The sequence below is a fragment of the Plebeiibacterium sediminum genome, from assembly GCF_026013605.1.
Lineage (GTDB): Bacteria > Bacteroidota > Bacteroidia > Bacteroidales > Marinilabiliaceae > Saccharicrinis > Saccharicrinis sediminus.
In genome coordinates this window covers 1-57,671 of record NZ_JAPDPJ010000026.1, presented here as the reverse complement: position 1 = coordinate 57,671, position 57,671 = coordinate 1, and the positions used below count along the sequence as shown (strand labels likewise).

Annotated in this window: 49 protein-coding genes and 1 tRNA gene; 6 read left to right on the top strand and 44 right to left on the bottom strand. The window is 32.5% G+C overall.

The window, feature by feature from the left end:
• Positions 1 to 85 precede the first annotated feature (85 nt).
• From OM075_RS12340 to proS, 9 genes are all read right to left on the bottom strand, one after another.
• Positions 86 to 1,954, bottom strand: a complete 1,869-nt coding sequence (locus OM075_RS12340) for an NPCBM/NEW2 domain-containing protein (protein WP_301190827.1) — start codon at positions 1,952 to 1,954, stop codon at positions 86 to 88.
• A 158-nt stretch (positions 1,955 to 2,112) separates the two neighbouring features.
• Positions 2,113 to 2,778, bottom strand: a complete 666-nt coding sequence (locus OM075_RS12335; protein ID WP_301190826.1) for a hypothetical protein — start codon at positions 2,776 to 2,778, stop codon at positions 2,113 to 2,115.
• Positions 2,779 to 3,044: 266 nt separating this feature from the next.
• Positions 3,045 to 3,677 (bottom strand): hypothetical protein, encoded by a 633-nt coding sequence (locus OM075_RS12330; protein ID WP_301190825.1) that lies wholly within the window; start codon positions 3,675 to 3,677, stop codon positions 3,045 to 3,047.
• A 291-nt stretch (positions 3,678 to 3,968) separates the two neighbouring features.
• Positions 3,969 to 5,300: a tRNA lysidine(34) synthetase TilS gene (gene tilS, locus OM075_RS12325; protein ID WP_301190824.1), complete on the bottom strand. Its 1,332-nt coding sequence runs from the start codon at positions 5,298 to 5,300 to the stop codon at positions 3,969 to 3,971.
• Positions 5,301 to 5,313: 13 nt separating this feature from the next.
• Entirely contained in the window at positions 5,314 to 6,609 is a 1,296-nt protein-coding gene (gene pabB, locus OM075_RS12320; protein ID WP_301190823.1) for an aminodeoxychorismate synthase component I, read from the bottom strand.
• Positions 6,610 to 6,696: 87 nt separating this feature from the next.
• Positions 6,697 to 7,332, bottom strand: coding sequence for a peroxiredoxin (locus tag OM075_RS12315; RefSeq protein ID WP_301190822.1), 636 nt, complete (start codon positions 7,330 to 7,332; stop codon positions 6,697 to 6,699).
• A 203-nt stretch (positions 7,333 to 7,535) separates the two neighbouring features.
• On the bottom strand, positions 7,536 to 8,768 hold the full coding sequence (gene pepT, locus OM075_RS12310; RefSeq protein ID WP_301190821.1) for a peptidase T: 1,233 nt from the start codon (positions 8,766 to 8,768) through the stop codon (positions 7,536 to 7,538).
• 61 nt (positions 8,769 to 8,829) lie between these two features.
• Positions 8,830 to 9,036, bottom strand: coding sequence for a PLD nuclease N-terminal domain-containing protein (locus tag OM075_RS26095; protein WP_363321607.1), 207 nt, complete (start codon positions 9,034 to 9,036; stop codon positions 8,830 to 8,832).
• 150 nt (positions 9,037 to 9,186) lie between these two features.
• Positions 9,187 to 10,662, bottom strand: a complete 1,476-nt coding sequence (gene proS / locus OM075_RS12305; protein WP_301190820.1) for a proline--tRNA ligase — start codon at positions 10,660 to 10,662, stop codon at positions 9,187 to 9,189.
• Between the two features lie 688 nt (positions 10,663 to 11,350).
• Here proS and OM075_RS12300 point away from each other — a divergent pair.
• Both OM075_RS12300 and OM075_RS12295 read left to right on the top strand, forming a co-directional pair.
• Entirely contained in the window at positions 11,351 to 12,748 is a 1,398-nt protein-coding gene (locus OM075_RS12300) for a hypothetical protein (RefSeq protein ID WP_301190819.1), read from the top strand.
• A 63-nt stretch (positions 12,749 to 12,811) separates the two neighbouring features.
• Complete coding sequence (locus OM075_RS12295) at positions 12,812 to 14,347, top strand: OmpP1/FadL family transporter (RefSeq protein WP_301190818.1); 1,536 nt, start codon at positions 12,812 to 12,814, stop codon at positions 14,345 to 14,347.
• A gap of 111 nt (positions 14,348 to 14,458) precedes the next feature.
• Here the strand turns inward: OM075_RS12295 and cysN are convergent, their stop codons facing one another.
• The 8 genes from cysN to OM075_RS12255 form a co-directional block, all read right to left on the bottom strand.
• On the bottom strand, positions 14,459 to 15,730 hold the full coding sequence (cysN, locus tag OM075_RS12290; protein ID WP_301190817.1) for a sulfate adenylyltransferase subunit CysN: 1,272 nt from the start codon (positions 15,728 to 15,730) through the stop codon (positions 14,459 to 14,461).
• Between the two features lie 26 nt (positions 15,731 to 15,756).
• Positions 15,757 to 16,662 carry a sulfate adenylyltransferase subunit CysD gene (cysD, locus tag OM075_RS12285; RefSeq protein WP_301190816.1) on the bottom strand — a complete coding sequence of 302 codons (906 nt, stop codon included), beginning with the start codon at positions 16,660 to 16,662 and terminating at the stop codon, positions 15,757 to 15,759.
• A gap of 143 nt (positions 16,663 to 16,805) precedes the next feature.
• Positions 16,806 to 17,651, bottom strand: coding sequence for an enoyl-ACP reductase FabI (locus OM075_RS12280; RefSeq protein WP_301190815.1), 846 nt, complete (start codon positions 17,649 to 17,651; stop codon positions 16,806 to 16,808).
• 124 nt (positions 17,652 to 17,775) lie between these two features.
• Positions 17,776 to 19,437: a DNA repair protein RecN gene (gene recN / locus OM075_RS12275; RefSeq protein WP_301190814.1), complete on the bottom strand. Its 1,662-nt coding sequence runs from the start codon at positions 19,435 to 19,437 to the stop codon at positions 17,776 to 17,778.
• A gap of 16 nt (positions 19,438 to 19,453) precedes the next feature.
• Positions 19,454 to 20,353 carry a type IX secretion system protein PorD gene (gene porD / locus OM075_RS12270; protein WP_301190813.1) on the bottom strand — a complete coding sequence of 300 codons (900 nt, stop codon included), beginning with the start codon at positions 20,351 to 20,353 and terminating at the stop codon, positions 19,454 to 19,456.
• A gap of 29 nt (positions 20,354 to 20,382) precedes the next feature.
• The gene (gene coaBC / locus OM075_RS12265; protein ID WP_301190812.1) at positions 20,383 to 21,591 is read right to left on the bottom strand and encodes a bifunctional phosphopantothenoylcysteine decarboxylase/phosphopantothenate--cysteine ligase CoaBC; all 1,209 of its coding nucleotides are present in this window, start codon (positions 21,589 to 21,591) and stop codon (positions 20,383 to 20,385) included.
• A 94-nt stretch (positions 21,592 to 21,685) separates the two neighbouring features.
• Positions 21,686 to 22,012 carry a DNA-directed RNA polymerase subunit omega gene (locus OM075_RS12260; RefSeq protein ID WP_301190811.1) on the bottom strand — a complete coding sequence of 109 codons (327 nt, stop codon included), beginning with the start codon at positions 22,010 to 22,012 and terminating at the stop codon, positions 21,686 to 21,688.
• A gap of 18 nt (positions 22,013 to 22,030) precedes the next feature.
• A complete protein-coding gene (locus tag OM075_RS12255; RefSeq protein WP_301190810.1) occupies positions 22,031 to 22,843 on the bottom strand; it encodes an outer membrane protein assembly factor BamD in 813 nt (270 codons plus the stop codon).
• Between the two features lie 310 nt (positions 22,844 to 23,153).
• On the opposite strand from OM075_RS12255, the gene OM075_RS12250 reads away from it, so the two are divergent.
• Positions 23,154 to 24,407 carry an aminotransferase class I/II-fold pyridoxal phosphate-dependent enzyme gene (locus OM075_RS12250; RefSeq protein ID WP_301190809.1) on the top strand — a complete coding sequence of 418 codons (1,254 nt, stop codon included), beginning with the start codon at positions 23,154 to 23,156 and terminating at the stop codon, positions 24,405 to 24,407.
• A 60-nt stretch (positions 24,408 to 24,467) separates the two neighbouring features.
• Here the strand turns inward: OM075_RS12250 and OM075_RS12245 are convergent, their stop codons facing one another.
• The 8 genes from OM075_RS12245 to OM075_RS12210 form a co-directional block, all read right to left on the bottom strand.
• Complete coding sequence (locus OM075_RS12245) at positions 24,468 to 25,748, bottom strand: DUF8618 domain-containing protein (RefSeq protein WP_301190808.1); 1,281 nt, start codon at positions 25,746 to 25,748, stop codon at positions 24,468 to 24,470.
• Between the two features lie 26 nt (positions 25,749 to 25,774).
• Positions 25,775 to 26,692 carry a hypothetical protein gene (locus OM075_RS12240; RefSeq protein WP_301190807.1) on the bottom strand — a complete coding sequence of 306 codons (918 nt, stop codon included), beginning with the start codon at positions 26,690 to 26,692 and terminating at the stop codon, positions 25,775 to 25,777.
• A 67-nt stretch (positions 26,693 to 26,759) separates the two neighbouring features.
• Positions 26,760 to 27,755 carry a thioredoxin-disulfide reductase gene (gene trxB / locus OM075_RS12235; protein ID WP_301190806.1) on the bottom strand — a complete coding sequence of 332 codons (996 nt, stop codon included), beginning with the start codon at positions 27,753 to 27,755 and terminating at the stop codon, positions 26,760 to 26,762.
• A 136-nt stretch (positions 27,756 to 27,891) separates the two neighbouring features.
• Positions 27,892 to 28,878 (bottom strand): DUF4249 domain-containing protein, encoded by a 987-nt coding sequence (locus OM075_RS12230; RefSeq protein WP_301190805.1) that lies wholly within the window; start codon positions 28,876 to 28,878, stop codon positions 27,892 to 27,894.
• Positions 28,879 to 28,891: 13 nt separating this feature from the next.
• The gene (locus OM075_RS12225; RefSeq protein WP_301190804.1) at positions 28,892 to 31,552 is read right to left on the bottom strand and encodes a TonB-dependent receptor; all 2,661 of its coding nucleotides are present in this window, start codon (positions 31,550 to 31,552) and stop codon (positions 28,892 to 28,894) included.
• 39 nt (positions 31,553 to 31,591) lie between these two features.
• The gene (locus OM075_RS12220; RefSeq protein WP_301190803.1) at positions 31,592 to 32,566 is read right to left on the bottom strand and encodes a FecR family protein; all 975 of its coding nucleotides are present in this window, start codon (positions 32,564 to 32,566) and stop codon (positions 31,592 to 31,594) included.
• A 35-nt stretch (positions 32,567 to 32,601) separates the two neighbouring features.
• Positions 32,602 to 32,745, bottom strand: coding sequence for a hypothetical protein (locus OM075_RS12215; protein WP_301190802.1), 144 nt, complete (start codon positions 32,743 to 32,745; stop codon positions 32,602 to 32,604).
• A gap of 93 nt (positions 32,746 to 32,838) precedes the next feature.
• A complete protein-coding gene (locus OM075_RS12210) occupies positions 32,839 to 33,426 on the bottom strand; it encodes an RNA polymerase sigma-70 factor (protein WP_301190801.1) in 588 nt (195 codons plus the stop codon).
• A gap of 228 nt (positions 33,427 to 33,654) precedes the next feature.
• Here OM075_RS12210 and OM075_RS12205 point away from each other — a divergent pair.
• Positions 33,655 to 33,729 (top strand) — tRNA-Pro (locus OM075_RS12205).
• A 762-nt stretch (positions 33,730 to 34,491) separates the two neighbouring features.
• Here the strand turns inward: OM075_RS12205 and OM075_RS12200 are convergent.
• From OM075_RS12200 to OM075_RS12145, 12 genes are all read right to left on the bottom strand, one after another.
• Positions 34,492 to 35,598 (bottom strand): hypothetical protein, encoded by a 1,107-nt coding sequence (locus OM075_RS12200; RefSeq protein ID WP_301190800.1) that lies wholly within the window; start codon positions 35,596 to 35,598, stop codon positions 34,492 to 34,494.
• Positions 35,599 to 35,978: 380 nt separating this feature from the next.
• Positions 35,979 to 36,248: a hypothetical protein gene (locus OM075_RS12195; RefSeq protein ID WP_301190799.1), complete on the bottom strand. Its 270-nt coding sequence runs from the start codon at positions 36,246 to 36,248 to the stop codon at positions 35,979 to 35,981.
• A gap of 69 nt (positions 36,249 to 36,317) precedes the next feature.
• The gene (locus tag OM075_RS12190; RefSeq protein WP_301190798.1) at positions 36,318 to 36,608 is read right to left on the bottom strand and encodes a hypothetical protein; all 291 of its coding nucleotides are present in this window, start codon (positions 36,606 to 36,608) and stop codon (positions 36,318 to 36,320) included.
• A gap of 123 nt (positions 36,609 to 36,731) precedes the next feature.
• Positions 36,732 to 38,213: a pentapeptide repeat-containing protein gene (locus tag OM075_RS12185; protein ID WP_301190797.1), complete on the bottom strand. Its 1,482-nt coding sequence runs from the start codon at positions 38,211 to 38,213 to the stop codon at positions 36,732 to 36,734.
• 15 nt (positions 38,214 to 38,228) lie between these two features.
• The gene (locus OM075_RS12180; RefSeq protein WP_301190796.1) at positions 38,229 to 41,474 is read right to left on the bottom strand and encodes a type I restriction endonuclease subunit R; all 3,246 of its coding nucleotides are present in this window, start codon (positions 41,472 to 41,474) and stop codon (positions 38,229 to 38,231) included.
• A gap of 15 nt (positions 41,475 to 41,489) precedes the next feature.
• Entirely contained in the window at positions 41,490 to 43,157 is a 1,668-nt protein-coding gene (locus OM075_RS12175) for an AlbA family DNA-binding domain-containing protein (RefSeq protein ID WP_301190795.1), read from the bottom strand.
• A gap of 5 nt (positions 43,158 to 43,162) precedes the next feature.
• Positions 43,163 to 43,807 carry a DUF4276 family protein gene (locus OM075_RS12170; protein WP_301190794.1) on the bottom strand — a complete coding sequence of 215 codons (645 nt, stop codon included), beginning with the start codon at positions 43,805 to 43,807 and terminating at the stop codon, positions 43,163 to 43,165.
• Positions 43,808 to 43,809: 2 nt separating this feature from the next.
• Positions 43,810 to 44,898, bottom strand: a complete 1,089-nt coding sequence (locus OM075_RS12165) for an AAA family ATPase (protein WP_301190793.1) — start codon at positions 44,896 to 44,898, stop codon at positions 43,810 to 43,812.
• A gap of 179 nt (positions 44,899 to 45,077) precedes the next feature.
• Positions 45,078 to 46,046 (bottom strand): Kiwa anti-phage protein KwaB-like domain-containing protein, encoded by a 969-nt coding sequence (locus OM075_RS12160; protein ID WP_301190792.1) that lies wholly within the window; start codon positions 46,044 to 46,046, stop codon positions 45,078 to 45,080.
• Between the two features lies 1 nt (position 46,047).
• Positions 46,048 to 46,605, bottom strand: coding sequence for a KwaA family protein (locus tag OM075_RS12155; protein WP_494515756.1), 558 nt, complete (start codon positions 46,603 to 46,605; stop codon positions 46,048 to 46,050).
• Positions 46,606 to 46,616: 11 nt separating this feature from the next.
• Complete coding sequence (locus OM075_RS12150) at positions 46,617 to 48,023, bottom strand: restriction endonuclease subunit S (RefSeq protein ID WP_301190790.1); 1,407 nt, start codon at positions 48,021 to 48,023, stop codon at positions 46,617 to 46,619.
• Positions 48,013 to 49,572: a type I restriction-modification system subunit M gene (locus tag OM075_RS12145; protein WP_301190789.1), complete on the bottom strand. Its 1,560-nt coding sequence runs from the start codon at positions 49,570 to 49,572 to the stop codon at positions 48,013 to 48,015. Before OM075_RS12145 ends, OM075_RS12150 begins: the two co-directional genes overlap by 11 nt.
• Before the next feature lie 185 nt (positions 49,573 to 49,757).
• Between OM075_RS12145 and OM075_RS12140 the strand changes: the two genes are divergently transcribed.
• Positions 49,758 to 50,387, top strand: coding sequence for a hypothetical protein (locus tag OM075_RS12140; RefSeq protein WP_301190788.1), 630 nt, complete (start codon positions 49,758 to 49,760; stop codon positions 50,385 to 50,387).
• A 29-nt stretch (positions 50,388 to 50,416) separates the two neighbouring features.
• Positions 50,417 to 50,575: a T9SS type A sorting domain-containing protein gene (locus OM075_RS26605; RefSeq protein WP_494515755.1), complete on the top strand. Its 159-nt coding sequence runs from the start codon at positions 50,417 to 50,419 to the stop codon at positions 50,573 to 50,575.
• Positions 50,576 to 50,859: 284 nt separating this feature from the next.
• Here OM075_RS26605 and OM075_RS12135 read toward each other — a convergent pair whose 3' ends face one another.
• From OM075_RS12135 to OM075_RS12105, 7 genes are all read right to left on the bottom strand, one after another.
• A complete protein-coding gene (locus tag OM075_RS12135; RefSeq protein ID WP_301190787.1) occupies positions 50,860 to 51,132 on the bottom strand; it encodes a hypothetical protein in 273 nt (90 codons plus the stop codon).
• A 6-nt stretch (positions 51,133 to 51,138) separates the two neighbouring features.
• Entirely contained in the window at positions 51,139 to 51,885 is a 747-nt protein-coding gene (locus OM075_RS12130) for a ParA family protein (RefSeq protein ID WP_301190786.1), read from the bottom strand.
• Positions 51,873 to 54,554 carry a toprim domain-containing protein gene (locus tag OM075_RS12125; RefSeq protein ID WP_301190785.1) on the bottom strand — a complete coding sequence of 894 codons (2,682 nt, stop codon included), beginning with the start codon at positions 54,552 to 54,554 and terminating at the stop codon, positions 51,873 to 51,875. The genes OM075_RS12130 and OM075_RS12125 overlap by 13 nt, the downstream gene beginning before the upstream one ends.
• Positions 54,555 to 54,615: 61 nt before the next feature.
• Entirely contained in the window at positions 54,616 to 55,809 is a 1,194-nt protein-coding gene (locus OM075_RS12120; protein WP_301190784.1) for a relaxase/mobilization nuclease domain-containing protein, read from the bottom strand.
• Positions 55,809 to 56,141: a plasmid mobilization protein gene (locus tag OM075_RS12115; RefSeq protein ID WP_301190783.1), complete on the bottom strand. Its 333-nt coding sequence runs from the start codon at positions 56,139 to 56,141 to the stop codon at positions 55,809 to 55,811. Before OM075_RS12115 ends, OM075_RS12120 begins: the two co-directional genes overlap by 1 nt.
• Positions 56,142 to 56,237: 96 nt before the next feature.
• Complete coding sequence (locus OM075_RS12110; RefSeq protein WP_301190782.1) at positions 56,238 to 56,549, bottom strand: helix-turn-helix domain-containing protein; 312 nt, start codon at positions 56,547 to 56,549, stop codon at positions 56,238 to 56,240.
• 99 nt (positions 56,550 to 56,648) lie between these two features.
• Entirely contained in the window at positions 56,649 to 57,374 is a 726-nt protein-coding gene (locus tag OM075_RS12105; protein ID WP_301190781.1) for a hypothetical protein, read from the bottom strand.
• Between the last annotated feature and the right edge of the window lie 297 nt (positions 57,375 to 57,671).

Below are 57,671 nucleotides of genomic sequence, written 5' to 3'. Positions count from 1 at the left end.
CCGCTCGTCATTGCGATAGCAAGGGTTACATTATAAGCGCATTGACAAGTTTTTATTAGTGAGGCTTACCAATGCGCCTATGTATTTAGATTACAACTTTACAATTAATATATTTATTGTTTTTTGTTAATCTTATTAATCGTGCACCATGATTTTTCACAGAAAGAGATAATGAATCTGTAAAATCTCCGATATCTTCCTTAGCCCATAAATCACGAGCTGTATAATCTCCTTTTAATCCTAATTGTTCAAAATCCAAGTCTATATTAACAGAGCCTACAGGTTCGGAACCCGACGGATATTGTGTGTATACCTGAAATTTCACAGTAGCACCCTCTGTATGAGAAATACACTCTTTATCTAAACCACCCATGGCAGTAAATGTATCATAACCTTCCGGAATATCGTATTCAATAACAGAGTTTGCATGCGTTCCAATTCCAACCGGATACTCTTGATCATTAACGATTAAAGGTCTTCCCATAACAGTTCTGTTTTTAGTCACGGTTCCATATCCGGTAGTTGCTCTTACCCATGGAATTTCAGTAAGGTCTAATGTACCTTTTGGACCAATTAATTTTGGTTCAATCCAGTCTGCATGATCCCAATTTGATCCATCACCGTTATCAGTTACAACAAGGAATAATTTTTTTGCACCTTTCAATTTTACCTTTAAATTAGTTTGCTGCTTTCCTTCCTCATACGAAACGGTCTCACTGCTGTATATGGCAAGCGACTCATCAATAGGTTGCTGATCGGTGATTCCAAAGAATGCGACAAACTTATCATCGCTTTCAGTATCATCAGCTACCCAAATACGCTTATTGTATTCACTAACTAATAACTTGTTGTTGGTGCTTTTATTTAATACATGAAGTGCCTCCTTATTGGTAAGCAGACTTAATGTAAAATCATCGTTACTTGGCAGGTCGCCACCAAACATTAAAGGCGAGCGGAATATGGTCCATAAAGTCATCAAGGTATATTGCTCGTCTTTGGTAAGTCTTGACATACGCTCTTTACCACGCTCTCCTCTTATTGAAATTCGTCCCAATGGTAACATATCGCAATCGGGCCATGTTCCTGGAGCAATATATGGATACCATTTTTCGGTAACATCCAACAAATGTTTTACATGTGGCCATGTATCCCAAACATCATCTACCATACGCCACATATTAGCATGTTCACTTACATGTTCGGCTGCAGTTATAGGAGTTTCTCCCGGAGATGTACTCAACACGATTTCTCTTCCGCAATTATCAATAGCGTTTCTGATTAATTCTATTTCGCCTTTGTGATATGGTCGGGACAAATCATCAATCTTGATAAAATCTACACCCCAGCTTGCATATAATTCAAATATAGAGTTATAGTATTCCTGAGCACCTGGTTTATCTGCAACTATTGTATAGTTATCTCTTAACCATGTACATTGTAATTCTGTTGAATAAATCTGATCGGCTGTAATACCATCTGTACCTTTAACAGGAAGTTTATTGTCCACAGCATATTTAGGGATACCTCGCATGATATGAATACCAAATTTTAATCCCTTATCGTGTACATAATCCGCAAGATCTTTGAATCCCTCACCATTAGAAGCAGATGGGAAACGATTTATGGCTGGCATATACCTTCCATATTCATCTATAACATAAATAGGGTCTGTCTGATTATAACCACCGGCTTTATCATTCTCAACAAACCAACGTATATCTACAACAATATACTCCCACCCAAATTCTTTCAGGTGTTCAGCCATATAATCAGTATTCGCTTTCACTTCATGTTCTTCAACTGTTGGACCATAACAATCCCAACTATTCCAACCCATTGGAGGAGTTTGTGCCCATTGCTTAAATTCTCCTTTGTCAAATTTCTTTTTTACAGAAGTAGTACAAGCGCCAAGAATAATAATGCATAATGCAAGTAAAACCAGATTTTTTTTCATCAACATTGTATTTTGATTAAATAAATTAAAAAATCAAAAATACTGTTAAGCAGTTAATTGTATGGTGGAATTTTTTAGCGAATAGGGAGAAAAAATAATACAAATACCTTTATATACAAACTACTTATCCTCAAAGCAACAATTTCGTCAACGTAACACTACTCCCTGAGCTGATTTATTTCCAAATATTGGCGGTAGCTATATAACACCTCCTCACAAGACATCATTTTTTTATCCATTAAATCCAGCGGTAGCTTATTCTCTTCCACGAAAAAACTAATTTCACGAGTCCGTGACAGTGAAATATTTCCTTTTTCTGAAAATTTTGTGTCTGGCAAATAAATCCCAAAGTTTTTATTACTACGAAATGCTCCTACTAAATAATCATTGGATTGTTTATCTAATTTGATGATATAATCCTTATATGGTAATGATTTATGCTTACAAAATGCAACATAGTCTTTGAACCCAGTTAAGTCACCTACATATTCTCCAATCCATTTAACTAACTTTTTAAAATTATCAAAAGTCGCATTATTCAGCCTTAATAGAATCCAACCATTATTTGAAATGAACTCCAAATCATGAATTGAAATTTTTAAGTCAGCACTATCATCAAACTCTAATAATTCAAGAATTTCTTTAATTACTTCTTTTCTATTTTCCTTAATAAATATAAAACATTTGTATTTAGTAAAATCAATCGGATACCAATGTTTATCCTTATCAGGCTTAGGGGGAACAATATAGTGATGTGATTTGACCTTAAGAAATCGAATAACTTTAACCCAAATAAATAGCATAACACCAAATGCTGCTGCCATAAAAAGAATAGATAATAATATCTCAAATACGTTGATCATTGCTTTTCATGTATATCTTTAGATTCATTTTATCGTTATTAGTAATTTTCAGTTACTCAAATTTTCGTTGAAATTGCAATATGTAAACTACCATTAATGCTTACTATTGATTTTGTAGCTGCCTTAAAACTGCTTCTTGGTCAGCATAGATAAAGACAACCTGCGAGAACCAAATCCCCAATTACAACTAACCTATCTTTAAATTACATAGTATATTATACGCAGAGTTATTCTTTAAATTGTTTTATATTTTGATTTTCTGCTAGTCCAAATAACGTTACATGCGGAAGTCCATCATTCTTGCCTTTCATTAAACCAACAACCATATTTTTGTTAGCCAAGATTATGCTATGGTGATTCATAAGAGTCATTATTTTCTTTATCCAAAAGGGAAACTGCTTTTGAAGTTGCATAATATCTTTAGATTCTCTAAACGGATTTTCTGCATGTAGAACTCCTCCACATTTCTCATAAATTTTAATTGCCTCCTTTTTTGATAAATAGCCTGCTTCTATCGGTTCAAATTCAAAATATTTAACCCCTTCAGAATTTACTTTTTCAATTTGTTTTGAAGGTTTTGGATAGAATTCTGGATTTACCCTTTCCAAGTCTTGAAATATTAATCTAGCATTCCAATCTTCTCTAAATTTAGAACGCATGGCTGCATATTCTTTTTTATTTGCCACAAGAGAAGATAATGCGATCAATTCTATAATTTTGCGAAATTGCAAAGCAATTAATTCTATATCTGTCCCTAAATAGCCTGTTGTTTTTACTCCCTGTATATAATGATTTATAACTTCTGTTCTTTTCAAAATGTCATAAAGACATTTGCGATATTTATTAACTTCTACGCTCATGATCTTATTTGTGCAGTATCCCTCATACAGTAAAGTATAATTTGCCTTTGTATATAGATTAACGGGTAGCTAAAATAGTTATTATTCTAACTAAAGTATCTGATAACGGATATTTTTATTCACTAATTACATATTAATGAAACCTATATATCCATCAATACAAGTAAAAAAACAGAGCAATCAGCGCTATAATAAAAGGATAACACCTCAAATTGAGTGCTGACTTCAGGGTTATCATCTGTGACATAAAACTATGATATTTTTGGTAAAGAAAGTAGTGTAAGAATAATTTTATTGCTCCCAAATAAACTTTGTGACTAGTTTTGTTTTAGGCGTTATTTTATACCTATCATCTGTTCGTGAACCTATAATCCAAATAATATCATTACCAGAAAGCAGTAACCAGGCCTCTTCTTTTTGCTGAATAGAAAACTTTGCATCGATAAAATAGTCGCTTAACTTTTTAAAGTTTTTCATTCCTAATGGGCGGAAATCATCTCCTTGTTTCCATCTTCTGATACTTAATGGATATTCAAGCAAGTCCTGATCGAATTGAGCAATATTTAACGACTTATCAATTTTAAAATCTTTGGCATTAATATCCTTTTCTATTTTAAGATTTATTGGAGTCTCTGTAAACACTTCATCTGATGATATGTAATAAACAGCATCGGAATCATCTTTTTTATAGGGTAGAATAATCAGATTTTGTCGATCTTTTATCAATCGGTATTCCGAAGAATAAAACTGCTTACCGGAAACATTCTGTTTAATGGCTTCCACAACTTCACTTACAACAGTTCCATTAAAACCATAGGGATGAAGCAGTTCAAACAACACCAACTGCTGGTTTTTAAATTCATTCACATGACTTAGCGAAATCAAAACCGTATCGTCCTGCTCCACCACATAATCCCTTTTAATGTCTTCAATTGAATCTGATAAAAAATCACTCACCTGACTTAATCTACTCATATTATTTAACATGGTATCACCAAATGAAGGATTTATAGAGCGGAACAATGGCAGTATTTCGTTTCTGATTTTATTTCTGTTGTAAATGGATTCCAGGTTAGAAGAATCTGTTCTGTATTTGAGTTGATTATCTTCACAATAGGTCTCTAATTCACTTCTCGAAAAGTCTAATAATGGCCTGATAATATTATTGGTAACTGCCTTAATTCCTGTTAATCCCTTTACGCCTGTTCCTCTTACTAAATTCAGGAAAAACGTTTCAATACTATCATCTTTATGATGTCCGGTAGCAATCCAATCCAGCTTTTCATTTAACACCAGCTCCTGAAACCAGGCATATCTTAAATCTCGGGCAGCCATCTCAATTGAAATACCTTTTTGCTTACTATATCCCTTTGTATCAAAAGATTTCAGAAACAACTTAACATGATGCGCCGCACAAAAAGTTTGAACAAAACTTTCGTCGGCATCAGACTCTTCTCCTCTTAAATTAAAATTACAATGGGCAGCAAATACTTCAACATCCATTTTTGTGAGCATATGTAGCAACGCCAGGGAGTCAGCTCCTCCACTAATAGCCACTAAAATTTTTTGTCCCGTTTTTACCTTGCAATCCTGCACTAAAAATGAATTAAACTTGCCTAGCATGTAATTTACTTTCTTAAGAATTAAATAATTTAAATATGGCACTGGCTTTAACCAAACACTCCTCATATTCACTTTCAGGAACACTCTTGGCTGTTATGGCACTGCCCACCATAAACGATAAGTAATTGTTTGATGAATTATATAATAAACTTCTGATGACTACGTTAAAATCAAAATCCCCAGATGGCGTAAAATACCCTACACTACCCGAATATACACCTCGCTTTGTGTCTTCATACTTCTCAATCAGCTTCATGGCTCTTATTTTGGGTGCACCGGTCATTGATCCCATTGGAAAGGAATATTTTATAGCTTCGATAGCATCTTTTTCATCGTCTAAATCAGCCACAACTGTAGTTATCATCTGAAATACCTGAGGAAATGCATAAATCCCACAAAGCTCCTCTACCTGCACACTTCCCATCTTTGCCACTCTCGACAAATCATTTCGAACCAAATCAGCAATCATTATATTTTCAGAACGTTCTTTTGCACAATTCTGCAAATCAAATGCATTCTTTTCATCTTCTACTGTTGTTTTTCCCCGGGGTGCAGTTCCTTTTATGGGTTGACTAATCAACGTCTGGCCTTCCTTTTTCATATACCTTTCCGGTGAAGCCGAAATAACATATTTATCCTTTACTTTTAAAAAAGATGCAAACGGTGTAGGTGAAATTTCGATTAAGCGTAAATAAGTATCGTAAGGATCAATATCAACTTGTTCTGCACAAAACTCCTGACAATAGTTTATTTCGTATATATCACCTTTATGGATATGCTCTAAAATTGAATTAACTGTATCAATATACTTTTCCCTGCTAATTTTGGGAGAAAAAGTAAGGGTTTCTGTACTTTTAGAATAAGTATCACTGTCATTAATTTCCTTAAGAAAAAGATCAACCGATTGCTCATTATCTAACTCCTCTAGATATTCTATATTCCATTGAGCGTCCCTCTTAATAAGAACATAACGAGGTTGAAAAAACATTGTTGGAGAAAAGTATAGCTGGTCGTAATTAACAGAATACAAATGTTCCAGTTCATTTTTTAAATCATATCCCAAATAACCAAAAAGCCAATCTGTTTTACGCTGCAAATTGTTAAGCGCTTCAAAAGATCCATCCTGAGCTTCAACACTTCCAATTCCCGCCAAAAAATCATAAGAGTAATAGTTTACTCCATCATGACCATGCCCATTGTATCCGCATGAATCATAAACCCCGCAGTAATCCATATTTTTACAATAAGCCAACAGCTTTTGCTTAAACAATGGTTCATCATCAATATGAATAGTATACTTCCTTCGCATGGGGCAAATTTAAAATAAAAAAAGCACCTACAAACCGTAGGTGCTTTAGTATACATACAAATAATTCTAAATAATCAATAGAAAAATTTACTCTCTTTTTCCAAGGTATGCAGAGATACCTTCTTGTGAAGCAGTTAACCCTTCTTCACCGGCATGCCAGTTAGCTGGACATACTTCTCCGTTTTCTTCAAAAAACTGAAGTGCATCAACCATACGTAAAGTTTCATCAACACTACGTCCTAATGGCATATCGTTAACAACCTGATGACGTACAACACCTTCTTTGTCAATTAAAAATAAACCACGGTAAGCTTGTGGGTTACCTTCAAATACTAATTGACCTTCGTCGTTATAATCATACTCACCTGCTAATACATCATAATTTTCAGAGATGGTCATAGAAGCATCTGCTACTAATGGGAAATTAACTCCTTTAATACCACCTTCTTTTTTCTCTGTTTGTAACCACTTCCAGTGAGAGAAAGCTGAATCTACAGAAACACCAATTACTTGAACGTTTCTTTTTTCGAACTCAGCTAATTTATCTTGAAATGCAATAATTTCAGTTGGGCAAACGAAAGTAAAGTCTGCTGGATAAAAGAATAATACTACATTCTTTTTACCAATAAATTGATCTAATGAATAATCTGCTACGATTTCACCTCCGTTTACTACAGCTTCTGCTTTGAATGCTGGTGCTTTTTTTCCTACTAAAACTGACATAATTTTTTGAATTTGTTTATAATGTTCTTGTTAAATTATTAATCACAAAAACCAAACAAAAGAAAGTTTAAAATGTTTGAAACGATTTTATAAAAATATTCTACAAACAACTATAAAATACATTTATAACCCTATACAACAACAACTTAAACCATCTTATTTTTTTTTATAAAAATATTTAATCTCCTTAATACTGCCGAAAATTATTCTTTCTCTGCAGCCGCAAGTTCAACAATCTTTAAGATTACTTCTACTGCCTTTTGCATGCTTTCTAAAGGAACAAATTCAAATCGACCATGAAAATTATGTCCTCCGGCAAAAATATTAGGGGTTGGTAATCCCATAAAAGATAAACGAGAACCATCAGTACCACCTCTGATTGGTTTAACCAAAGGTTTTACACCCACTTGTTCCATTGCCTTTTGAGCATTGTCAACTATATATTTTACAGGCTCTACTTTTTCGCGCATATTGTAGTACTGATCTTTCACCTCAATACTAACTGTACCTTCACCATATTCTTTATTTATCTTACTTACAATATGCTTAATTTCCTTCTTCCTGTCTTCAAAACGATCACGCTTAAAATCACGGATGATATAAAGCAATTCACTTTTTTCTACTTCTCCGTTAAAAGACATCAAGTGGTAAAATCCTTCGTAATCAGAAGTATGCTCCGGTGTTTCAACACGTGGAAGCATGGTAATAATCTGATTTGCAATCCTGATTGAATTACGCATTTTATTTTTTGCATAACCAGGATGTACATTTCTACCAAGAACCGTAACCTTAGCTAGCGCAGCATTAAAATTTTCATATTCCAATTCGCCAATTTCGCCACCATCCATTGTGTAAGCATATTCAGCACCAAATTTTTCCACATCAAAATAATCAGCACCGGCTCCAATTTCTTCATCAGGGGTAAATCCTATGCGAATTTTACCGTGCTTAATTTCAGGATGATTTAATAAATATTCTGTGGCAGTCATTATTTCGGCTACTCCAGCTTTATCATCAGCCCCTAATAATGTAGTTCCATCTGTTGTAATCAATGTTTGACCCACATATTTTTTCAACTCAGGAAATTCATCAGGAGCGAGAATGATATTCTCCTCCTTATTTAATACAATAGCATTGCCATCATAATTTTCAACGATTTGCGGATTTACATTTTTACCGCTAAAATCCGGACTGGTATCCACATGAGCAATAAAACCAATTACAGGAACTTCATGATCAACATTTGAAGGAATGGTAGCCATCACATATCCATTATCATCAAGCTCCACTTCCTCAAGTCCCATTTCCTTTAATTCCTCAACTAACTTTTCAGAAAAAAACATCTGTCCCGGAGTTGAAGGTGTTAATCCTGTATCTGTATCAGATTGAGTATCAAACCCAACATACTTTAAGAATCTATCTTTTATATTTATCATTTTAACGATGAATTAAATCAGATTATCAATCTGAAAATATATCTATAACTAATAATTTGCACTAATATTTATTTATTCTCTTATCCTTACCTATAATGAAGTATAGTATTGCACCTAAAAACGGCATGAACAAAACAACTAATACCCATATGAGTTTATCATTACCCTCGAATTCACTTTTTAAAATACTGATTAAGGCAAAAAGCGGCAACAAAACAACCAGTAAAATGATTATCTCAATACCTCCAAATAAAAACGCTAAAGTCATATTTTTAAATATCAATTAATAATTGAAGTTGATGCGTCATTGGCACCATAGAGTTTTTCAAATCTAAATGTAAATGTAAAAAAGCCAAAAACAAAAAAGGGAAGCCATTAAAATAGCTTCCCTGACAAATATCATTATAATGTATTACTCTTAATAAGCCTTTGCAAACAGTACCATTTGCTTTGATGGATTACCTGTAACAATACATTTTCCTGGAGTTTTATCACCTTCTAAAGGAATACAACGAATGGTTGCTTTAGTTTCATCTTTAATTTTTTGCTCTGTTTCAGAAGTACCGTCCCAGTGTGCTAAAATAAAACCACCTTTTTCTTTAAGTACCTTCTTAAACTCATCATACGACTCAACTTGAGTAGTCATTTCTGATCTGAAATCAAGTGCTTTCTGGAAAATGCCATCCTGGATCTTTTCTAAAAGATCAGCTACATAAGCATCGATATTTTCAATTGAAACAACCTCTTTAGTTAAATTATCTCTTCTAGCAACTTCAATGGTATTGTTTTCAATATCGCGAGGTCCAACTGCTAAACGTACAGGTACCCCTTGTAATTCATACTGAGCAAATTTCCAACCTGGCTTACGGTTATCACTATCATCAAACTTAACAGAAATACCTCTGTCTTTTAAGTTCTTCACTATTACATCTACTTTCTCTGAAATTTTAGCTAAATCTTCAGCACTCTTATAAATTGGTACAATAGCTACTTGAATTGGAGCTAATTTAGGAGGCAACACCAATCCATAATCATCAGAGTGCGCCATAATTAATGCACCCATTAAACGAGTAGAAACACCCCATGATGTAGCCCAAACATAATCTTCAGTACCTTCTTTGCTTGCAAATTTAACATCAAAGGCTTTAGCAAAGTTTTGACCTAAAAAGTGAGATGTACCTGACTGAAGTGCTTTTCCATCCTGCATTAAAGCCTCAATAGTATAAGTTTCCAATGCACCTGCAAAACGCTCATTAGCTGTTTTAACACCCTGCACAACAGGAACGCCTAAATATTTCTCAGCAAATTCAGCATACACCTTAATCATTGTTTCAGTTTCTTCGATCGCCTCTTCTTTAGTAGCATGAGCAGTATGCCCTTCTTGCCATAAAAATTCAGCAGTTCTTAAAAACAATCTTGTTCTCATTTCCCAACGAACCACGTTAGCCCACTGGTTACATTTAATAGGAAGATCTCTGTATGATTGAATCCAGTTTTTATAGGTATTCCAAATAATGGTTTCCGAAGTTGGTCGAACAATAAGTTCTTCTTCTAATTTAGCATCCGGATCAACAACAACACCTTTACCGTCAGGGTCGTTCATTAAACGATAATGTGTTACAACTGCACATTCTTTAGCAAAACCTTCTACGTGATCAGCTTCTTTACTAAAAAATGATTTTGGTATAAATAAAGGGAAATATGCATTTACATGACCTGTTTCCTTAAACATCTTATCCAATTGTTGTTGCATTTTCTCCCAAATGGCGTATCCATAGGGCTTAATTACCATACAACCTCTTACTGCAGAGTTTTCGGCCAAATCAGCCTTTATTACCAATTCATTATACCACTGAGAGTAATCTACACTCCTCTTAGTTAATCCTTTTGCCATATTTAAATATTATTCGTATTTCTTCTCTTTTTCTCGCTTCTATAATTTAATTGAACACCAGGTTCATTCATACTATTATAAAAGGATTCGCAAAATAACAAAATTTACAGCACTTTAGGAATAGTATTTGTGTGAAAAATAAATTCATTTTCGCACATCTGCCATAAATAAAAATATAAGTTATGTTTTAGGTCAGGGCATGGATTCAACACCAAAGATAAGATTCCTCACTCAGCACAAGGAATGTCTGCCCAACATTTAAATCATAAATCAAGCCTTACTATTTATGCCGAATTATGAAACATCGATAGGATAAGTAATTTCCTTCTTTTTTGATCCCCAAAAGAAAGAGTTTAAACAGTAGTAAAATAAAATATTCATAGTTAAACCAAAGTAATTAAGAAGTCATATCCTTGATATACCATAACTGAATAAAAGGGTTAGTAACAAACACTCCTTCCTTCTGATTATAAATAATATAGAAAACATCCATTCTTAATCCCAAAGAATTTTAACTAAATTTTAACTTAAACAAGCTACATACCTCAATACGGCACGATTATTGATATTTTTAACATGTAAGATCTTTCAGTTAAAGTGACAATTTTTACACTTTAAATGTGATTTTTACAGTAATAATTACTTTTTTTACGATTGATAATTGGTTTAACAGTGTAACACTAGAGCTATGAAAAATATATTATTATTATCAGCGACAGCATTATTAATTTTATCTGGTTGTGCCACCTATCAGATGAATAATGCAAGTGTATATGAAGATGATTTATACTATAACCCTTCAGATAAGCCATTGGCTATAGCAGAGAGTTACTCTTCATTGCCAGCACCTGACAAAGAGATTAAAAAACAAGATAATAAAACATACTCACAACTTAAAAGCTCTTATCAACAATCTGCAGTTGCCAAAGAACAAGAAGATTTAAGAGACTTTAGTGGTATTCAACAAGAGTATACTCAGTTATTAACTGACGACTCCGTTGAAGAAGTTGATACTATGTTATATTATAACGAAGAAACCGGATACTGGGTTAACGATTATGAAGGTTCTGATATAGACAGAGATTATGCACAGCGATTGGCTAAATTTCATGGTCCATTTGTTGGAATTCCATACTGGTCTCCTTTATACAATGAAGTAATCTTTGGTAGTGGCTTTGATTACAATGTTTACGTTGAAGGAGATTATGCAATTGTAGTTCCTGAATGGTATAGCCCATATTATTACAACTGGAGATACAGAAGCCCTTATAATTATTATGGATGGTATGGAAGCTATGGATGGAACTACCCATACAGCAGTTGGGGATTTGGTTTTGGATATAGCAATTGGTATAGCCCGTATTATAATAACTGGGGATATCCTTATCACCATCACCACTATGCCGGATATCCACACTATGGAAATTACGGTAACTATGCAAACAACATCAACAGAGTAAGAGCCCCTCGCGATGTTTATTCTGATAGAGTATCTAATAACAGACAAGTAGTACCTACTACTAAGTCAACCAGATCGTCAAACACTGGTGATTTAGGACGCACAAGCCGTGTTGCTCAGAGCCCTTCAAGAACAAGAACAAATACAACAACAACTGAGAGAACAACAAGGGCTTCTTATAACAGAAGTGCAGCAACATCAACAAAATCTACTGCTCAAACAAACAGAACTTCAACAAGAAGTACATATACCCCAACATACACAAGACCTGCCACAAGCAGTTCGAATTCAAGGAGTACATACAACAGAAGTTCACGTAGCAGTAGTCCTGCAAGCACAAGTAAAAGCAGTTCATCGAACAGCCGTTACACCAACACAAGAAGTAACAGAAGCACTTACTCAACTGGAAGTGCCAAAAGCAATAGCTCAAACTATAACAGATCAAGCAGCAGTTCATCATCAAGATCGTACACTCCATCTTACAACAGCGGTTCAAGATCGTCATCATCATCTTATTCCAGTGGATCAAGATCAAGTAGTGGAAGCAGCAGATCAAGTAGTAGCGGTAGTAGCAGATCAAGCAGTGGTAGTAGCGGTAGCAGCAGATCTGGTAGCAGAGGTAGATAATAATAAATTACACCTTTGTTTGGTACAATCTTTATGAGCCTGTAATATCTTAAATGAACAATTATGATGAAATTAAAAATAAAAATATCGGCATTGGCGCTATTAGTTAGTAGCGCTTTAATGTCGCAAACTTATCAGGATGTACTGAGATATTCTCAGCCTCAATATTCAGGAACGGCGCGTTCTGTTGCCATGGGAGGAGCTTTTGGATCTCTTGGAGGCGATTTTAGTGCAATAGGCATTAACCCTGCCGGTATTGCAGCCTACAGATCTTCTGAATTCACCTTTACTCCATCATTAATCTTAAATAAAACAGAGAGTAATTATAATAATCCTCAAGCAGTATCCTTTACTAACATTTCATCAGAAGATAATAAAACCTCTTTTGCCATCAATCAGATTGGATATGTTGGTACTTATCGTCCCATGAGAGAATCGAGTAAAGGACTCATAAGTACACACTTTGGAATCGGGTACAACAGAAATAACAATTTCAACTACAGATCTATGGCCAATGCCAGAAATGTTTCCAATTCCATGACCGATATGTTTGTAATCAATGCAGATCTTTCAGATCCGGATTACCTAACCGGCAATACAGGTCTTGCTTACGATGCATACCTGATTGATCTTGAAGATCCGGAATCAGGAGACCTGTATTATACAAATTATTTATTGGGTGAAGACCGGGTTCATCAAACCAAGATACTAGAGAAAAAAGGGTATACCGGTGAATTCAGTTTTACATTTGGGGCCAACATAAGTAACTTTTTACTAGCTGGTGGTAGCATCAACTATTCACTTTTAAACTATAATGAAAATTCAACATACTTTGAAGAATTTAGTGAAGATAACGCTCCGGTTGGTGCTGATGACCCATTGTTTAGCAGATATACTGTTTCTAATACTCTGGATGCTTCCGGTACAGGATTGAATTTAAAAATAGGGGTAATTCTTTTACCTGTAAAAGGATTAAGAGTAGGTTTAGCTTACCATTCACCAACCTGGTATAACATTGAAGAAACTTACACTGCCGACATAAACAGTATTTTCTTTAATTTTAACAGAGAAGATAAAGGGTATGACGGAGAATACGATTACAACTTCAGAACTCCCGATAAATTAGTAGCCAGTGCAGCATATATTATCGGTAAGAACGCTATTTTAAGTTTTGATTACGAACGCATCAATTATGCTGGCGCTAAATACAATAGTACGGTAGATGACTGGACTGACATTACAATTATTAACGAGCAAAATGAAATTATTAAAGACATGTTTACTTCAACCAATAATTTCAGAGCAGGAATTGAATACAGAATTAATCAGCAATTCAGTTTAAGAGGCGGATACGCATTACAAGGTTCCCCATACAAAGAGGATCCTAAGGATAATGAAGTAACAAGTATCTCTGCAGGATTTGGATACAGGTTCAACAATTATTTCTTTGACTTTGCATACAAGTTATCGTCTTACGAATTGAATTCTTACAATTACAATTGGGATCCTTCTTATGACGCTAATGTTGGCGCTCCTCCTATTGTAAAAACAGATGTAAAAGACAGTAATATAGTTTTTACCTTTGGATTGAAATTCTAAAAGAAAATACTTTACCCGAGTTTCATCCAAAAGATTCGGATTAAACAAAATAAAAACCCCGATGATCAATTTTGAACATCGGGGTTATTTATATCTTAAAAATTCCTATTACTACTTAATCATACCTGCAGCAACAGTTTCATTTGTTCCTTCATCAACTAAAATTACACTACCTGTAATTCTGTTTTGTATGTAAGGATCAACGTGAAGTGGTTTTGTTACTCTTAATGATATTTTCGCAATATCATTCATTGAAACTTCCTTATCTTCAGTATCCTTCTCTAAGGTATTAATATTCATTTTATAATGAACATCAGTAACCATACATCTTGCCTCTGCTGAAGTATGTCTGATTACATATTTACCTCTCGGTATTAGTTTTCTTTCATTAAACCAACAAATCATCAACTCTAAATCCTGAGTAGTTTTTGGAGTATTGTCCGACTTAACCAACATATCTCCTCTACTAATATCAATCTCATCCTCAAGAGTTATAGTAACTGATTGTGGAGCAAAAGCTTCTTCTAAAGTATCTTCAAAGAAATCAATTGTTTTAACTTTTGAAGTAAAACCTGAAGGTAAAACAGTAATTGGATCACCAACCTTAACGGCTCCTGAAGCTATTCTACCACCATATCCTCTGTAATCAGGAAATTCTGCAGTTTGAGGGCGAACAACATATTGTACAGGGAAACGGAAATCCTGATGATTAACATCACTGCTAATATGAATGTTCTCCAATAAATGCAATAGTGTTGGTCCCTGATACCAATCCATTTTTGTGGAACGATCTACTACATTATCACCTTTAAGTGCACTAATTGGTACAAAGCGAATATCCTTAACACTTAATTTTGATGAGAAACCATCAATATCATTTTTAATTTTCTCAAAGGTATCCTCTGCATAGTCCACTAAGTCCATTTTGTTTACACAAACGATAACATGTGGAATCTGAAGTAAAGATGCAATATAAGAGTGACGCATTGTTTGTTCCAACACACCATGACGAGCATCCACTAAAATAATAGCAACATTAGCAGTACTTGCTCCTGTTACCATATTACGTGTATACTGAATATGCCCCGGGGTATCGGCAATAATAAACTTACGTTTTGGTGTTGCAAAATAACGATATGCAACATCAATTGTAATCCCCTGCTCTCTCTCCGCTCTTAGTCCATCTGTTAGTAAAGCAAGGTTTACTTCTTCATTTCCTATTCTTTCACTAGCCTTTTCAATAGCTTCCATCTGATCTTCGAAGATGGCCTTGCTATCATATAAAAGTCTACCGATTAACGTACTTTTACCATCATCAACACTACCAGCAGTGGTGAATCGTAAAAGCTCCATATCTAAATATCCTGAATTTTTTTCGCTCATAATAATTTGATGCTTAACTTAAATGGTTAAAAATACCCTTCTTTTTTACGATCTTCCATTGCAGATTCAGATCTCTTATCGTCAGCTCTACCTCCTCTTTCTGTTGTTCTGGTTGCAGCAACTTCCTGAATAATATCCTCAACATTATCTGCTTGTGAAAGAGTTAATCCGGTACAGGTAATATCACCAATAGTTCTACATCTTACATCCATTTCAACCTCTTCCTCACCTGGTTTTAACTCCATAAAAGGAGCTTTAAACATCCAAACACCATCGCGGTTAAATACTTTACGCTTATGTGTAAAATATAAACTTGGCAAGTCAATATTTTCCATGTAAATATATTGCCAAACATCCATTTCAGTCCAGTTGCTTATAGGGAATACTCTAAAGTGCTCACCCATATTTTTTCTGCCATTAAAGATGTTCCATAATTCCGGACGCTGGTTCTTTGGATCCCACTGACCAAATTCATCCCTGTGAGAGAAAAATCTTTCTTTTGCACGCGCTTTTTCTTCATCACGGCGACCTCCTCCCATAGCTGCATCACACTTTAGTTCTTCCAAAGCATCAAGAAGCGTAACTGTTTGCAACTTATTACGAGATGCATTCACACCTTTTTCTTCAACTGCTTTTCCCTGATCTATAGAATCCTGAACAAAACGCACGATGCACTTTGCTCCTGTTTTCTCCATAAGATCATCTCTATAATCAAGAGTTTCCTGGAAATTGTGTCCTGTATCAATGTGTAATAATGCAAAAGGAACTTTAGCTGGGTAAAAGGCTTTACGTGCTAAATGAAACATTACAATAGAATCTTTCCCTCCGGAAAATAACATCACCGGTCTTTCAAACTGAGCAGCCACTTCTCTTATTACGAAAATTGATTCTGCTTCAAGTTCTCTTAGGTGATTAATCTGGTATTTATCCATAGTTTTATATTGATGTTTACCTATTAAGGTTTTAAAAACGTGGCCAAAGTTAATGATTTTTAATTTTTGACCTAGTTCTACAAAACAAAAATATCCCACTAATCAGTAGGATATTAAAAAATGCTTTTATAAAAGCTAATTATTTAGTCTAAAGTTTCAATATCGTCCGTATCAAAACTTTTATTGTATTGAGTCATGGCTCTTAAACTCATTCCCACATTAGAGAAACCTCCATCATGGAAAAGGTTTTGCATAGTCACTTTCTTAGTTAAGTCAGAGAACATAGCAATACAATAATTAGCACAATCCTCAGAAGTAGCATTTCCAAGTGGAGACATTCTTTCTGAGAAATCCATCAATCCATCAAATCCTTTAACACCACTACCAGCAGTAGTAATTGTTGGAGATTGAGAAATTGTATTAACTCTTACTTTTCTTTCACGACCATAGATGTATCCAAAACTACGAGCGATAGACTCTAATAAAGCTTTAGCATCTGACATATCATTGTAACCGTAGAATGTACGCTGTGCTGCAACATATGATAATCCTATTACAGATCCCCATTCAGCAATTGCATCCATTTTAAATCCTACTTGTAACATTTTATGAAATGATATAGCAGAAATATCTAATGTTTTATTTAAGTAGCTATAGTTTAAGTCGTGATATACTCTTTTTTTACGAACATTTAGAGACATACCAATTGAGTGAAGAACGAAATCAATTTTTCCGCCTAATACTTCCATTGATTTTTCAAAAACAGTCTCTATATCTTCAACGCTTGTAGCATCTGCAGGTATAATTTCTGCATTACACTTTTGTGATAACTCATCAAGTGTACCCATTCTACAAGCAACTGGGGTATTTGATAAAGTAAAAGTAGCTCCTTCTGCATGAGCCAATTCTGCAACTTTCCATGCAATAGACATATCGTTTAATGCACCAAAAATAATTCCCCTTTTTCCTTTTAATAAATTATATCCCATTTTAATATTTATTTTGAGCGTACAAATATATATGAATATCGCTCTTACAAAAACACTAATGTTTAAATATTTACTACTTTAACGTAATTTAATGAATATTCTTGAACTAATCCACTATATATCATTAATTTACAACACCCAATAAATCTTTAGCATTTGATAATGCTGCGTCTGTAAGGTTACTTCCACTTAACATCTTTGCCACTTCAGTAATCCTGTTATCTGTTGATAATACTTCTATACTTGTTTGAGTACTATGCTTATTATCTTTTTTAAACACCTTATAATGTTGTTTTCCCTTAACGGCAATTTGAGGTAAATGCGTAATACTTATAACCTGAATATTATTTGAAATATCCTGCATTATTTTACCCATTTTATCAGCAACCTCACCGGAAACACCTGTATCAATTTCATCAAAAATGATGGTTGGTAAACCCTTTGAAATGGATAATAATGATTTTATACACAACATTACCCTCGACATTTCACCTCCGGATGCTACCTTAGGGATAGCTGCTAATTCTCCATTTTTATTGGCCGAAAACAAGAATTCTATATCATCTTTACCTGAATCAGAATATGCATTTAACACATTGCATACTACTTTTAATGTAGCATTGGGCATTCCTAATTCCAATAACTGACCTGTAATGGTACTTTCAATACCTTTAAGCACTTTCTTTCTTGATTTAGTTAGCTTTTCACTCACCAATACCAAGTCACCTAATGCGTTCTCTATTTCTTTTTGTTTCACTTCAAGATCTTCATCAAAGGACGATATTTTTTTCAACTGAGTTTCCAGATCATCTTTGATACCAATCAGTTCATCTACACTTGTTACTTTGTGCTTTTGCTGTAAAGAAAAAATCTGATCCAACCTGGTACTCACTAATTGTAATCTTTCCGGATCATATTCTATTCCATCCATTGCAGCATCCATCTCACTAATCAGGTCATCCAAATCAAGATATGCTGTATCTATACGATTTTTCCAACCCTCAACATCAGACAAATATGGAGCAATCTTTTCGAGACTTTTTAAAGACTCTTTAAGCGAATTTAAAATTGGTACATTATCACCATTAAACAGTTGTACTACGTTAAAAAGCCCACCTTTAACCTCTTCTGCATGCGACAAGAGTTCCTGCTCCTGTTCCAATTCCTCTTGTTCCCCGGCTTTTAGCTTTAACTCATCAAGCTGATTATATTGAAATTGCATATAATCAACATCCGCATTTAACTTTGCATTTTGTTCTTCAAGCTCAGCTTTTTCTTTTTCAAGCTTTTTAAGAACCTTGTATTTATTTTTATACTGTTCCAGAATATCCTTATTCTGTGCCACGGTATCAACAACATTTAACTGAAAACCGGTATCTCCAAGCAATAAATTTTGATGCTGTGAATGTATATCGATTAAAAGCGGTGCTATCTTTTTTAAAAAGGCCTGATTAACAGGAGTATCATTAACAAATGCTCTTGATTTTCCATTTGTTAAAATCTCTCTCCTTATTAAAGTTACATCTTCATAATCAACATCTTCCTCTTTAAAAAGAGCATTAAATCCATAATCTTTAATGTCAAATTCGGCTTCAATAACACTCTTTTTTTCTTTGTTCTTTAATACAGACACATCACTACGCTGGCCTAATACCATAGCCAAAGCACCAAGCATTATAGACTTACCAGCTCCGGTTTCACCTGTTATTACAGAGAAACCTTCCTGAAAATCTATTTCAACCTGATCAATTAATGCGTAATTGGATATAAATAATGATTTAAGCATAAAACACAATCTAAGATTACTGCTTTTGAGTCAATTTTTCACTATACTTACTTGAATTCGCAGGGTCAACTTCTGTTAAAACTTCAATAGCCCTTTGTCTTTCCATTGAAAATGATTCTGAAAAAATATTCACCAATTCATCTGACTTAGCATCAAAGAACAATTCCATAGCAAATGTTCCGGGACGCTGACGATGAACTTTAGTTAATTTTTCAATTGCGGATAAAACCTGCTTTCTGCCATCTTCTGGTTTTTCACTCATTTTATCCAAACCTAATCGGTGATATTGATAGATACAATCACGCATTGGTCTGTGAACTTCGTTTAAATAATTCTCAACAAACCAATACCGATTTGTTTTACTCTCATACGAACGCCATCCTGCATATCTGGAATTTTGCGACATACTAACTATTTTTTCAGCCTGTTCCATATATTTGGTTCCTCCGTTCTTTGCAAACGAATCGTAATCCAGACCAAGAATAACGTATGCATAATAAGAAATTACACCTACTAAATTAGAGCTTATTGAATTGGGATTGTATACCAATGGCTCAAACTCTTCATATTTAAACTTAAATTCCTGATCTAAATAATTAAATAACATAGACCTGTAGGAGGAATTATAAACTGGTCGGCGAGCCTGAACCTGTATTGTTCCTGAAAATTCATTAGAAGAGATTACTTCTTTAATATTAATTAAAATACTACACTCAATCCTTTCTTCAGGACTAAAAATATTATCTGTCCATTTCTGCCCGTTTACAAACTCCATAATTGCAGTTTGCATGGTTTCATATACTTGTTTATTGGTTCCCTGCACACTTGGAGATACAACAGAAACACTACATTGTAGCTCTTGTGCATTGGCCACTACAGATATTAGAAACAGAATTAAAAACAGAAACTTTTTCACGAATGATATTTTTGAGTTTAGTATTAAAATTACAATGACACTATTTTGTTCACTATGTCAATGGCGACTTCCCGCTTACTCTTTAACGAAAACTCTTCTTTATTATTATCGTTGTCTATAATTGAAATTTTATTAGTGTCATAACCAAAGCCTGCACCTTCATTCTCAAGCGAATTTAAAACAATAAAATCCAGGTTCTTTTGCTTCAATTTCTTTTGCGCATTAGCCACTGCATTTTGCGTTTCCAGAGCAAAGCCAACCAACATCTGTCCATCTCGCTTAATTTCTCCTAATTTTTGAGCAATATCAACAGTAGCTTTCAATGCAACTACCATCTCATCTTTATCACTCTTCACTTTTTGATCGGCGCAAACAACGGGTGTATAATCGGCCACAGCTGCTGAAAGTACAGCCCCATCGCAATTCGGAAAAACATTAGCACAAGCCTCATACATATCCTGCGCAGAAGTAACCATTTTCACCTCTATATTAGCATGTTTTGCCTTTTCGCTGGTAGGACCAGAAACTAAAATAACTTTAGCACCTCTTGAGGCCAATTCTTCAGCAATGCTATATCCCATCTTACCACTGGAAAAATTTCCAATAAATCTTACCGGATCAATTTTTTCATAGGTTGGACCTGCATTCACTAAAAAAGTACGACCTTCGAGCTGTGCTGTATTAACTCCTTGTTGCTTTTCAAAAAACGAAATCAATTCTTCAACAATAGTCTCAGGCTCAGCCATCCTGCCTTTCCCACTTAAACCGCTAGCCAACTCCCCTGTTTCAGCCTCAATCATATGAACACCATCCTCTTCAAGACAATTCAGATTTCGCTGATTCGCAGGATGCAAATACATATCTAAGTCCATAGTAGGTGCCACAAATACAGGACATCTGGCAGATAAATAAGTAGTTACCAACAAATTATCTGCAATAGCATTAGCCATTTTACCCATAGTATTAGCGGTTGCCGGTGCAATTACCATAGCATCAGCCCATAACCCCATATCAACATGACTGTTCCAATCTCCATTTTCAGGATTATAGAAATCAACCACGATAGGATTTTTAGATAAGGTAGCCATTGTTAGAGGAGTAATAAACTCCTTTGCTTTTTCAGTCATTATTACCTTAACCTCGGCTCCTTGCTTTATCAAAAGACGAGTTAAGGCAGCTGCTTTATAGGCAGCAATACCTGCTGAAATACCTAATATTATTTTTTTACCTTTTAACATAGATATTGCGTATAAACAAAAAAAAGATAAAAGAAATATCAAAAACCTCCTTTACCTTTTTTATTTTTTTTCGAAAGAAACTTGTTTGATAAGGCTATTTTTCCTCCAAACCAGCGTTACGATGATAAACCTTATTTTCTACAAATTCTTGTGTAGCAATTGATGAAGGTTTTGGTAATCTTTCGTAAAATCTTGAAATTTCAATTTGCTCACGATTTTCAAATACCTCTTCCAAATTATCAGTGTAAGAAGCAAACTCCTGAAGTTTTTTATTTAACTCCTCTTTCATCTCTACACTAATTTGGTTCGCTCTCTTAGCAATTACGTTTACTGACTCATAAATATTACCAGTATCTTTAGAAAGCTCTTGTGTATTCCAAGTAATAGTGCTACTCGGAGCATTTGATTTTTTATAATCCATGATAATAAAATTATTATTCTAATTTACTTCTTCAAATTTAACTTCTTTGGAGGCATGTTCAAAAATTTTCACTGCCTTATCCATATAATCACTTTTAGGAAATTCATTAATGAACGAATAATACTCATCAATAGCTTCCCTCATTCTATCTTCTTTCTTTTCAAGCACACTATTTTCGGCCTGAATATATTTAGCTTCTAAAATTAAGAATGATAATTCCTCACGATATTTTGTATCCGGAAATTCTTTCAAACTATTTTGTGCAGCAATAACAGCCGATTGATAATTATTACCCATATAGTTGCCTAAATTAAAATATAGCTTAGCCGACAAGTATGATTTGTATACTAACTTATCTCTTAATTCAGTAATTAAACGTTCGGCTTCTTCTACCTTAGGACTTTTAGGATATAAATTTATAAATAATTGAAATTCGTTAATCGCATTATAAGTATCTGTTTGGTCCAATCGTGGTTTAGGTGAAACCATATAATAACAGTATGCACTCATAAACTGACACTCTTCGGCATAATCACTTGATGGGAAAGTTTTGTAGAACTGACGAAAATAATGTCCAGCCATTATATAATCACTTAACCCATACAAACATTTTGAATACGTAAAACTGATAATTTCAGATTTATCAGTTCCTCTATAAATGCTCTGGAGTTCATTAAACAAAGTAGCAGCACGCATAAAATCTTCTGCTTCGTAATACTCCATTGCTTTAGTATATTTCAACTCATAATCAGTACTTTTTAATAACTTTTGGTACTGACTACAACTAATCAATAATGGAATTATTACCAGAACAAATAATAGCTTTTTCATTAAGACTTATAATTTATTTACATCAACAATTTAAATTTCAATGAATTAACATTGAATTATAAACGATTAGATTTTTACATTTTCATTTTACAACGTGCAAAGATAAAATATTAATATGAAACCACCATAAGATTAGCATGCACCATTTACATATTAACACAATTTTAAGGATTTCACTGATTAATGTTAACAAGCAAGCCAGGATAAAGTTGCGTAAAATTTATGCTCTTTTAAATTTAAGTTATGGAATTCCTCGTTGATTATTAAAAAATATTACCTTTGCGCCATTAATTTATAAAAGATATACAACGTGGATATTTTTGATAAGATAAAGAAAACCATGGGACCATTGGGTCAGTACGGCAAAGATGCACATGGTTATTTTATGTTTCCAAAATTAGAAGGAGAAATAAGCCCTAAAATGACCTTTAGGGGTAAAGAAGTATTAACTTGGAGTTTAAATAATTACCTAGGCCTAGCAAACCATCCTGAAGTAAGAAAAGCAGATGCTGATGCTGCTGCAGAATATGGATTAGCTTATCCTATGGGAGCTCGTATGATGTCTGGTCAAACGAGTAAGCACGAAGAACTCGAGGCTGCCTTAGCTGAATTTGTAGGTAAAGAAGATTCTTACCTTTTAAATTTTGGTTATCAGGGTATGGTTTCTATCATTGATACATTAGCTTCAAGAAATGATGTTATCGTATATGATTCTGAATCCCATGCTTGTATTATGGATGGAATCTTTTTACACAAAGCTAAAGGTGGAAAAAGTTTTGTTTTCCCTCATAATGACATAGCTCGCTGTGAAAAGATGCTTGAATTTGCCAGAAAAAGAGCAACTGAAACTGGTGGAGGTATCTTAGTTATTACCGAAGGTGTTTTTGGTATGGCTGGTGACCTTGGTGCATTAGATAAAATTGTAGCTTTAAAAGACAAATTTGAGTTCCGTTTATTAGTGGATGATGCTCATGGTTTTGGTACAATGGGTAAAACAGGTGCTGGTACTGCAGAACACTTTGGTGTAACAGACGGTGTTGATGTTTTATTCAGTACGTTTGCTAAATCAATGGCTTCTATTGGTGCTTTTGTTGCTTCAAGTGAAGAAGTTGTAAGTTATTTAAGATATAACTTACGTTCTCAGATTTTTGCCAAATCATTACCAATGCCTTTAGTTATTGGAGCCTTAAAACGATTAGAATTACTTAAAACTCAAACAGAGTTAAAAGATAATCTTTGGAAAGTTGTTAATGCTTTACAAAAAGGACTTAAAGAAGCAGGATTTGACTTAGGAAAAACAGAATCTCCAGTTACTCCGGTATTCTTAAACGGTTCAGTTCCTGAAGCAACTCAATTAACAATGGATTTAAGAGAAAACTACAGTATTTTCTGTTCAATCGTTGTTTACCCAGTAATTCCAAAAGATCAATTAATGTTAAGAATCATCCCTACTGCTGTTCACACGTTAGAAGATGTTGATTACACCATTAAAGCTTTTGCTGAGATTAAAGAAAAACTAGAAGCTGGCGCTTATAAGAGTGATAAAATCGCTAATATTTTATAAGCACTACTACATAAAGATTACAAAAAAAAGAGGCTACTCAAAAAAGTAGCCTCTTTTTTATTAATATTGTTTTGCAATATAAATATCTTTATAATAATGATGTATAATTTCTTGCATCGTTTTCCCTTGCTCCGACATGGCCATTGCTCCAAGCATACAAACACCGGCTCTATGCCCTCTTCCTGCTCCATTAAAATTAAAAACATTCTTCCCCATATTATCCTTTACTGATTCACTAACAACAAAGGTTAAACTTGGTAGGTCCAATAACGAAGCAAAGTACAGTAAATCATATTTCTCTAATAACAACACCTCTTCACCACTCTGTATTTCAATTTTTGTTATTGTACCAGCAGCAGACCTTTCCTGAATCACTATTCCAACAACTTCCTTAACAGCCTTATCAAAAATACTTTGTAAAACTTCAATTAAAGTTATTTCATTGATCCTTTTATTCCAACGATATAACTCGTTTCTATCCCCAATATCTTCACTAATTAAACCTTGTATTAATTCTTTATCCTTAGTTCCACAAAAACTTTCTTCAGGTTTAAATATCCAGTTCTTCAATTCTGTTTCGCTGCCAACAGGGATGGTCATTTCATTTGAATAATCATTCCTGATATGTAAATTATCTCGTAAAATTTTATCCCCTCTATAAAAACCACCTTCGGTAATTCCACCACAGCAATAGGTATATGGTAAAGCCATTATATGACTATTACAAAAAAGAGCTAATCCTTCAGTATCCTGAACTGCCTGACGTGATAGTTCATTTCCTACAAGTGAAATACCTTTATATAGAAATTTTAATTGCTGCGGATTCGGGCTTATTAGATTTTTAACAAACAACAATTGTTCACCAAGTTTTCCATCTGATATTAAAGACGTACTATTTAGTTCTTTATTAAATTTTAAAAAATAGCTTCTATAAACAATGGCCATTACTTTTAAAAATTCCAATTGCTTATTATTAGCAAAATGCTTATCCATTAAACTACTAATAAAAAAGTCAACATCAACCCTGTTAGAAACTACTATTTCACCCTCCTGTATAGAAACTTCTATAGCTCCTTTAAAATAGTTTTTATCAGAAACAACACTGCCCGTTTCCTTTATTATAAAATAACTATCCGACCATTCCATGGGGATAAAAGTGGTTTCTTCGTCCTCTATAATGATTTCCTTATCATTTTCAAGATAAATCTTACCATCTTTAACATACATGCTCCAATCTCCAGACAAACGACGTTGCGTTTCGCCCAAAAAATATTTTCCATCTAAAGAAATAAAAGCACTTTCGCTTTTAAGAATATCAATGACTAGATTCGGTAAATTCATAAGCTGATTAATTATTTTTTTAATATTCAGGAGCTGTATTCTTCTTTTAATTTTTGTTTTAACGGAGTTATTATTTCCATCAGATTAGTAAAGCTATAAGAAATTTGCTCAAAAATACGCTTAATTGAGTCTTTATTTAAATTTTGAAAACTTAGCCTGTCACCAGTGATAAACAGACCAATTAATTCAAAAACTCCCGGGATAATTTTTATTTGCGATGAAGATCTGTCATAATATTCAGTTGGCTTATGCACCACTCTTGGAAAAACTACCAAAAAGTAATCTTTTTCATGTTTATAGGTAAAACAATTAATAAATGGATATTTTGACAACGAATAACTCCTGCCCAGAATATTTTCTATTTCAAGATATACATGAAAGATCCATTCCAGATCCTGACCCTTTAAAACAATTGCAGACCGAACACTTTTGTCCAGTATAAATACACTCCCTTTAACACCTTCAAAAAACGACATCAAATTGTTACCATGAACAATACTATCAATCAGAGGAAAATATTTGCTGTGCACCAACTTTAAATAAAAGTGCTTTTTTTCTGCATCCGGATAGGAAATTCCATCGCATAAAACAGCCATGTTCTTGTGATCATTGGCCATCAAAAGCATGTCTTTTACTTTTTCAATATCCTTATGTCGATGATGCTTTAAATCTACTAAAATAGAATAAGACTGAAAGATGGAATGTTTTATAGATTTATTGATATACTTAGCAAGAATAACATCCTGCCTATTTTCTGGATTTTTCTTTATCAGATCACAAAAATCACAGTCTTTGCCTGATAGTGAATTAAACATACCCAGAGTTTGAAGAGGTTCAGATACCCATAAAACCTGAATTTCAGAATCGGCTAAATTAATGGACTTACTGCCATTTACAAAATCTGCATTAAACCTGAATGCTATATTTGAATTATTCAATTTCATAAAAAAAAGGAAGACCTCACACAAAGATAAGGTCTTCCTTTATATATCAATTAAAAATTCTGAGTTATTAATTTTCGCTTAAAAAGCGTTCTGCATCAATTGCAGCCTTACATCCGGAACCTGCAGCTGTAACAGCTTGACGATATTGATTATCCATTACATCACCACAAGCAAATACACCTGGAACATTAGTTTTTGAAGTACCATTTATCGTTTTAATATATCCTACTTCATCCGTATCAAGATAATCTTTAAAGATTTCAGAATTTGGAGAGTGACCAATAGCAAGGAAGAAACCATCAATAGCAATTTTCACTTCCTCTTCATTTTCTTCTCCTTTATTTTTTACCAATACGGCACCTTCAACAACACCATCTCCAGTTAACCCTTTGGTTTGATGTTTCCAAAGTACTTCAATATTTTCTGTAGCCAACAAACGATCTTGCATTACTTTTGAAGCTCTTAACACATCACGTCGTACAATTAAATATACTTTTTTAGCCAATCCTGCTAAATACATTGCTTCTTCACAGGCAGTATCTCCACCACCTACAACAGCAACATCTTTTCCTCTATAGAAGAATCCATCACACGTAGCACAAGCAGAAACTCCTCCGCCGGCATACTTTTGCTCATCTTCTAAACCCAAATATTTTGCTGTTGCACCAGTAGCAATAATTAAAGCTTCTGTTTCAATCACTTTATTTCCATCAACAGTAACTTTAAACGGTCTTTGAGAAAGATCAGTAGCTGTAGCATATCCAAAACGAATATCTGTTCCAAAACGTGACGCTTGATTTTTAAGATCTTCCATCATAGCAGGACCTGTTATCCCTTCAGGGTAACCTGGGAAATTTTCAACTTCAGTAGTTGTTGTTAACTGACCTCCAGGCTGCATTCCTTCGTATAATACAGGGCTTAAATTTGCTCTTGCTGCGTAAATTGCAGCTGTATATCCTGCAGGACCAGATCCGATTATTAACACTTTTGTTTTTTCAACTTCAGATGCTGTATTTTTATTTTCATCACTCGCACCTAAATCCATTTTTTCAAATAATGCCATAATTAATATATCTTATTTCAATTTTTTTTGTTTTTGAATACTTTAGAATTTGCCAAATTACGAATTAATTCATTCTTAAGTTATGACAAAAATAATTTTTATTAAAAATATAGAAACCTATAAATTTAAAAATAGTTCATTTTAAATTATCAAAGATCGTCAAAGAATCTACATCCATAGCTAATCCGGCAACCACTCCTAATCCATTGGTTATATTTGTATAAACATTGGATTGCTCATAAAAAGGATCTTCTCTAAAAGCTTCCTGTTCTGAAACAGAACGTATATACTTGTAGTATTCAGGAGAAAGGGAGTACAAATAAAAATGCAACACCCGTTTTTCTTCGATGCCGGCATTTAGAATATATCTATTGGGTATTGAAAATGAAATGGCATAATACTGACCATTTATTAAATAATCGTCGAAACTACTTTGGTAATCAATTTCTGCAAGTAAGGTTGCTTCATAATCCTGCGAAATAAAAACTTTATCTTTCTCAAGTATATCAACCGTTTCTATAGTTCTGTTTTCAATACCATTCTCTTCAGTTATTGTATAGGAATCAACTCTGATCTGGTAAAAATTATTAACTCCAGCAGGATCAAAAATACTCAGATCACATTTAAGCATTTCCTCTTCCACATCATCTTCATTATATTCCAATACTCGCAATGTATCAACCATTAATATTTGAATTGGCTCAGGTATTATAGTTTGAGCAGCAACCACAACACTATCATTTACGTTCAATTGTAAATTAACAGTATCCTTACTCTGAAGATTTGCATCTCCTATTGAGTACCACTCTTCTCCTTTAGGATAATTAGTTGTAATTAAACTTTCACTATTAACCCTATATTGGATTGCAACATGATCAATTTCCTCAAATTCTTTTTGTGATAATATATCTGTTGTATTACTAACATGAATTTGGAATGTACTATCTGGCATAGGAAAAGCATATACCACAACTCTTGATTTTTGATTTTCGATCTGATAATCAATACTTTTTTCGCACGAAAAAAAACACATAACACACAAAAACATTAACGCATAACAAATTACACGTTTTGAGCTAAATATTTTAGCTTGAATGGCTTTTATATGTTCTTGATTTCTCATCAATACAAATCTATTAAAATCTTAAGGTATATCTTAAGTAAGGTAAAGGAAAAGGAAAAATACTCAATTGTCTTAACTCTCTGTTTATATTACCAGCACCATCCTCCTCATTTGAAAAATATAGCGAAAAAGCATTCTGATGTCCATAAACATTATAAATTCCCATACTCCATATTCGCTCCCCTAATCTATTCTTCTTTCTTAAATTTACACCTACATCTAAACGATGGAAAACAGGCATTTTATAGCCATTGTAAGTAGAAATATACTCCGAATACCCATCATTTACACCTACTCCACTTGTTGGTAAGGCTGGACTATAATACTTTTGAGACGGAAGAGTTACTGTATTTCCTGATCCAAACAACCAAGTTGCAGAAAAATCAATTTTATTATTCAAAACATAATTTCCAAAAATCCCAATATCATGTCTTCTATCATTTGTTGTAGGAAAACTATGACCTTCATTTATTTCAATAAACCGTTGAGTGGATTTGGCTAATGTATATCCTACCCAACCTGTAAACTTTCCGGTTCTCTTATGGATTAACATTTCTATTCCTTTTGACTGTCCTTTTCCTGCTACAAGATTATTATCTATAATATTTGAATATAAATTCGACGCCGACTCTTCTCCATAGGCCAATAAATTATCATAATACTTATAGTAACCAATTACTGACAAATCAAAGCCTTTGTTTATCTCTAATTTACCACCCACAGAATACTGTGTTGCATGCTGAGGTTTTATGTTTTCGGTAACAGGGATCCACAAATCAGTTGGTAACGAAACCGACGACGAAGTTAGAAGATGAATATATTGTGTCATTTTTGAAAAAGACCCCTTTAATGCAAACTTAGGAAACATTAAATATCTTACAGATAAACGAGGTTGCCATGAATGATATAATTTATCTTTGATTCCATAAAGCGAAGTATGTATTCCGGCATTAAGTTTAATACTATGCGTAAGATTAAAATCATCCTCTAAGTAAAAATAAAACTCATTACCATACACATCATTACCTCCGATTGTAGAATCAACAACCACTTCCGAATTATAGGATTCGCGAATTAAATCAGCTCCAGGATTAAACGTATGAAAAATATAGTTACCACCAAACCGAACATGATGATTAGGCGTTAAATAATAATCAAAATCTGTTTTCGCCATGTAATCCTTAATGCCACTATAATACTTCTGCTCGAAATAATTCCAGTCTTCATCATTAGTGATTAAATGTTCTTCAAATCCAACAGAATATGAATATTGACTATATGCCAATGAAATATTAGAGAATATCTTATCATTGTATATCTTATTCCACCTTAATGACGCAACGGTATTTCCCCAACCTGAATAATTCTCATCATTGACATCAATCTGTTCATTTCCATCATCTGGTTGATTGGGATTACGTACTTTATTAAAATTATATTTAGTATAAACACGATCCTTTCCTCCATAGAAACTAAGATAAAGTCTGTTTTTATCATTAATTTTATGACTAACTTTTGCATTTGAATCATAAAAATAAAATGATGTACGTGAATTGCTGGAGCGCCGTATTAAATAAGAAACTAAATCATAGTAAGATCTTCTGAAAGAGACACTAAACGTTGTTTTATCTTTATACAAAGGGCCGTTTAAAGCTAGTTTAGAAGACATCATTCCAAGACTGGCAGTACCATGAATACTTTCATTATTTCCATCCTTTAATCTTACATCTACAACAGAAGACAAACGACCACCATATCGTGCAGGAAATCCTCCTTTTGTAATAGTAACTTTATTAATGGCATCTTCATTAAACACAGAAAAGAATCCCAGTAAATGTGAAATATTATACACAGGAACATCATCAATCAAAAACAAATTCTGATCGGCTCCTCCGCCTCGTACATACAAACCACTTACTCCCTCACTTCCTCCATTTATACCTGGTAATAATTGTAACGTTCTGGCTACATCAACTTCACCTAAAAAAGATGGTACTTTTCGTATTTGTTCAACAGGTACATTTATTGTACTATTTCGGGTTGAATTAATCCCTTCAGGTGTAATAAAGCTCACTACAGGAATTTCACTTATCAGTGTATTTTCCTTTAGTAAAAAATTTATAACAGTGTCTTTCTTTAACTCAAAACGATGCTGAACACTTTGAAATCCTACATAGGAGCAATTTAGTACTACCTCACCTTCTTCTAAGTCTAAATTATAGTATCCGAAATTATTGGTATTGACTCCCTGCCAATTAAAAGAATTATAAACAGAAGCTCCTATAAGCGACTCACTATCTTTTAAACGATTGACGAATCCATGGATATTATATTTTTTTACCAGAGGAATACTTGTATCCGGTACTATAATTATTTTATTTTTCTTTTCAGAAATTTGGAAAGAGCAATCATTAAAAATTTCATAAATAAAACCTTTAATGGAATTTCTATTTGCAGATAATTGAATATGATCTTTTAAACAAAGTTTATTGCTATAGCTAAACGGGATTCCGATACTTTGTTCAATAAGTTTTAATATTTCAACTGTTGAACCGGTAGTTTTAGGAATTGTAATTTCTTTTTCAAGTAACGAAGCTTGTCCATAAATATACTTAGGAGCAACTGCTAATAAAAATATTACTAAAATATATTTAACAATCTTCGTGTGGGGCATTTAACAGATTTATAACAATTTCGATAAATTCTTGCGAATTTAATCAGAGATTGTCAAAACCGAATCATTAAATGTAATTTTTTTATTAAAATGTATTTCCAACTCTTCAATGATCTCCTCTAACGATTGATTTTCAAAAGTAGTAGTAACTTTGGTATCTACTTCTTTTCCCAATATTACAATCTTTTTTATTTCTGGAAAAGCATTCTTCAAGTCGATGCAAATCTCTTTTAATGAGGCTTGATCAAACTTTAATACACCTGATTTCCAATACAAATCATTGAGATAAAGATTTTCCTCCTGTAATTTTCCTTTACTCACAAGAGCTCTTTCTCCTTTGGTTAATTCTACATGTTTTTTATATGCATCAACACCAACTTTACCGCTAACAACTGATACATATAATTTATCCTTAAGTTGATTTACATTAAACTGTGTACCAAGAACTGTAACCTTAGTATCCTTAACATTTACAACAAAACGAGTATCATTATGAACTACTTCAAAAAATGCCTCTCCATATAAGTAAACATCTCTCGTTTCCTGTGTTGCTATAGAATTATTATAAACAATCTTACTATTCTTATTTAATAACACTACAGAACTATCGGGCAGAACAACCTTTTCTACTTTATTATGAGATTTAAAAGCTGTTAATCGTCCAAATCCAGGAACATTCCAATATAAATATCCAATAGAACTCAGAATGATAAAAGGAAGAACAATGGCAGCCACTCTTTGAATGTTGCTCATTAAACTAACTTTTTTCCCTTTTGTTTGATGATTCAGATTTAAAGAACGTTTTACCTTTTCTAAATCATCCATCACATCCACTTCATAAAACATCTTAAGAGACGAGCTGTTCTCCCATAGATATTTTACATGATCAAATTCTTCCTGATTTTTAATAGACGCATTTCTCCAGTTATTAAGAGTCAGCAAATCTTCCTCAGAAATATCATTGGTCAAGTATCCAACTATAATTCGATGTATATTTTCGTTCTTATTAATCACTACAGTAAATATTTAAGCAATATCAACTATGAATTTTAATGAAAATGCATTAAACTAAAAAACTCTTCATGTTCAGGAACACCCTCAACTTCAACTTCTTCAAACCCTTTTTCTATCATCATTTCAGGTTCTTCTGAAAGGTTAATTAATTCAGCTAATAATTGTAATAAAAATTCCATAGTCAATAATTTTACAGGTTTTGTAGTAGTATGACAATCCTAACTTAATTCACACGTAAATAAAATTCAAGAAAAATGTATTTAGAATGTTTCTTAACTAAATACTAAATACACTGCACTAATTAATGCAAATATAGCTATAGCTCCAATATAGGGTGCTAATTTTTGACGCATCTTTTTTAAGGCATTACTTATCTGCGTTTCAACTGTTCGCTTTGAAATAGATAACTCATCTGCAATATCCTGATTTGTTTTTCCTTGAAACCGACTCATCTCAAAGATCTTTTGACATTGCTTGGGAAGTGATTTTATAATTTGAAAGATTCGATGCTCCAATTCTGTTTCTTCCATAATATCATGGAAAACACTTTCTGCCTCTTTACTTTCAACAAACAATGATGAGTGATGATTCCGGATAGTCTGCTCCCTTTTTAAATGATTTAAACACCTGTTGCGTACAGACTGATAGAGATGAGCCTTAAGTGAAGTATGTATCTGTATTTCCTGTCTCTTCTCATAAAAATGTACAATCACCCCCTGAACAAGATCCCGAGCCATATCCATATCATATACCAACTTATTAGCAAAGACTACTAATGGTTGATAGTATAAGATAAATATCTGCTCAAAGGCAGCTTCATCACCGCTCGAAAGTTTATTTAAAAGATCTTTATCGTCCATAAATGATTAATTGCCTACAAAACTAAACAATTTTTATACCTAATAATAAAAACAATTATCAACAGGTCAAAATTTAGTTTAAAACTTCAAATATGATATACAGACAGGATTTGTTTAATATGGTTGCTTATAAGTGCTTATCATAAAACTTCATTTTAATCATATTTTAAAATGAAATTATAAGATGAAAGTTAAAAACCATTTTTTATATTTGCAGTCACATTGGAACGGGATGTGGCGCAGCCCGGTTAGCGCACTGGTCTGGGGGACCAGGGGTCGCAGGTTCAAATCCTGTCATCCCGACACTTAATTATCAGAGACTTACATATTTTATTTGTAAGTCATTTTTTATTTGGTGCCAACATAGTGCCAACAATTCAGACAACATTATGCACCATAAATTTCACTTAATTTATAATCATTTTAAATACTAGTCAATAAATTCTTAGGTTCAATACTTTTATAACATTAATTCAAGATCAAACTGGAATCAAAAAATCAATAATTGCTGTTATAAATACCTATTTTTTATCGTAAACTCGTAAACCCGTAAACTTCGGAACTCAAACACTTACTAATGTGCATTTTACAGGTTTACTTCAAAGTTTACTACTGCAAAAATTAACTATTGCACCAATCATTAATGATCCAAAATTGAATAATCGTATTTTCAGTAATGTCCATTGTAATCCACTTTAGTACAGCATTGTCCATATACGTACTTTATAATATATTTTATGTCCATTTTAATCCATTATTATACATCACCTTAAGAGGCGAATTGTTTCTACTATGAACTAATTATCATTCAAAAAAGTTTATATTTCTCCCGATACTCCTCTATGTTAAATCCATTACGTTTTAAAACAAAATCCTTAAAACCATCACATTCTTTAGTAAATTCAAAACCGTGTTTTATAAGTAACTTTTTATTGCGAGTATTAAATAATGAATTAATATAATCTAAATAATCATCGACTAAAACATCTAGTTTTTCAAACTCTTCGAATTATTCATCGTCACCTAATTTCATTATTCTGTTTGTCTATGATTTAACAATTCAAACTATTCTATAATATTAAAATTATTATGCAACAACAATTCTAATGTAGGAGTATTATAAAAGCCTCTGTTTCCAATTTTAAGAAGCCTATTAAAAAAATATTGACTCATTAATGATTGATGATACTTTCTTCTTTCATAATTTAATATTGGCCATCCTCTTGTTGGGTAGTAATCGGCCATTCGAGCACATGCTCCTATTACAGAATTCTCGGATAAATAGCGATTCCCTCTTTGAGCATACAATTTACATGCATCAGCAACGGATTTATTGATGAGATGAAATGTTTGTGCTACTGAATGGTTTTGGAATAAAATGCTAAAAACCTCCTCAAATTTATTATCATGATGATATCGGAAATTACTATACTCCATTTCACCAATTAAATATTCTTTAGATTCTGCTTTTGCAATCACATGCCATAATTCTAGCTGTTGTTTTAAAGTTGATCCTAATTTGTTATCACAATTTAAAAGCTCCTTGGTAACATCCTTTTCTATATTATATTTGTATTCGGTGAAGTCATCGCCTTCGGTTATACCAAGTTCTATTAATTGTTCATTCAATTCTTCAGGAATAGGAAATAATTTAAACTCTTTAAGGAGTTTACCTTTAATAGTAAACAAATCATCCTCTACGATAGCTTGAACAATACTACCGAGAAATACCTTCTGAAAAAGACTCAAGGTTTCAAACTTCTCTTTTGTAACAGAAATTTCCTGTTCATAGTAATCTGGATCCATTTTCTGCTGCCATAATTCTCGTTCTTTAAGGAATTCCATTTTCCTTTGATACTCAATCGAATTAAAGTAACAAATTAGATCTTCACCACATTTAGGACAGAATGGAACTGATTTTGAATTTCTGGCTAAATGATTTTTCCAAGATACTACTTTACATTCCGGACAAATCAAATCATGATGCTGAACAGGTGGAAGTGTTTTAACAAATGTACTAATGGAAATTTTTTCCAGTTTATACATCTCAATAATCTGATTGATTTTGAGTTTTCGACCATGAAAATGATTTATTACCTCATGAATTTCTTCTTTCGAAAGACTTTTCAGATAATCATTTACTTCAGGTTCTACAATTGGAAACTTGGTCATTGGCTTGTTCCTTAATTGGTTCACGAACCCCTAAAAATGAAGGTGGGCATGAACCTTTGCTATATCTAATCACAGAAGGTACGACCAAGCACCCGAGAAGATCAAATAAGCGAAAGGAACACACCCATATCAGGTGCATTCACTTTCTAACTTCTCCTTCTCAGTATAAAATTGGTCGTTTTTCTGTGGAGAAGCGTCAGTGACGCAACAATTATTTTAATATTTCAGCTTCAAAAATAGTAAATCTAATATTAGCATTTAAGAAATTTTTATTATTTATTTAATAGCTATTCTTTTTTCCTTATGGCAATAGGAAGTCGGTATAAGAAAGTACATTGATTATAAAAAATAAAAAGGCACCATAACTGATGCCTTTTAAATTATTTCCATCTTGTTTTACGATATCTTTTCCAGTTTCTATTACGTTGTTTTGAAATAGTAGAGTTGCATGTTTCTCTTCCATGAGGAAAACAATACTGACAACCCCCCATTTCAATATAGTTCTGAATTCTTGAAATTCTTACATTATTGAATTTTCTGGGGATATCAACTAATCCAGGATAATAACATCCAAATGCTTTTTTAAGACGAAATTCTTTTTTCGTTTTTACTTTTAACCTATGAGGGAAATCCTCCTCAAAATGTTTCATTTTTAGTTAAGTAATGATGAGTACTTAACCAAGAACTTTTTGATACTTATGGTATTGGTTCATTAATATCTATTTAATAAGTTTTGTTATATGTTCTTGAATGACTTCTATAACTGCTTGCATTCCGATTTCATCAGCAACAGAAGTATCTCCCCCATTAGTGACATGTTGAATTGATTTAAAACTATAATTAGCAACTGCTTCAATAATTATATTGTCTAATGTATCATCAAAAGAAGCTGAAAGATATTCTACAGGATATACTTCTTCAAAATAATATAATGCTCTTTTGGCAATCGGGTCACTCAATGTATCAAATCTTTCATCTTTATTTTTGGGTAAATAGTCTTGTAATTTCATAGTTTGATTAATTTATTTGTTTAAACATGAGTTTTAAAGTTACAATATTTATAAAGCTTCATTATTTAATTGAATGATATTTTTCACAATTAATATATTTTTATGCTTATTTAAAACAATGTTTTAATTCTTACCAAACCGTCTAAAAGCTGAAACTGTTTGATAATATCCATACCCTATAAAGATTCGTCCCACAAATAATATCATATACCCAATTGGATAATCACTTTTCAAATCAATTCCCCAAGGATTAAAGTTCCAATTTGTAATATTTAAAAATTGAACGAAAGCTCCTAGTGTTTGTTCCCTTGCTTCTTTAGACCAATCCCAAATAATCATCTTATTAGAAAAGAGCATAAATAAATACAATGTTATTGTCGTAAAAAATAATGTAAATAAAACTCCTCTTCCCCAACTTAATCCATGGTTATTTGACCATTTACTAAAAAATAAAATTGTTTTACCTTTTTCTCCTTTTTCCAGTTCCTTTTCATAAACAGCCATTTCATACCCCTTGAATTTTAAGGCATTTATTTCATTCCCTGATTCACGAAGTGAGTTTTTTATTATTCGATAGGATTCACGTATTTTCTGTAGAGTTTCTTTTCTTATATTATTATTAGGTTGTAGTTGTACATCTTCAATTATATCATCATTTGAATATAAATTAAAATTAGAAGGAATTACATTCTTTTCTTCCAACTTAATATTCCAAAAATTTGTAATGCAAGCAAAGTTAGCTCTGGATATATCTAAAGAATTTTTAAAAGCAACAGACTCAAAATCAAGAACTGTATCACTATTTACTCTACAATGAAGAAATGATACTTGTTTATTAAAACTTGATCCTGAGAAATATGATCGATCTAGAAAATCTATACGATGAAATAAAATATCTGAATTAAATTCTGAATTATTGAAATCAACAAGCTTATGAAACTGTACGTTAGATAACTTTGAAACTTTATTAAACTTTACTTGATAAAATTCAGCTTTCCCTGCAAAGGATACATTATTAAAATTTTCAATATCATTAAAACTAGCATAAGAAAAGACAACTCTATTTTTAAAATAAAGTTCATTAAAATAGATTGAATTTAATTCTGCTTCTTTAAAGGAAGCTTTTTCTTCTAAAATTATATTGTCAAAATTAAATGTCTGAAGAAATTGAACTTTATATAGAATTAGAGGATTAATAAACTTACAATTTTTTATTTCAAGAGCAGAATTAAACTTTGATTTTTTAAAATTCACCTCTTTCTTAAATAGAACATTAATGAAAGAGACCTCCTTAATGAATTCAATTTCATTTAAAAACAGAGGGCTATTAAAAACACAATTAGTAAATATTAAAGGTCTTTCAATATTCTCTCTAAAATATATTTCTGAATCAATATTAAATCTACATGTATTATCTATTTCCCTAAACTTTGTAAAGATTGAAATTAATCCAAAAATATCAGTAAAAGGTTCTTCTCCATTATTAGAAGGAGTTTGAATTGCTATTTCAGATACCTCTTCATATTCCTGTCGTTCACTAATGATGCGGACATAATAATTTCCTTCGTTATTTACATATTCAGCACAATCGCTTAATTTATTCATAATATATATTTTCTGCTATCTATTCTTCTTAAAATTTTCAGCTTGCTCAAATATCTCTTTATAGACTTCATCCCGATCAACTGGTGGATAATCGTTTTCAGCAAGTAAGATGATAAGATCTACTTTTAGCTCTGCTTTGATATCATCTCGTTTGCTCCAATCTGTATATTTCGCTTTATCATCAACAACCAACTTGACTTCTTTTGACAAATGAAGGAGCTTATCTTCAGGATATGAAAAATCATATTTGACAGCCAGTGCCTTAAGAATATCATAAAAAGCTTTTTCTTCAAAGTCGATTCCTAAATCACCAAATGATTCTCTTTCCTTACGAAGAGCATGGTAAAGGTCTATGATTTCATCAGTAAAGTCTTCCAGGACTTCACTTCTTAGTACATCTGCTTCATTACGTTCATTGTAACGATCAACTATAGTTTGCATCTTTTTAGAGAAGTCTACGCCCATGATTTTATTAACCTTCTTAAAATCATCAATAGCCTTAGCCAATAGTTTCTGAAGTAGCTTTATTTTTGTATTCGGTAGCTTTATTTTATTTAGTTTTTCAAGATAATCATCACTAAAAATATCTACTTCAGAATTATTATCATCTCCTAGCTTGAATATTTCTTCTACACCATCACTTTCAATAGCCTCCTGAATCATTTTGCGTACTTTGGCATTCATCTGATCTATGTCCGGAGCTTCACCTTTTGTTAATTTGAAAACAATAGAACGAACAGCTATATAAAAATGAATATGATCCTTTTCGATTTCTGAAAAAGCTTCACTTCCAGAACATATATCAAAAGCAGCTTTTAAGCGCTTAACCAAATACATAAAACGCTTCTCTAGTTCCTGAGTTGCTTGTACATATTCAGCAGCCATATTTAAAGTATTTAGCTGTTCTACAGGAGTCCCTTTAAAGTAATTTGACGTATTGAATTTATGGAAGATTTTAGCTAACAAATCCAAATGATCTTTTACTACGACAATGGATTGCTGAATATCCTCAAAATTCTCATTATCTTTTTTATTATATTGGGCTAACGCCAGATTCATTTGTTTTTTAATGCCTATATAATCAACAACCAGTCCCTTTTCTTTGCCTTTGAACTTTCTGTTAACACGAGAAATTGTTTGAATTAAATTATGACGTTGAATCGGTTTATCAATATATATCGTATCTAAAAAAGGTACATCAAAACCAGTTAGCCACATGTCGACTACAATAGCTATTTTAAAGTTTGATTTAGGATTTTTAAATTGACGGTCTAATTCTTTACGGTATTCTTTAGTTCCAAGAAGATCCCATAAGTCCTTTTCGTCATCTTTACCACGTGTCATAATCATTTTAACCCGTTCAATAGGCTTAATCTCTTTTTGCTCTTTTTCTGTTAGTTCTTCACCTTCTGCATGAGTTCTGATCTCATCCCATTTAGGTCTCAGTTTTATTACATTTTTATAGAATTCATAGGCTATTGTTCTGCTGCTACAAACAAACATAGCTTTACCTTTTACTGAAGCCCCTTCTTCTACTCTTTTTTCATAGTGTGAAACAAAATCTTCTGCTAATGCTTTTAAACGATCAGGATCCCCAATTATAGCATTCATATTAGAAGTGGCCATTTTACTTTCTTCAATTTGATGTTCATTAGCCCCTTCTTCAGCACATCTATCATAATACGCTTCAATTTCTTGAAGCTTTTTATTATCTAATAAAACTTTAGCTGCTCTTCCTTCATACACCAAACGTACTGTTATTTCATCCTGAACAGATTCTGTCATGGTATAAGCATCTACTACACCTCCAAAAACATCTAAGGTTGCGTCAACTGGTGTTCCTGTAAAACCAACATAGGTTGCGTTAGGTAATGAGTCATGCAAATACTTTGCAAAACCATATGTTTTTCTTACTCCTTCACTGGTAATTCTTATTTTTTGATTGAGATTCGTTTGACTACGATGTGCCTCGTCAGAGATACAAATTACATTACTTCGCTCAGTAAGTAATTCTATATCTTCAGTAAACTTATGAATAGTAGTTAAAAAAACACCTCCACTATTTCTACCCTGTAGCTTTTCTCTTAAATCAGAACGACTCTCAACACTAACAACTGTATCATCACCTATATATCCTTTTGCATTAGTAAACTGAGCAGAAAGCTGATCGTCCAAATCGGTTCTATCAGTAATTAAAACAATAGTTGGAGAAGAAAAGAACTTACTCTTCATTAATAGACGAGTAAGAAAAAGCATGGTAAAACTTTTACCACAACCGGTTGCTCCACAATAAGTCCCTCCTTTTCCGGTACCATGTGGACGAATTTCTTTTTTTATATTATTAAATAGCTTGGTTGCAGCATAGTATTGTGGATATCGACAAACTATCTTTTCCTCTTTACGTGAAGTATCTGGAACATAGATGAAATTCCTGGTAATATTTATAAGGCTGGAGGGATTAAACATCCCCTGGATCATGGAATACATGCTGTTAATGCCATCTTTACCATTATTGCCATACATACCAGCACTAACATTAATACCATTACTGCCAGTATTTCTCCAGGCATAATAAAATTCATAAGGGGCAAAAAAAGATCCTGCTTTATTGTTTACTCCATCACTGATTACGCAAAAGGCATTATATTTAAATAACTCAGGTATATCCTTTTTATATCGAGTTGTTAATTGCACATAGGCTTCATGAATTGTTACTGTTTCTCGAATAGCACTTTTAAATTCAAAAACAACCAACGGAATTCCGTTTACATATATCACAGCATCCGGAATACGCTTTTCATATCCTTGAATTTCTATCTGATTAACAACTTTATATATGTTATTATGCTTTTTATAATCAAGAATGGGATCAGCTGCAATTAATAAATTTTCTGTATTTAGTTCATAAGACTCATTTTCACTTACAATAGAATTATAATCTATCAACTGTATATATAAATCTTTTTTTGTATGATCTTCTCGCTTTAAAAGGAAACCATCCGAGAGCCATTTCATAAATACTTTATTGCTCTCATACAGATCTGAAGCCGGTAGTTTTTCTAAATCACGAATTATACTTTCTATTTCTGATTCAGAAATTCCATCAGCTTTATACTGTTTTTGAAGAAAGTCCTTCAAATCCTTTTTTATTAAAACCTCTTCTTCCGTTCTTTCTATCTTATCACCTGATAAATAATCAAATCCCTCTTGTTTTAATAGGTCTATAAATACTTGTTCTAGTTTGGCTTCGGTGAATTTCATTTTAAATTAGGTGTTTTATTCCTCATGATTATTCAAAATATAAAGTACGATTTTACCAGACTCTGTTGTAAAATATTTTTGTAAGCGACTTTTGGGAACATCTGGAATTGTCCTTCTTAATAAGCCTTCATCCAAAAGGGGTTGAATATATCTTTTGAAATTATCCGTGTGTTTTTTTAATCCAAGACATTCAACTTGAATCTCCTTATTTGATTTAGGACTATCTGTAAATGTCAATACCGATACTTGATCGTTTGTTAACGATTTTGCTATATCAATATATTTTAATATTTGTTTTTCTGTTGGCTTTATCAGATTTGCAACTTCCATATTTTCAAGAACTCTACTCACTAACTTGAAGATATTCTCATCTATATTGACATGGTCGTTATCATGGTCGTTGACTTGGACGTTGACTTGGTCATCTACAAAACCTGGATGGACAGGTAATTCACATACAAAATGCCTTCTCTCCGGTTCGTCTGTATCAAATAAAGGTTTTGGAGAACCATTATTTGTCATTGCAGAATAAATGGTTGGTAAGCCTGTTCCTCGCCCTTCAGTTAATTCAAGCTCTTTCAAAAGTTCTCCTATTCTGCGGTTACGGTAACGCCTTGTTCGTATGATTCCTTTTTCAAAATCAGCTTGTTTTAGTGAAGGATCTACTCCATTGTAACTTATAATCTCGATTGCAGTTGGTAGAACTCTCACCTCAATGGGCTCTCTAAGTTCATAGTTTCTGTGATACACTGCGTTTGCTAAAGCTTCTTCCAACGCATCATACGGAAAATTCACAATCCTGTCTGCCTTTTCTCTGTCAGCATATTTAATTACTTTGCCTTTAATAACATTCGTCTTTAAATAAGATAGCGCATCTACAAGCTGCTTTTGAATAGGACCATCAAATGTTTTTTCTTCGAATTGTTTTGCTCCTGCACCTTCCGGAAATTCTACCACATCAATCTGAACGGCAGGAAAATACTTTTGGGGATTATCAGAAAACATAAGTAATCCAACATTTTTAGGAAAACGATGCTCTTCTGCTCCCTGGCATAAATTCATTGCTTCAGCCAGTTCTTCAACCGACATAGAAGCACTTTCGTTATATAATTTACTCTTTGTTTCGTATAAATGTTCACGCATTAATCCAAAGTTCAAGTCTTTGACACTGGCATGCGTATTTACTCTATCATCAAAAGGAATTTTAGCAGTCAATTGAATCAACTCAGCTTCTTGTTCTTCATTAGGTATAACTGTATTTGAATACATCCTAATACGGTAATTGTATTTCTTATTTTTTGCAACTTTAACATCATCCGGTACTTTATATGGACGATTACTACCTGCAGGAACCCATATTACTAATACATGTTTATCATCTATTTCTTCAAGTGACATACGTGGCATATAGCTTGGTTGAATAAGATTGCTATAACCAATCATCTCTTTTTCCACCTTCTCCAAAGCATCCGGGTTAAAACCTAGAACAGGTCGAACAGGCTTACCATTCTCTTCTTTTACACCAACAACCACATATCCACTACCTTGATTCTCAAAATCATTAGCAAAAGCACAAACCGTCCGCATTATGGTAGTTGGATTCCAATCCTCTTTAAACTCCATCCTGGTTCCTTCAACCTTTTTCCCGGATAATAATTCTTCTATGCTTATTAGGATGCTCATACATATTACCCCTTTAACCTGTTAACAATCTTTCCAATCCACTCTGCAAATCGAGGACATTTTTCTAGCATAGGCTCAATTCCAACCATTTCCAGAATCATCTCACCATCTCCTGTTTTGTCATAATTAAATATTTTTCCTAATCGTTTTGACGGTGCTGTCTGCGGTGAATTATTAATATCTTCCGGATTTGGATATTCTTTATTAATAGCATCAATTAAAGCTATTTTCTTTTCATCATCAATTACCAAATCAAACCCGTCCCTACTTGAAAACATCAATGCTTCTAATTCATGCCTTTGGATATACGGAATAAAATTTTCATTATCTCCAAAATCCTTTAGAATGGCTGTTTCTATATCACCAATATTATGAGAGTCATGCGTAAACTCAGGAAAGTCTGCTGGTAATTTAAAAAAATCGATTAAAGTTGTAACCAAAACATTTCCTTGACGCAAAGTTCTGTTAACTTCATTCTTAAATTTACCATAGGTACTAACTCCTCCTTTTTTATTTTGTTTTCTGTTAGTAGTAATAGTCTGACAATTAACTGGATTCGTAATACCTTGTGCAACTAAATAAGGCATTATTATTTTTTCAACCAATATAATTTCCGTATCCCCTTCAACAATAAATACTAATCTTTTCATGCTTAAATACTATATGGTTGAGCACCAAAAAGATTCTTACCCCACATATCACCTAACGAATACTCTTCTTTCCATTCTGCCAGTTCCTCACTTGTCAACCTTCGAAAAGTTGAACTCTTATCTTTTCGATCTGTAACTATAATATCTTCCGGATCAAAATTATCTATTAAATTAACGGACTGTGTGGACACAATTACCTGAGTTTCTTCTGATACCTTACGTATCAAAGCGGCCAGCTTATTAATGGCAACAGGATGCAAACCAAGCTCAGGTTCATCTATAATAATAGTTTTAGGTGGATTTGGTTGCATTAATAAAGTAGCCAAACAAATAAAACGAAGTGTACCATCTGACAAATGATAAGCATTAAAATATGCATCAGGGTAACCAGATTCTTTCCATTCTAATTGAATTTTTTCTTCATTAAGTCTATTTGGTTTTAAATCAAACTTATCAAAAAAAGGAGCAATTGATTGAATTGTCTTTTCTATACGAATAAAATTCTTTTTATGCTTTATCTTTAAAAAATATAAAAACGCAGCCAAATTAGATCCATCTCGATTTAATTTCCAATTATCATGAATATTACAATTACCTTTCATTGGTGATTTATCTCCTGTGTCATGAAAATGATATACATCAAATTCCTTTAGATAATCATTTACATAATATGCCTGTCCTCTATTAATACTAGAAAAATTAGATTCTTCAACATTTGTTTCAAAATCTTGAAAATGCCAATGTACTTGTGGCATAAAAGCAGTTTGAACTGATTCTATAAATAAGTTGTCCTGCGCTTCTGTAAGATTTATGATAAATCTATTCCTATCATAATCAAGTCCTCCAAAACAAATATCAAAAAGAATTGAATTAGTCTCCTTTTTACCAAAGTGCAGTAAGCTATCTGCACCGCCTTTTAATTTGACATAATTTTGAAAATTTTTATTATAAATATTACGTAACAATGAAAAAATTGATATAAAATTACTTTTCCCAACCCCATTACTACCTAATAGAATGTTAATTGGTTTTAATCTTAAATCAAGTTCTTTTATTGACTTATAACCTTTTATATGGATTCTTGTAATCATTTTTTATTCGTAAAATATTACGCAATATACATTAATTCATTTCCGTTACAAATTTAACAAAACACATCCTCTTTAAATTCCATTCTAGTGCCTTCAACCTTTTTCCCGGATAGTAATTCTTCTATGTTTATTAGGATGCTCATGAGATATATTTTGCCTGAAATTATATTATTAAATAATTATTTCGGTTCAAATTTATGTTTTACATCAACATCAAATATTTCTTTCGTAACTTTTGATGTTAAACGTCCATTGTTAAGTACCGATAGAATAGAGTCAATATTATCTTCTGTAACGGTCATTTTTCCTTCGTTATCATATTCAATATCCCAATTTTCTTCTAATGCAACTTGTTTTAAACTGGTTAAAAATGAATTGTCTTTATAGTATCCTGCATTTTTAACTTGAGATAATTTTCTTAATCTAGGGATGCTGTCTCCTACAAACTTTTTAATTTCATCAGCATTTACAAAAAGCTTAGCTTCCTTAAATTCTTCAACAATAATATCTCTATTTTTCTCCATTCCTTCTCTAAAATTCAGTGCTGCTTCAAAGTTCTTTTTATCAGCAATAAAAATAAAACCATCATAAGAGAAAAAATCAATTTTATTATCTATTCTAAAAATATTTTGACGATCAAGATCCACTAACATATTGTTTGAAAATATCATATTAACCGACAGCTGAGTAACTTTCTTTGTACTCCATCCTTCAGATACTCTACGAATAGCATATAAAGGTTTATTATTAGGAACATCCAAACGTGCTATATATATCCACGCCCCTAATAAATCTTCATACTTATCTACGATTTGGATAGGTTCTGGTGCATTAATGGTGTCTAGAATATTTTGAAGATCAGTTTCATTAGTTTCAATTCCTAAAACATTATTATCTAAATCACTTGTATTAAAATCGTATTCTAAGGCTTGATTAGAAACTTCAATTTTTTTGCTTGAAATATTTCGTAGTTTATATTTTAGATTATTGTCAATATTAACAATTCTTGGAGTATAAGTTGCACTTCTATTTCTTAGTTTTCTTTTAACTACATACAGAGTTACTGTCGCCTTCAGTAAATCTATATCTTTAACAGCTTTAAAAGAATTCTGAATAGTTTCTTGGAAATTTTGTACGTCTTCAATCATTTTATACTAAGGGATTAAGTTCTGAAATAACAGAAATATTATCTGATAAATCTACAATTCTACATATGTCATTTTTCTTTGGTCTTGTGCCTTTTACTAAGCAACTTTTTTGATTTGTCTCACCATCCTTTTCATATACAACATGAAGTAAAGAGTATCCTAGTAATGCCAGTATAGGATTAACAAAAATATTGTGGGTTTTAAGGGTAAGTAAAAACAACACCAGCATAAAAAATGCAAAACTTAAAAGAGAGTTTATACTGTTTAAATCCAATGCAAAAAACGACACCATGTAGGGTATGCTATAGTTTAACAAATCTGATGATTTATTTGAAATCGCTACCACCTTTACTGGTGGCACTGCTAATTTTGCATTATCTATTGCACTATAAATTATTATACATGATATTATACTTATTACTATTCCTGTCCAGACTAAAATAGGGTGAGACATTGTATAAGTCTCAAAATTGATATCTTGAATTAAGAATATAATCCACAAGGGTGAATATGCACTTAAAAACAAAAAAATGGATATTATTAATCGGACTTTAAGCATAATATTAATTATTAGAATTTTACCCTCACCTCCCCACTAATCAACTTGGGTAAAAGCGTATCTCTTAATGTTGTTAATTGTTCTATTTGGATTTCGTTTTCCTGAATTCTATCTTGTAAACTTTGACAATGAAGTTCAAAGTATTCTACTATCAATTTTTCAGGTTTAACTATCTTATGAGAACAAATCTTTGTCGGTGATGTATGCTTCACAGTGGTACCAGAAGCTGAACCTACAATCTCATCTCTATATCTTTTGGTACAAAAACTATAATAAAGATAATTTGGTCCAACATCTTCATTTTTATACTCAACTTTCCCCAACCGCTGATTATGTAGATATCTAATCCCTTTTGTTTCTGGCACAAATGCAGGAAAACCTAAAGTATCACCTTCCTTACTTAAATCTGTCATGGTTATTAACAAATCATTCTTTTTAAGAATATAATCCGATGGTATTTCTCCATTATAATATTTAAACTTATCTCCTTTAAACCCTCCTCCTATTTTAAAATTACCAGGAGTTAAAAGAATATCATTTGTTGGTTCAACAGAGAAAAATTCTCCTTTAAATGCAAATCCATGTTTTACATTAATAAAATCATTGACACTCTTAACTCTCCACCCCTCCGGAATCCACCTATCCAATTCCTCATTAAACACAAAAGAACATGGGAATAAATTTTGAATATCTTCTGGTAAAGGCTTTCTTTTATCACCTAGAGCCAATCTTCTTTCTGCTTTTTCTTTAAGGTCATCAGGTATAGGATTACCTGCAGTAAGAGCATTATCTATAACCTGATCAAAATCAACAAACCAACTTTTAAACAGGGCTTGTGCCATTTGCTCTAATGTTTGGTTCATTTGGCGATTTAGCTCTATTTTGTCATCTAAAGAACCTAATATGTGAGCTATTGTTTTTTGTTCTTGAAGAGGAGGCAAATTAATTATAAAAGATTCTATTTGCTTACTACTAATATTTACTTGATTAGCACTTCCTGTTGCAATTGCAACAAATTCCCACTGCCTATATTTTGGTCTTAAGTAATAATATAAGTATTCTTCATCAAGTTTGGATTCGTCTTTAATTAGGAATCTCCCGACCCTTTGATTTATCAAAAAATCATTATCATCTCCTATATGTTTGGCAACTCTTCCGACTATGGAATTTGGAGCATTTGCTCCAGAGCCAGTCATTGAAATTAATACATCCCCTTTTTTAACGTAAAAATTTGAATTTAAAGTAGCAATATCCTCACTAACAAATCCACAATCATTTAAATCTATTTCTCCTTCCTTGACATTCTTAATTTTTGCGACAGGTATACCTGATTCTTGAAAATCTGAACCTTTGAATGCAAAACCACCTTGAACTTTAGCGTATGTTCCTATTTCTACTTCTTTCCACTCACTCTCCATACCCTAAAGCCTCCATATTTTTATGAATCACATCATCCAACTCAGCACTTTGTTTCATTTGGGTATATAGTGTTTGAGTAAGCTCTGTCATTTTTGTTTCAAAAGGAATTCCGTCATCCTCTTCTTCAACAGCACCAACATAACGACCGGGGGTTAATACAAAATCATGTTTGGTTATATCTTCGAGTTTAGCAGATTTGCAAAAACCGGCTTTGTCCTCATAGGAACCATCCTTTGCCTCACCTCTCCATGCATGGTATGTTTTGGTTATTTCAGAAATATCTTCCTGGGTTAACTCTTTATGTGTACGGTCGACCATTGTACCCATATTTCGGGCATCAATAAAAAGTGTTTCTCCTTTTCGGTTTCTGTAGCCATGTTCTTTATCTTCACCTTTATTTTTGGTTAAAAACCATAAACAAACAGGTATTTGAGTAGTATAGAAAAGCTGTCCCGGTAGTGCAATCATACAATCAACCAGATCATTTTCAATCATCTTTTTACGTATAGCTCCTTCTCCACTTGTATTAGAACTCATAGAACCATTAGCCAATACAAAACCGGCTGTTCCGTTTTCAGAAAGTTTACTAACCATATGCATAATCCATGCATAATTGGCATTACCGGTTGGTGGCACTTCGTAGCCATCCCAACGGGAATCATCGGTAAGCTCATCTGCTCCACGCCATTCCTTTTGATTAAAAGGAGGATTAGCTAAAATATAATCGGCTTTTAAATCCGGATGTTGGTCCTTAAAAAAAGTATCGGCAGGAACATCTCCTAAATTAGCAGCAATACCTCGGATTGCCAGGTTCATCTTAGCTAGTTTATAAGTTGTAGCTGTATATTCCTGTCCGTAAATAGAAATATCTTTTTTATTACCATGGTGGCTTTCTACAAACTTAATACTTTGCACAAACATACCTCCTGAACCACAACAAGGGTCATAGATCTTTCCTTTAAAAGGTTCAAGCATCTCTGCCAATAAATTAACCACACATTTAGGCGTATAGAATTCTCCACCACCTTTACCTTCCGCAGCAGCAAACTTTCCTAGGAAGTATTCATAAACTCTTCCAACAACATCTTCTTCTTTATCGGCTATTGTATTGATATTATTAATGGCATCCAATAATGAAGAAAGCTTACTTGCATCCAAACCTAAACGTGAAAAATAATTATCAGGTAACGCTCCTTTCAATGAAGGATTATTTTTTTCAATGGTATTAAGTGCTGTATCTATTTTTAATGCAATATCATCTTGTTTAGCATGTGATATTACATAACTCCAACGGCTTTCTTCTGGTAAGTAAAAGATGTTCTTCATGTTGTAGAACTCTTTCATATCAATGAATTTCTCCTTTCCCTCTGCTACCAGCTCTTCCTTCCTCTCTTCAAACTTATCGCTTACAAACTTTAAAAATATTAATCCTAATACCACATGTTTGTATTCACTACTCTCAACGGTTCCCCTCAATTTATTTGCAGAATCCCACAGAGATTCTTCCATAGATTTTTGCTTTGTTTTAGCACTTGCTTTCTTTGCCATATATGTATGTGAGTTCTTTACTTAGAAAAATTGAACGTATAAAGATAAACATAATATGACAAACCGCCATACATAATGGTAATGACATTATATATGGCAACACCATATAATATGGTATATAACATAGAATAATTATTATTGACTATCTACCTAATTTATTGTAACTTATAGATATACACCAAGTAATGAAAAGAGTTATATATATATGGCTAATAGCATCAACTATTTTATTATCAAATGGCTGTATAGATATATCTTGGCCTGATCCAGAACCCGCTCCAACTCCTGAAATAATTAAAATTTGTTACGAGATTATTGATGAAGAAAATGGGAATATTATCAATGATGCATATGTATCATTGAACATTAAAAGAATGCCAAGTGGAGCTTATTATACATATACTAATCCTGAAGAAGAAAATGGAGTTTATTGTTTTAGCATTAAAGAAACATCTGTAATTCAGGGATTGTTTGTAGGAGCAAAAGATTATAAGACAATATGCTGGTATCCATATCGACCCGGTATTGTAAAAATGAAACACCTAGGCTATCTTAAAATTCACATAAAAAATATATCACCCTATAATGATCGAGATGTTGTTTGGGTAACAACAAAACCAACAAGTTCCTGTATGACAGAGGTCATGTTAAACTATGACGGTCAGCTCATTGATACTGTAATCGTTAGACACATTCCTCCAGGTAAGGCTTCTATTTCATGGACATGGTGGAAAAACTCAACCCGATATGAATCTGACACACATGAAATTGAAGTTGAAAGCAGAGATACTTCATATTTTGAGATTAATTATTAAATAACCTATTCAAATCCAACTAAAAATGAATGGATTATTCTGGAAGAATACTCTTTACTGATGCTTTAATTTCATTATCTTCAACTGATAATTATAGTATTAACCTTTCTAATTTCGGATCCGGTTTTTTTTTACTTTTAATAGAAAGTAATTATGAAGTAGTTGTTAAAAAAATAATCAAAGATTAAAATAAATTCCAATCATAAAAAAGAATGTCAGTAGACATCCTTTTTTTCTTAAAATTTACTCATAAAGAAAAAAGTAAACTTATTTAATTTGAAAATCAGGTAATTAAATTTATTTGTAAACCAATGTAAACGTCATGTAAACCATATATTGTATAGTATATCAAACTATTACAATATATAGTTTACAAGTTTACAAAATAATCATACTAATTATTATTATGGATCTTTATAGTTTATGGTATTACCAGTAAGTATGTTAGGTATGGTTAGTAAGGTAAATAAAATTAACACTTTGATCGATAAAGTCTTTGAACTTTATCCAGGTCTGGATAATTTGTTATGTATTTTTTCATCAATTCTCCAATCAAATCGCCAATTGGACGTCTTTCATAAAAAGCTATAGCTTTAATTAATTCAAGATCATCGGAATTAAAATAATATGTTGCTTTTTGAATTCCTGATTTACTTTTTTCTTTATCAGCTTCTTTTTCTGTTTTGATATTGTTTTTTGAGTTTTGAATAAGACTATCAAGTCCACCTGTAAATTGTTTTTTCATAGTTAGTTATTTAAGTTTTTGAATTATTTCTTCTGTCAATGACATATAATCCCTCGCTCCATTTGAATTTGGAGCATAATCAAATATGGATTTACCGGTACTAGGAGCTTCTGCCAACGCTATATTTTCACGAATTGTTGATCTGAATAGCTTATCCGGAAAGTGTTTTTCAAGTACATCCGCAGTTTGTTTGTGCAATATTTTACGAATACTAAATTGATTAAGAATATACCCTCCAGACTTCAGATTATTATTGATTCTTCTGGTTACTTTATTAGTAACTTCCAAAAGACTAGATAGCCCTTCTATACTCAAGTGGTGGGGCAATAATACAGTAATAAAATAGTCACTTGCTACAAGCGCATTAATAGTTATAAGTCCTAAATTTGGGGAACAATCCAAAATGATATAGTCAAAACTCTGCTTGATTGGATCTAGTATTTCATTTAGAAGTTGCTCCCTGCCTGCCTCATTAATCAATTCATACTCTAAGCTTGATACATTAATTGAAGAAGGTAAAACAAAAAGATGATCATTTACCTGTTCAATTTTTATTGGCTCCCCTTTAAAAACTGTATATGTATTAATTTTAGAGTCACGGATTTGTAACGAGGTACTAGCATTACTTTGCGGGTCTAAATCAACTACTAACACATTGTATTTTTTTAAACTAAGTGCAGATGCAATACTGACTGCAGAAGTGGTTTTACCCACACCGCCTTTTTGATTAATGAATGAAATTATTGTTGCCATAAATCTATGTTGAGTTTTACTTTGTTTATATCAAAAGCATATGCGCTTTGTGTGCTACCAGAAAATTTAACATTAATAGCATCACCTCCTTTCGACATCCAGGACGGTATAAAGGCAGGATCGTTAATGATGAGCTTTTGAAGATCTTTATATGCAATATCTTCACCTTCAAAAGACTTAATGTTTTTCCTATAAATAGGATGAATTAGATGTAGACTTAATGCCAGATAATTTTGTCCAATATTTCTCGATGCAAACCTGTAATGTACACCTTCTTTTAATTCTCCCTGGGCTTTGAGGGTGTCCAGAATTTCCCAATATCTATTTATTCTACTTGAATTTGTCACGTCTTTGTCCTGGTCAATAATTACTACTTTGGCATAATTATATAAATCGTTAAAAGAAAATGGAAAATTAAGTTTGCGAATTAATACTTTATATACAGATAACAATAAGGCTAGGTGAGCTTTTGATCTCGCAGAAACATTCTGAAATTCAGAATTTGTATTTAGTTCATTTTTTACCTCCTCGAAAATACCAGGAAATTCTCTTTCAAAATATGAACGATGACTCAGTATCTCTTGCAACACTTTACCAAACCCACTTTCAAACAATCGCTCAAGTTCTTTAATGGCATCGTCTTGCTCAATTATAAAAATATCAGTACCAAATATCAATAAGATGAACCTACTGTGTAAAGATGAAACATGAGGCATTACATTACTATCAACAACAAGACCTGAATTGAATTTGGTAGAATGAGTTCTGGTACTATTGTCATAAGTGGCTCTTGAATGACCTGATCCATCATAACCAGTCTTCATCAAACCTATGAGTTCCGGTTCTATATTATTTGTAAATTCTTTAAGGAATACTAGGCCGTTACGAAAATTATGAACAGAACGTGCAATTGCCTTTGTTGTCGATGCTCCCTCTATTGAAATACCATCATAGTCGCTATAAAATAGCTTTAACATACAATTGGCAAAAGTTGTCTTACCAGAACCTTGATCACCAAACAAATATAAAAACGGAAAGAACCTTAATTTCCGAAAGATGATGTCCCTAAAAATACATGCAATGGTGTATGATACACCAATCATACTATTTTTGTTATGGGTCTTATAGAATAAAGTACTCCATTGGGAAAAGTTTGCCTCACCTTTTTGATAATACACACTCCTATCATCATCAAATAATCCAGAATACTTATTAAACGAAGAGTTGGCCGGAAGTAAATATGTTTTATTTTGAATATCAACCATTCCGTACTTATTTGCTTCCCTAAAAACACCTTTATCAATAACTCCATTTGACATAGCATAAATATCTACACCTTCCTGTTGCCCATTAACATTGATTTCATGGGCTACTTTAAGAAATCGGAACTCATCTTCCAGAATATCAATCAAATCATTTTGACGACCTTTAAACCAAAAATTACCATAATGCCCAATTGCAGTATTAAACTCAGAAAGTTTTAGTTTTTTAGTAGGAATACAAATCACTTGAGATTCACCATCTACATTTTGTAGGTAAAATACACGACTGGAATCATCGCTTCCTTTGGGTAAGAAATATGAAACTTCCATAATAAAATTAGACACCCTCCTATGAGAAGATCTATTACTATTGCTCTTAGCCATATAGTAGCAGTGATCTTTTTTATAAAACCCTCTTCGAACAATATCTTCCTCAATATTTTGGGAGTTCTCCAAAAGCTTAGGGAATAACTGTATATAACTTTCATCTGATTCCAAAAGATCGTATAATATACCATCCTCTAATAATTGATTCAGATCCTTCTTTTCCGGACTGTATAACTGATAAATGACTTTAATATTGAACTCATACTTAAGTATCAACGAAAGAATACGATCTTTTAGTCTATTACCTGCATCATCATTATCAAAAGCCAACACTACGGTTTTTCCATCAAGATAAGGCTTAAGCTTTTTGTGGTCAGTAAATAAGTTTTCAGCACTAAAAAAAGCCAATACTGACTGTTGATAAATGGAAAGTGCATTAATACACCCCTCTGTTAAAAAAACAAATTCTTCCTCTGGTTTATAAAGTTTATTATATAATGAATTATTAAGCTTACCATTATTATAGTATTCACCTTTTTTATTTCCCAAAGCACGTAAATTAATTAGCTGCTCTTCACTATCCAGAAAAACAATTTCATAAACCCCGTCCTTCTTTTTCGATTGATAAAAACATCCTCCAGGTAATTTGTCGACTTCAATACATCTCCCTGCTAAATATTCCTCTGCCTTCTTTGTTTGATTGTTTTTTATAGCAAACAACTTCTTTTCAAAAGGAGAATATGAGCTCAGTGCTTTATGGGGAGAATTTATGTGGATTATAAAATGTCTGTTTATATAATCCATTGCTTCCCTGGTATTACAAGCAAGTTTATCCTGAGTTATATTCAGCCAATCCACCGCCTTTTTACCTGCTCCAAAGTTTTTCAACCAGTATTTAGTTCCATCTAATTTCAACCTTGTTGAAGGAGTTTTCTCTTCATGAGTTTTAAATGCTTTATTAAGTTCAGCTTGAGGCAAGAAATGCTGAATAATTTTCAGCTGCATTTCCGGCATAGAATTAATCATACTAATTCCATTATCTCTTGAATTTTCAAAAGATTCATTATCTTTGCAATACATATTAAAGAAATTAAAATCTTATTATTTAAGATTATAAAAAGGTGGATGGCAGTCCGCCTTTTTATATATTCATACTTGTATCTCCATATCGTTTCGAGTTACGCAGTTCTTCTTCATCTTCATCTCCTTTATTTATCGATGAACCAGGTATAGAAAAATTAGAACCGCTGAAATTGTTCCTGTTAAGATTGTTGACAGAATCATTTTTACTCCAATATTGGAATTTTCCTCCTTTAGTTTTTCCTTTTGAAGAAACATTCTCTCTAGCAATTGATCCAGATTCTTGATCGTATTTACCAAACTTATCTGATTGTTTTGAATTGATAGAGATAAATCCCGAAGATCTAACGTTAACTTTGTCATCATCTTTTTTATTGGTAATAAAGCTTCCGTAAGTTCTTGAATATTCGAAATATTTACTTTCTGAAGTCGCTCCACTTGTTCGTCCAACAATTTTGTTCTCTCTTGTACTTTTTTTCTCGCTAGTTCTTCTATCTCTTTCATTATTTAGTTTTATTTGCTTACTAATATTTCCATACGAATAAGATTTACCCAAGGATGACCCTTTAAAACAACATCCATCTAATTCAAAACTAATCCCAAAAGGTTTTCCTTGCTCATTATAACTTAACTCAACATTAGCTCCATTACGTATCATATATTCTTGTAACTCATGAAGTGAAGACACAGTCTTTAAAGAACTATCCAAAATAATTTGAAGCTGCTTTTTTACGGGTATTTCACCTGTTCGTCTAAACTTTCCTACTTCCGACTTTTTTAAAGTAGTTTTTAGAGCATCTTTCGAGTCTATAACATTCATCAGATTATATTCCTTTTCAACAGTTCTTAAAATCTGCTCACTTCTTTTATAATCCCATTTATCACTTACAACAGCTCCATCCAAGCTTACTCTATTAGCTACTATATGGATATGCGGATGCTCCCTATCTGAATGTCGATATATTATATATTGAGAATTCCCAAACCCCATTTCATCTAGATAATCCTGAGCAATTTTTGTGAATTGTTGATTAGTTAATACCTCTCCCGGAGCAATATTTAAGGAACAATGATAAACTACCTTCTTTAAGTTTGGTTTCATGCTGCTTATTAAACGAAATTCCTTTGTTAATTCATCAGTTGAACTTCCCAACATATTTGTTTCCAACCTTTCACCAACTCCTTTATTTACCTTATCTTCAAGATATTTAAGCAAACCACCAAAACCGCTCCCTTTTATTTGTTTGCCAATCATTAGTTTGTAAAAATTTTATTTATTTTTTTTAGTAGATCATTAGCTTGAACTATTTCAGAGTGTATTTTTGTGTACTCCCCTCTATTTACTTTTCTTGCTATTTGATTTAGATTATTTGAAATTCCAATAAGTTGCTTATAATAGGCTCTATGCATAGGTGACACCCTAAGTTTTAAGGGCCGTTTTGAAAAAGCAGCTCGTCTTAACCAATTAGTTACAGATAATCCTGCTAATTCAGCTTGCCTATTTGCAAATTCATACTCTATTTTTGTTAAACGAATATTGACCTGATGAATACGTAATTCATCAATTTCTTTCTTTGGTCGAGCCATACCGAGACCAATTACAATTATAGAAATTAAAAAATATCAAAGCGTTTGGCAAGGGTTTTCCGTAGCACAAACATGGCTTTGCTCCTATACTCACGCCTATTTATTTATGTTCTTCTGTAGATGCTTTTGAATATGCTTTGTGCACTCATCATCTGACTTAATTTCACCGGATTTTAAAAAGTCAACTAACTGCTCCTTTGAAAAATATAGTTTCTTACCTAGAGGTTTAAAGCAGCTTATTTTTCCATAATGAACCAATTTATATAAATAACTAACTGCTAAACCACTAAAAAGAGAAGCTTCCTTTATGGTAAGAACTTCTTTATTTGTAATAAAAAGAGAAGCTTGCAATTCATCCATTTTCTTTTCAATTCTATTCTCAAATTCTTTAAACCTATCTTTATCCATTGCTTAAATATTTCTGTTATTTTCTTTAACAAAGGAAAACATAGAAAAATATCAATAAAAGGGTGGGAATAATTCCTCCCACTGTTTTTACTAGTCAATTCACTGATATACTGATGGAATAAAATTTAATATTTGAATTAAAGTGTTATGATATTTTAACCTGACTTTATTATCCGCTAGCTCTTTTTTATTCTTAATAAGATAAGACATCTCTTTTATCTGTTTTTTATTAATCGTAAAATAACATATCACAAACTCCTGTAAGTCCCTATTTCTAAAACCGCTAAACAATATAGTTCTTGTGGAAAGTATAGAAATCAATACGGCAAGTTTCTTGGAAGAATCTATCCAATTAATTTTTCCTTCCTGTTCAACTAAAACTTTTCTGAATTCTTTCCTTGAAGTATCTATTAATTTATTTGAGATTAAAAATGTATATATATCGTTTAATTCATTGTCATAAATAGTAAAGTTGAAGTTTAATTTACCCGGTTTTGGTAATTGTTCTTTATAATTTTCAATTGTTTCATTTAAAAAAAATCTCCATTGAGGGGAATCAATATAATCTCTATTAGCAACTCCTTGTTCATAACATTTCAGGTAATCAAGTTCTAATTCTAAGAATTTTAGAACCTTTCTATTATCTGCTAGAGATAAATTATCTTTAATCGACTTAACTCGTACATCCTCAATAAGTGTATGCCTAGTTTGATTGTCCTGATAAAAATTTGCCCCATCAAAAAATGTTGATCTTAAACACGCTCTTATACATTTAGCAACAAACTGATCAGTAATAGCATTTGATGTTTCTTTTACCTTAGCCAAATGATGGATATAAGTAGAAATGATAAATATTGTTTGATTGTAGACCTCATTAATTTTATTAATAAAATACTCTCCGACTTCATTTATTGATTTGTAATAATTATTTAACTTAAGAAATTTCGCTATCAACTGAGGTTTAAGCAATTCAACAAAATACTTTACTATCTCATTCTGACAAACACTAGCATTTTTATATAGTTTTTCACTATCAACCGACTAAAGTCTGGATATTAAAAATTATCTTCTGTAACGCCCATAAACAGGGCGTTCGTTTTTTAATTAAAAATCAGACCCCAT

Excerpts from the sequence above, each read along its gene's own strand:
- OM075_RS26095 (WP_363321607.1), bottom strand. The coding sequence starts at position 9,036 with ATGACTTTAGCGTTTTTATTTGGAGGTATTGAGATAATCATTTTACTG.
- OM075_RS12190 (WP_301190798.1), bottom strand. The coding sequence starts at position 36,608 with ATGAAATTACAAGACTATTTACCCAAAAATAAAGATGAAAGATTTGAT.
- OM075_RS12215 (WP_301190802.1), bottom strand. The coding sequence starts at position 32,745 with ATGGAATTTTTATTACAATTATTAGCTGAATTAATTAACCTTTCAGAA.
- OM075_RS12195 (WP_301190799.1), bottom strand. The coding sequence starts at position 36,248 with ATGAAACATTTTGAGGAGGATTTCCCTCATAGGTTAAAAGTAAAAACG.
- OM075_RS12130 (WP_301190786.1), bottom strand. The coding sequence starts at position 51,885 with ATGGCAACAATAATTTCATTCATTAATCAAAAAGGCGGTGTGGGTAAA.
- OM075_RS12180 (WP_301190796.1), bottom strand. The coding sequence starts at position 41,474 with ATGAAATTCACCGAAGCCAAACTAGAACAAGTATTTATAGACCTATTA.
- OM075_RS12315 (WP_301190822.1), bottom strand. The coding sequence starts at position 7,332 with ATGTCAGTTTTAGTAGGAAAAAAAGCACCAGCATTCAAAGCAGAAGCT.
- OM075_RS12210 (WP_301190801.1), bottom strand. The coding sequence starts at position 33,426 with ATGGACGATAAAGATCTTTTAAATAAACTTTCGAGCGGTGATGAAGCT.
- OM075_RS12125 (WP_301190785.1), bottom strand. The coding sequence starts at position 54,554 with ATGTATTGCAAAGATAATGAATCTTTTGAAAATTCAAGAGATAATGGA.
- OM075_RS12150 (WP_301190790.1), bottom strand. The coding sequence starts at position 48,023 with ATGGAGAGTGAGTGGAAAGAAGTAGAAATAGGAACATACGCTAAAGTT.
- cysD (WP_301190816.1), bottom strand. The coding sequence starts at position 16,662 with ATGGATAAATACCAGATTAATCACCTAAGAGAACTTGAAGCAGAATCA.
- OM075_RS12145 (WP_301190789.1), bottom strand. The coding sequence starts at position 49,572 with ATGGCAAAGAAAGCAAGTGCTAAAACAAAGCAAAAATCTATGGAAGAA.
- OM075_RS12200 (WP_301190800.1), bottom strand. The coding sequence starts at position 35,598 with ATGACCAAGTTTCCAATTGTAGAACCTGAAGTAAATGATTATCTGAAA.
- OM075_RS12240 (WP_301190807.1), bottom strand. The coding sequence starts at position 26,692 with ATGAAATTGAATAATTCAAATATAGCATTCAGGTTTAATGCAGATTTT.
- pabB (WP_301190823.1), bottom strand. The coding sequence starts at position 6,609 with ATGCGAAGGAAGTATACTATTCATATTGATGATGAACCATTGTTTAAG.
- OM075_RS12120 (WP_301190784.1), bottom strand. The coding sequence starts at position 55,809 with ATGATTGGCAAACAAATAAAAGGGAGCGGTTTTGGTGGTTTGCTTAAA.
- cysN (WP_301190817.1), bottom strand. The coding sequence starts at position 15,730 with ATGAGCGAAAAAAATTCAGGATATTTAGATATGGAGCTTTTACGATTC.
- OM075_RS12175 (WP_301190795.1), bottom strand. The coding sequence starts at position 43,157 with ATGAGCATCCTAATAAGCATAGAAGAATTATTATCCGGGAAAAAGGTT.
- coaBC (WP_301190812.1), bottom strand. The coding sequence starts at position 21,591 with ATGTTAAAAGGTAAAAAAATAATATTAGGTATTTCAGCAGGTATTGCT.
- OM075_RS12160 (WP_301190792.1), bottom strand. The coding sequence starts at position 46,046 with ATGATTGAAGACGTACAAAATTTCCAAGAAACTATTCAGAATTCTTTT.
- OM075_RS26605 (WP_494515755.1), top strand. The coding sequence starts at position 50,417 with ATGGATTATTCTGGAAGAATACTCTTTACTGATGCTTTAATTTCATTA.
- OM075_RS12255 (WP_301190810.1), bottom strand. The coding sequence starts at position 22,843 with ATGAAAAAGCTATTATTTGTTCTGGTAATAATTCCATTATTGATTAGT.
- OM075_RS12330 (WP_301190825.1), bottom strand. The coding sequence starts at position 3,677 with ATGAGCGTAGAAGTTAATAAATATCGCAAATGTCTTTATGACATTTTG.
- OM075_RS12300 (WP_301190819.1), top strand. The coding sequence starts at position 11,351 with ATGAAAAATATATTATTATTATCAGCGACAGCATTATTAATTTTATCT.
- OM075_RS12335 (WP_301190826.1), bottom strand. The coding sequence starts at position 2,778 with ATGGCAGCAGCATTTGGTGTTATGCTATTTATTTGGGTTAAAGTTATT.
- OM075_RS12230 (WP_301190805.1), bottom strand. The coding sequence starts at position 28,878 with ATGAGAAATCAAGAACATATAAAAGCCATTCAAGCTAAAATATTTAGC.
- OM075_RS12280 (WP_301190815.1), bottom strand. The coding sequence starts at position 17,651 with ATGGGATATAATTTATTAAAAGGAAAAAGGGGAATTATTTTTGGTGCA.
- OM075_RS12185 (WP_301190797.1), bottom strand. The coding sequence starts at position 38,213 with ATGAATAAATTAAGCGATTGTGCTGAATATGTAAATAACGAAGGAAAT.
- OM075_RS12260 (WP_301190811.1), bottom strand. The coding sequence starts at position 22,012 with ATGGATTATAAAAAATCAAATGCTCCGAGTAGCACTATTACTTGGAAT.
- pepT (WP_301190821.1), bottom strand. The coding sequence starts at position 8,768 with ATGATAAATATAAAAGATAGATTCTTAAAGTATGTTGGGTTTGATACT.
- OM075_RS12135 (WP_301190787.1), bottom strand. The coding sequence starts at position 51,132 with ATGAAAAAACAATTTACAGGTGGACTTGATAGTCTTATTCAAAACTCA.
- trxB (WP_301190806.1), bottom strand. The coding sequence starts at position 27,755 with ATGGCATTATTTGAAAAAATGGATTTAGGTGCGAGTGATGAAAATAAA.
- proS (WP_301190820.1), bottom strand. The coding sequence starts at position 10,662 with ATGGCAAAAGGATTAACTAAGAGGAGTGTAGATTACTCTCAGTGGTAT.
- OM075_RS12140 (WP_301190788.1), top strand. The coding sequence starts at position 49,758 with ATGAAAAGAGTTATATATATATGGCTAATAGCATCAACTATTTTATTA.
- tilS (WP_301190824.1), bottom strand. The coding sequence starts at position 5,300 with ATGCTAGGCAAGTTTAATTCATTTTTAGTGCAGGATTGCAAGGTAAAA.
- OM075_RS12115 (WP_301190783.1), bottom strand. The coding sequence starts at position 56,141 with ATGGCTCGACCAAAGAAAGAAATTGATGAATTACGTATTCATCAGGTC.
- OM075_RS12295 (WP_301190818.1), top strand. The coding sequence starts at position 12,812 with ATGATGAAATTAAAAATAAAAATATCGGCATTGGCGCTATTAGTTAGT.
- OM075_RS12155 (WP_494515756.1), bottom strand. The coding sequence starts at position 46,605 with ATGCTTAAAGTCCGATTAATAATATCCATTTTTTTGTTTTTAAGTGCA.
- OM075_RS12170 (WP_301190794.1), bottom strand. The coding sequence starts at position 43,807 with ATGAAAAGATTAGTATTTATTGTTGAAGGGGATACGGAAATTATATTG.
- recN (WP_301190814.1), bottom strand. The coding sequence starts at position 19,437 with ATGCTTAAATCATTATTTATATCCAATTACGCATTAATTGATCAGGTT.
- OM075_RS12110 (WP_301190782.1), bottom strand. The coding sequence starts at position 56,549 with ATGGATAAAGATAGGTTTAAAGAATTTGAGAATAGAATTGAAAAGAAA.
- OM075_RS12340 (WP_301190827.1), bottom strand. The coding sequence starts at position 1,954 with ATGAAAAAAAATCTGGTTTTACTTGCATTATGCATTATTATTCTTGGC.
- OM075_RS12225 (WP_301190804.1), bottom strand. The coding sequence starts at position 31,552 with ATGCCCCACACGAAGATTGTTAAATATATTTTAGTAATATTTTTATTA.
- OM075_RS12165 (WP_301190793.1), bottom strand. The coding sequence starts at position 44,898 with ATGATTACAAGAATCCATATAAAAGGTTATAAGTCAATAAAAGAACTT.
- OM075_RS12245 (WP_301190808.1), bottom strand. The coding sequence starts at position 25,748 with ATGAATTTACCGAATCTAGTCATTGATATTCTTAAAAGCGAAAGTGCT.